This window comes from Gaiella sp. (genome assembly GCF_057140465.1).
Map to the genome: position 1 here is coordinate 1 of NZ_DBNHWK010000032.1, position 55,093 is coordinate 55,093.

At 72.3% G+C, this 55,093-nt stretch carries 59 protein-coding genes and 1 pseudogene (1 of these 60 cut by a window edge); 20 read left to right on the forward strand and 40 right to left on the reverse strand.

Annotation, left to right across the window (positions count from 1 at the left end; genetic code table 11):
• The 12 genes from AC162C_RS04830 to AC162C_RS04885 form a co-directional block, all read right to left on the reverse strand.
• On the reverse strand, positions 1-512 hold a 512-nt coding region (locus AC162C_RS04830; RefSeq protein WP_484096564.1), incomplete at its 3' end, for a polyprenyl synthetase family protein.
• Positions 509-1,168, reverse strand: a complete 660-nt coding sequence (locus tag AC162C_RS04835; protein ID WP_484096565.1) for a class I SAM-dependent methyltransferase — start codon at positions 1,166-1,168, stop codon at positions 509-511. The genes AC162C_RS04830 and AC162C_RS04835, both read right to left, overlap by 4 nt.
• Before the next feature lie 34 nt (positions 1,169-1,202).
• Entirely contained in the window at positions 1,203-1,796 is a 594-nt protein-coding gene (locus tag AC162C_RS04840) for a UbiX family flavin prenyltransferase (RefSeq protein ID WP_462972699.1), read from the reverse strand.
• Positions 1,797-1,901: 105 nt separating this feature from the next.
• Positions 1,902-2,759 carry a cytochrome c family protein gene (locus AC162C_RS04845; protein ID WP_462972700.1) on the reverse strand — a complete coding sequence of 286 codons (858 nt, stop codon included), beginning with the start codon at positions 2,757-2,759 and terminating at the stop codon, positions 1,902-1,904.
• Positions 2,760-3,569 carry a cytochrome b gene (locus tag AC162C_RS04850; protein WP_484096566.1) on the reverse strand — a complete coding sequence of 270 codons (810 nt, stop codon included), beginning with the start codon at positions 3,567-3,569 and terminating at the stop codon, positions 2,760-2,762.
• Complete coding sequence (locus tag AC162C_RS04855) at positions 3,569-4,507, reverse strand: QcrA and Rieske domain-containing protein (RefSeq protein ID WP_484096567.1); 939 nt, start codon at positions 4,505-4,507, stop codon at positions 3,569-3,571. The genes AC162C_RS04850 and AC162C_RS04855 overlap by 1 nt, the downstream gene beginning before the upstream one ends.
• 186 nt (positions 4,508-4,693) lie before the next feature.
• Positions 4,694-6,136 (reverse strand): menaquinone biosynthesis decarboxylase, encoded by a 1,443-nt coding sequence (locus AC162C_RS04860; RefSeq protein ID WP_484096568.1) that lies wholly within the window; start codon positions 6,134-6,136, stop codon positions 4,694-4,696.
• 29 nt (positions 6,137-6,165) lie between these two features.
• A complete protein-coding gene (locus tag AC162C_RS04865) occupies positions 6,166-6,336 on the reverse strand; it encodes a hypothetical protein (protein WP_462972704.1) in 171 nt (56 codons plus the stop codon).
• 49 nt (positions 6,337-6,385) lie between these two features.
• Positions 6,386-6,928: a hypothetical protein gene (locus AC162C_RS04870; RefSeq protein WP_484096569.1), complete on the reverse strand. Its 543-nt coding sequence runs from the start codon at positions 6,926-6,928 to the stop codon at positions 6,386-6,388.
• Positions 6,925-8,223: a glutamate-1-semialdehyde 2,1-aminomutase gene (hemL, locus tag AC162C_RS04875; protein ID WP_484096619.1), complete on the reverse strand. Its 1,299-nt coding sequence runs from the start codon at positions 8,221-8,223 to the stop codon at positions 6,925-6,927. The genes AC162C_RS04870 and hemL overlap by 4 nt, the downstream gene beginning before the upstream one ends.
• Positions 8,220-9,173: a porphobilinogen synthase gene (gene hemB, locus AC162C_RS04880; protein ID WP_484096570.1), complete on the reverse strand. Its 954-nt coding sequence runs from the start codon at positions 9,171-9,173 to the stop codon at positions 8,220-8,222. The genes hemL and hemB overlap by 4 nt, the downstream gene beginning before the upstream one ends.
• 59 nt (positions 9,174-9,232) lie before the next feature.
• A complete protein-coding gene (locus AC162C_RS04885; RefSeq protein WP_484096571.1) occupies positions 9,233-10,453 on the reverse strand; it encodes an AI-2E family transporter in 1,221 nt (406 codons plus the stop codon).
• A gap of 84 nt (positions 10,454-10,537) precedes the next feature.
• Here AC162C_RS04885 and AC162C_RS04890 point away from each other — a divergent pair, with 84 nt between their 5' ends.
• Both AC162C_RS04890 and AC162C_RS04895 read left to right on the forward strand, forming a co-directional pair.
• Positions 10,538-11,311 (forward strand): hypothetical protein, encoded by a 774-nt coding sequence (locus AC162C_RS04890; RefSeq protein ID WP_484096572.1) that lies wholly within the window; start codon positions 10,538-10,540, stop codon positions 11,309-11,311.
• A gap of 10 nt (positions 11,312-11,321) precedes the next feature.
• Positions 11,322-12,104 carry a TIGR00282 family metallophosphoesterase gene (locus tag AC162C_RS04895; RefSeq protein WP_484096573.1) on the forward strand — a complete coding sequence of 261 codons (783 nt, stop codon included), beginning with the start codon at positions 11,322-11,324 and terminating at the stop codon, positions 12,102-12,104.
• 12 nt (positions 12,105-12,116) lie between these two features.
• Here AC162C_RS04895 and AC162C_RS04900 read toward each other — a convergent pair whose 3' ends face one another.
• The 6 genes from AC162C_RS04900 to AC162C_RS04925 all read right to left on the reverse strand — a co-directional run bounded on the left by AC162C_RS04900 (position 12,117) and on the right by AC162C_RS04925 (position 17,940).
• Complete coding sequence (locus AC162C_RS04900; protein WP_484096574.1) at positions 12,117-13,796, reverse strand: hypothetical protein; 1,680 nt, start codon at positions 13,794-13,796, stop codon at positions 12,117-12,119.
• A 95-nt stretch (positions 13,797-13,891) separates the two neighbouring features.
• A complete protein-coding gene (locus AC162C_RS04905; protein ID WP_484096575.1) occupies positions 13,892-14,332 on the reverse strand; it encodes a GtrA family protein in 441 nt (146 codons plus the stop codon).
• Positions 14,333-14,359: 27 nt separating this feature from the next.
• Positions 14,360-15,025 carry a protein-L-isoaspartate(D-aspartate) O-methyltransferase gene (locus AC162C_RS04910; RefSeq protein ID WP_462972712.1) on the reverse strand — a complete coding sequence of 222 codons (666 nt, stop codon included), beginning with the start codon at positions 15,023-15,025 and terminating at the stop codon, positions 14,360-14,362.
• Positions 15,015-16,361 (reverse strand): alkaline phosphatase family protein, encoded by a 1,347-nt coding sequence (locus AC162C_RS04915; RefSeq protein WP_462972713.1) that lies wholly within the window; start codon positions 16,359-16,361, stop codon positions 15,015-15,017. Before AC162C_RS04915 ends, AC162C_RS04910 begins: the two co-directional genes overlap by 11 nt.
• Positions 16,358-16,774, reverse strand: coding sequence for a hypothetical protein (locus AC162C_RS04920; protein ID WP_462972714.1), 417 nt, complete (start codon positions 16,772-16,774; stop codon positions 16,358-16,360). Before AC162C_RS04920 ends, AC162C_RS04915 begins: the two co-directional genes overlap by 4 nt.
• Before the next feature lie 74 nt (positions 16,775-16,848).
• Positions 16,849-17,940 carry a dihydrolipoamide acetyltransferase family protein gene (locus tag AC162C_RS04925; protein WP_484096576.1) on the reverse strand — a complete coding sequence of 364 codons (1,092 nt, stop codon included), beginning with the start codon at positions 17,938-17,940 and terminating at the stop codon, positions 16,849-16,851.
• 80 nt (positions 17,941-18,020) lie between these two features.
• Between AC162C_RS04925 and AC162C_RS04930 the strand changes: the two genes are divergently transcribed.
• Positions 18,021-18,287 carry a hypothetical protein gene (locus AC162C_RS04930; RefSeq protein WP_462972716.1) on the forward strand — a complete coding sequence of 89 codons (267 nt, stop codon included), beginning with the start codon at positions 18,021-18,023 and terminating at the stop codon, positions 18,285-18,287.
• A gap of 14 nt (positions 18,288-18,301) precedes the next feature.
• Here AC162C_RS04930 and AC162C_RS04935 read toward each other — a convergent pair whose 3' ends face one another.
• Positions 18,302-19,618, reverse strand: coding sequence for an NAD(P)/FAD-dependent oxidoreductase (locus AC162C_RS04935; protein WP_484096577.1), 1,317 nt, complete (start codon positions 19,616-19,618; stop codon positions 18,302-18,304).
• Positions 19,619-19,659: 41 nt separating this feature from the next.
• Here AC162C_RS04935 and AC162C_RS04940 point away from each other — a divergent pair, with 41 nt between their 5' ends.
• Entirely contained in the window at positions 19,660-20,436 is a 777-nt protein-coding gene (locus tag AC162C_RS04940) for an IclR family transcriptional regulator (RefSeq protein ID WP_484096578.1), read from the forward strand.
• Here AC162C_RS04940 and AC162C_RS04945 read toward each other — a convergent pair.
• Positions 20,423-20,545: a hypothetical protein gene (locus AC162C_RS04945; RefSeq protein ID WP_484096579.1), complete on the reverse strand. Its 123-nt coding sequence runs from the start codon at positions 20,543-20,545 to the stop codon at positions 20,423-20,425. The two genes, AC162C_RS04940 and AC162C_RS04945, sit on opposite strands and share 14 nt — an antisense overlap.
• A gap of 116 nt (positions 20,546-20,661) precedes the next feature.
• On the opposite strand from AC162C_RS04945, the gene AC162C_RS04950 reads away from it, so the two are divergent.
• The gene (locus AC162C_RS04950) at positions 20,662-21,627 is read left to right on the forward strand and encodes a flavin reductase (RefSeq protein WP_484096580.1); all 966 of its coding nucleotides are present in this window, start codon (positions 20,662-20,664) and stop codon (positions 21,625-21,627) included.
• A gap of 15 nt (positions 21,628-21,642) precedes the next feature.
• Here the strand turns inward: AC162C_RS04950 and AC162C_RS04955 are convergent, their stop codons facing one another.
• The 10 genes from AC162C_RS04955 to AC162C_RS05000 form a co-directional block, all read right to left on the reverse strand.
• Positions 21,643-23,988: a trimethylamine N-oxide demethylase gene (locus tag AC162C_RS04955; RefSeq protein ID WP_484096581.1), complete on the reverse strand. Its 2,346-nt coding sequence runs from the start codon at positions 23,986-23,988 to the stop codon at positions 21,643-21,645.
• Between the two features lies 1 nt (position 23,989).
• The gene (locus AC162C_RS04960) at positions 23,990-25,393 is read right to left on the reverse strand and encodes an acyl-CoA dehydrogenase family protein (RefSeq protein WP_484096582.1); all 1,404 of its coding nucleotides are present in this window, start codon (positions 25,391-25,393) and stop codon (positions 23,990-23,992) included.
• A gap of 132 nt (positions 25,394-25,525) precedes the next feature.
• Positions 25,526-26,974 carry an ammonium transporter gene (locus AC162C_RS04965; protein WP_484096583.1) on the reverse strand — a complete coding sequence of 483 codons (1,449 nt, stop codon included), beginning with the start codon at positions 26,972-26,974 and terminating at the stop codon, positions 25,526-25,528.
• 855 nt (positions 26,975-27,829) lie between these two features.
• On the reverse strand, positions 27,830-28,291 hold the full coding sequence (locus AC162C_RS04970) for a hypothetical protein (protein ID WP_462972724.1): 462 nt from the start codon (positions 28,289-28,291) through the stop codon (positions 27,830-27,832).
• 13 nt (positions 28,292-28,304) lie between these two features.
• A complete protein-coding gene (locus AC162C_RS04975; RefSeq protein WP_484096584.1) occupies positions 28,305-29,750 on the reverse strand; it encodes an FMN-binding glutamate synthase family protein in 1,446 nt (481 codons plus the stop codon).
• Positions 29,750-30,538 carry a GltB/FmdC/FwdC-like GXGXG domain-containing protein gene (locus AC162C_RS04980; protein WP_462972726.1) on the reverse strand — a complete coding sequence of 263 codons (789 nt, stop codon included), beginning with the start codon at positions 30,536-30,538 and terminating at the stop codon, positions 29,750-29,752. The genes AC162C_RS04975 and AC162C_RS04980 overlap by 1 nt, the downstream gene beginning before the upstream one ends.
• Positions 30,526-31,461: a class II glutamine amidotransferase domain-containing protein gene (locus AC162C_RS04985; RefSeq protein ID WP_484096585.1), complete on the reverse strand. Its 936-nt coding sequence runs from the start codon at positions 31,459-31,461 to the stop codon at positions 30,526-30,528. The genes AC162C_RS04980 and AC162C_RS04985 overlap by 13 nt, the downstream gene beginning before the upstream one ends.
• A gap of 155 nt (positions 31,462-31,616) precedes the next feature.
• On the reverse strand, positions 31,617-33,014 hold the full coding sequence (locus tag AC162C_RS04990; protein WP_484096586.1) for a glutamine synthetase family protein: 1,398 nt from the start codon (positions 33,012-33,014) through the stop codon (positions 31,617-31,619).
• A 145-nt stretch (positions 33,015-33,159) separates the two neighbouring features.
• Entirely contained in the window at positions 33,160-34,152 is a 993-nt protein-coding gene (locus AC162C_RS04995; protein ID WP_484096587.1) for an alpha-ketoacid dehydrogenase subunit beta, read from the reverse strand.
• Positions 34,149-35,219 carry a thiamine pyrophosphate-dependent enzyme gene (locus AC162C_RS05000; RefSeq protein WP_484096588.1) on the reverse strand — a complete coding sequence of 357 codons (1,071 nt, stop codon included), beginning with the start codon at positions 35,217-35,219 and terminating at the stop codon, positions 34,149-34,151. The genes AC162C_RS04995 and AC162C_RS05000 overlap by 4 nt, the downstream gene beginning before the upstream one ends.
• 64 nt (positions 35,220-35,283) lie before the next feature.
• Between AC162C_RS05000 and AC162C_RS05005 the strand changes: the two genes are divergently transcribed.
• Positions 35,284-36,033 (forward strand): FadR/GntR family transcriptional regulator, encoded by a 750-nt coding sequence (locus tag AC162C_RS05005; RefSeq protein ID WP_462972731.1) that lies wholly within the window; start codon positions 35,284-35,286, stop codon positions 36,031-36,033.
• Here the strand turns inward: AC162C_RS05005 and AC162C_RS05010 are convergent.
• Entirely contained in the window at positions 36,017-36,883 is an 867-nt protein-coding gene (locus AC162C_RS05010) for a diacylglycerol/lipid kinase family protein (RefSeq protein WP_484096589.1), read from the reverse strand. The genes AC162C_RS05005 and AC162C_RS05010 overlap by 17 nt on opposite strands.
• A 75-nt stretch (positions 36,884-36,958) precedes the next feature.
• On the opposite strand from AC162C_RS05010, the gene AC162C_RS05015 reads away from it, so the two are divergent.
• Positions 36,959-37,174: a hypothetical protein gene (locus AC162C_RS05015; protein WP_484096590.1), complete on the forward strand. Its 216-nt coding sequence runs from the start codon at positions 36,959-36,961 to the stop codon at positions 37,172-37,174.
• Between the two features lie 43 nt (positions 37,175-37,217).
• On the opposite strand, the gene AC162C_RS05020 is transcribed toward AC162C_RS05015, so the two are convergent.
• The gene (locus AC162C_RS05020) at positions 37,218-37,793 is read right to left on the reverse strand and encodes a TetR/AcrR family transcriptional regulator (protein ID WP_484096591.1); all 576 of its coding nucleotides are present in this window, start codon (positions 37,791-37,793) and stop codon (positions 37,218-37,220) included.
• A 37-nt stretch (positions 37,794-37,830) separates the two neighbouring features.
• Here AC162C_RS05020 and paaA point away from each other — a divergent pair, with 37 nt between their 5' ends.
• From paaA to AC162C_RS05045, 5 genes and pseudogenes are all read left to right on the forward strand, one after another.
• A complete protein-coding gene (gene paaA / locus AC162C_RS05025) occupies positions 37,831-38,733 on the forward strand; it encodes a 1,2-phenylacetyl-CoA epoxidase subunit PaaA (RefSeq protein WP_484096592.1) in 903 nt (300 codons plus the stop codon).
• The gene (locus AC162C_RS05030; RefSeq protein ID WP_484096593.1) at positions 38,730-39,062 is read left to right on the forward strand and encodes a phenylacetic acid degradation protein PaaB; all 333 of its coding nucleotides are present in this window, start codon (positions 38,730-38,732) and stop codon (positions 39,060-39,062) included. The genes paaA and AC162C_RS05030 overlap by 4 nt, the downstream gene beginning before the upstream one ends.
• Positions 39,059-39,727, forward strand: coding sequence for a 1,2-phenylacetyl-CoA epoxidase subunit PaaC (gene paaC, locus AC162C_RS05035; RefSeq protein ID WP_484096594.1), 669 nt, complete (start codon positions 39,059-39,061; stop codon positions 39,725-39,727). Before AC162C_RS05030 ends, paaC begins: the two co-directional genes overlap by 4 nt.
• Positions 39,728-39,800: 73 nt before the next feature.
• Positions 39,801-40,292, forward strand: a complete 492-nt coding sequence (gene paaD / locus AC162C_RS05040) for a 1,2-phenylacetyl-CoA epoxidase subunit PaaD (RefSeq protein WP_484096595.1) — start codon at positions 39,801-39,803, stop codon at positions 40,290-40,292.
• A 178-nt stretch (positions 40,293-40,470) separates the two neighbouring features.
• Positions 40,471-40,659 (forward strand): annotated as a pseudogene (locus tag AC162C_RS05045) (Rdx family protein); the annotation flags it as partial.
• Positions 40,660-40,699: 40 nt separating this feature from the next.
• Here the strand turns inward: AC162C_RS05045 and AC162C_RS05050 are convergent.
• The 3 genes from AC162C_RS05050 to AC162C_RS05060 are packed head-to-tail and all read right to left on the reverse strand — an operon-like array spanning position 40,700 to position 43,278.
• A complete protein-coding gene (locus tag AC162C_RS05050) occupies positions 40,700-41,677 on the reverse strand; it encodes a proline racemase family protein (RefSeq protein WP_484096596.1) in 978 nt (325 codons plus the stop codon).
• A gap of 6 nt (positions 41,678-41,683) precedes the next feature.
• Positions 41,684-42,457: an enoyl-CoA hydratase-related protein gene (locus AC162C_RS05055; RefSeq protein ID WP_484096597.1), complete on the reverse strand. Its 774-nt coding sequence runs from the start codon at positions 42,455-42,457 to the stop codon at positions 41,684-41,686.
• Between the two features lie 5 nt (positions 42,458-42,462).
• The gene (locus AC162C_RS05060) at positions 42,463-43,278 is read right to left on the reverse strand and encodes an enoyl-CoA hydratase/isomerase family protein (protein WP_484096598.1); all 816 of its coding nucleotides are present in this window, start codon (positions 43,276-43,278) and stop codon (positions 42,463-42,465) included.
• A 25-nt stretch (positions 43,279-43,303) separates the two neighbouring features.
• Between AC162C_RS05060 and AC162C_RS05065 the strand changes: the two genes are divergently transcribed.
• The gene (locus AC162C_RS05065; protein WP_484096599.1) at positions 43,304-43,750 is read left to right on the forward strand and encodes a DMT family transporter; all 447 of its coding nucleotides are present in this window, start codon (positions 43,304-43,306) and stop codon (positions 43,748-43,750) included.
• Here the strand turns inward: AC162C_RS05065 and AC162C_RS05070 are convergent.
• From AC162C_RS05070 to AC162C_RS05080, 3 genes are all read right to left on the reverse strand, one after another.
• A complete protein-coding gene (locus AC162C_RS05070) occupies positions 43,747-45,969 on the reverse strand; it encodes a molybdopterin cofactor-binding domain-containing protein (protein WP_484096600.1) in 2,223 nt (740 codons plus the stop codon). The two genes, AC162C_RS05065 and AC162C_RS05070, sit on opposite strands and share 4 nt — an antisense overlap.
• A 118-nt stretch (positions 45,970-46,087) precedes the next feature.
• Positions 46,088-46,543 carry a (2Fe-2S)-binding protein gene (locus tag AC162C_RS05075; RefSeq protein WP_462972744.1) on the reverse strand — a complete coding sequence of 152 codons (456 nt, stop codon included), beginning with the start codon at positions 46,541-46,543 and terminating at the stop codon, positions 46,088-46,090.
• Complete coding sequence (locus tag AC162C_RS05080) at positions 46,540-47,331, reverse strand: FAD binding domain-containing protein (protein WP_484096601.1); 792 nt, start codon at positions 47,329-47,331, stop codon at positions 46,540-46,542. The genes AC162C_RS05075 and AC162C_RS05080 overlap by 4 nt, the downstream gene beginning before the upstream one ends.
• Before the next feature lie 58 nt (positions 47,332-47,389).
• Between AC162C_RS05080 and ade the strand changes: the two genes are divergently transcribed.
• The 6 genes from ade to AC162C_RS05110 are packed head-to-tail and all read left to right on the forward strand — an operon-like array spanning position 47,390 to position 52,722.
• Positions 47,390-49,081, forward strand: a complete 1,692-nt coding sequence (gene ade / locus AC162C_RS05085; RefSeq protein ID WP_484096602.1) for an adenine deaminase — start codon at positions 47,390-47,392, stop codon at positions 49,079-49,081.
• Positions 49,078-50,412, forward strand: coding sequence for an 8-oxoguanine deaminase (locus tag AC162C_RS05090; RefSeq protein WP_484096603.1), 1,335 nt, complete (start codon positions 49,078-49,080; stop codon positions 50,410-50,412). Before ade ends, AC162C_RS05090 begins: the two co-directional genes overlap by 4 nt.
• Positions 50,409-50,699, forward strand: a complete 291-nt coding sequence (locus AC162C_RS05095; RefSeq protein WP_484096604.1) for a hydroxyisourate hydrolase — start codon at positions 50,409-50,411, stop codon at positions 50,697-50,699. Before AC162C_RS05090 ends, AC162C_RS05095 begins: the two co-directional genes overlap by 4 nt.
• Positions 50,675-51,115 carry a 2-oxo-4-hydroxy-4-carboxy-5-ureidoimidazoline decarboxylase gene (locus AC162C_RS05100; protein ID WP_484096605.1) on the forward strand — a complete coding sequence of 147 codons (441 nt, stop codon included), beginning with the start codon at positions 50,675-50,677 and terminating at the stop codon, positions 51,113-51,115. The genes AC162C_RS05095 and AC162C_RS05100 overlap by 25 nt, the downstream gene beginning before the upstream one ends.
• Positions 51,112-52,305 carry a urate hydroxylase PuuD gene (locus AC162C_RS05105; RefSeq protein ID WP_484096606.1) on the forward strand — a complete coding sequence of 398 codons (1,194 nt, stop codon included), beginning with the start codon at positions 51,112-51,114 and terminating at the stop codon, positions 52,303-52,305. Before AC162C_RS05100 ends, AC162C_RS05105 begins: the two co-directional genes overlap by 4 nt.
• Before the next feature lie 9 nt (positions 52,306-52,314).
• A complete protein-coding gene (locus AC162C_RS05110) occupies positions 52,315-52,722 on the forward strand; it encodes a DUF3830 family protein (RefSeq protein ID WP_462972751.1) in 408 nt (135 codons plus the stop codon).
• Here the strand turns inward: AC162C_RS05110 and AC162C_RS05115 are convergent.
• Together AC162C_RS05115 and AC162C_RS05120 are read right to left on the reverse strand one after the other, a co-directional pair.
• Positions 52,709-53,767 (reverse strand): M20/M25/M40 family metallo-hydrolase, encoded by a 1,059-nt coding sequence (locus tag AC162C_RS05115; protein ID WP_484096607.1) that lies wholly within the window; start codon positions 53,765-53,767, stop codon positions 52,709-52,711. The two genes, AC162C_RS05110 and AC162C_RS05115, sit on opposite strands and share 14 nt — an antisense overlap.
• Positions 53,768-53,878: 111 nt before the next feature.
• The gene (locus AC162C_RS05120; protein ID WP_484096608.1) at positions 53,879-54,700 is read right to left on the reverse strand and encodes a menaquinone biosynthesis family protein; all 822 of its coding nucleotides are present in this window, start codon (positions 54,698-54,700) and stop codon (positions 53,879-53,881) included.
• Between the two features lie 69 nt (positions 54,701-54,769).
• Here AC162C_RS05120 and AC162C_RS05125 point away from each other — a divergent pair, with 69 nt between their 5' ends.
• Positions 54,770-55,093, forward strand: partial view of a metal-dependent transcriptional regulator gene (locus AC162C_RS05125; RefSeq protein ID WP_484096609.1) — the 5' portion only. It continues 114 nt past the right edge of the window; 324 of the gene's 438 nt are visible here — the first part of the coding sequence; it begins with the start codon at positions 54,770-54,772; its stop codon lies beyond the right edge, outside the window.

The following is a 55,093-nucleotide window of genomic DNA, read 5'->3' on the forward strand; positions in this document are numbered from 1 at the left end:
GTCTTCAGGGAGCAGCGCTCGAGGTACGCGTCGATCGTCGTCTCGGGGTCGTGCCGCTGTCGCCGCTGCAGCGCCTCGCCCCGGGCCAGGCAGAGCGACGCGTCCGCGAGCACGCGGACGGCATCGACGTCGCCGGTCTCGGCGAGCCCGGCGAACGCCCGCGCGAACAGGTAGTCGCCGCCGGCGCGCGCGGCGTCCTCGCCGTGCTCGGTCCACGCGGAGGCGCGGCCGCGCCGCACCCGGGCGCCGTCGACGAGATCGTCGTGCACGAGCGACGCCATGTGGACGAGCTCCACCGCCACGCCCTCGACGACCGGGGCGGCCGCGCCCGGCGGCGCGGAGAGGAAGGTGAGCACGGGTCGGAGGCGCTTCCCCCCGGCGGCGAGCGCGTGTGCGCCGACCGCCGCGACGCGGCCGGGGTGGCTGGCGACCTCGGCGTGGAGCCGGCTCTCGACCTCTGCGAGGTAGTCGTCGAGGCCGGGCGTCGCGCGGATGGCGTCGAGCGGTGTCACGCGTCGGCGCTCCGGACCGCGGTCGCGGTTGCCGTGTGCAGGGCGACGATCGTCCCACCGTACAGGCGGACGTCGACGTCGGAGAAGCCCGCCTGCTCGAGCAGGTGCGCGAGCGCCGGAGCGTCCGGGAAGCGACGAACGCTCGCCGGCAGGTACGTGTACGCGTCGCCGCCGGGGAGCAGCCGCCCGAGGAGCGGCACGACGCGGTCGAACCAGAGCGAGAAGAACGGCCGCAGCGCGCCGGTCGGCCGGGTGATCTCGAGGATCCCGAGGCGGCCGCCCGGTCGCAGGACTCGTCGGAGCTCGGCCAGCGCGGCGGGGAGCTCGGGGACGTTCCGGACGCCGAAGCCGACGGTGGCGGCGTCGAACCGCCCGTCGGGGAACGGGAGCGCGAGCAGGTCGCCCTCGACCCACTCGACGGTGCTCGACTTCCGGCGCGCGCGCTCGAGCATGCGCGGCGAGAAGTCGAGCCCGACGACGTCGCCGCCCTCGCGCTCGGCGGCGAGCGCCAGGTCACCGGTGCCGCAGCACGCGTCGAGGACCCGGTCGCCCGGCACGACGACGGCGGCGACGGTGTCGCGCCGCCACCGCTGGTCGAGCCCCGCGGTCATCAGGCGGTTCATCGCGTCGTAGACGGGCGCGATGCGGTCGAACATCCGCCTGACGCCGTCGGGCGTCAGCAGGCCCGTCTCAACGCTCAGCGCCCCACCTCTCCACGAGGCTGTTGTCGATCCCGAGCTGGTCGAGGCAGCGCGCGACGACGAAGTCCACGAGGTCGTCGATCGTCTTCGGGGCGTGGTAGAAGCCGGGCGCCCCGAAGAGGATCACGGCCCCCGCCTCGTGGAGCGTCGCCAGCCCGCGCAGGTGGATCGACGAGAGCGGCGTCTCGCGCGGGACGAGGACGAGCTTGCGGCGCTCCTTGAGGGCGACCGAGGCGGCGCGATGGATGAGGTTCGCCATCGCGCCGGCCGCGAGCGTCCCCACCGTCGACATCGAGCACGGGCAGATCACGTATGCGTCGACCTTCGCCGAGCCGCTGGCGTAAGGGCTCGACCACTCGCTCGTCCCGTACACCTGCACGCCGTCGCCGGCGCCTGCGACGAAGCGACCGAGCACCTCGTCCCGCGGCAGCGTCGCATCGCCGTAGAGCTCCGTCGCGAGCACCTCGACGCCCGCGGCCGATGCGCACAGCCCGACCTCGGCGCCGGCGTCGACGAGGGCCCGCAGGATGCCCTGCGCGTAGGGTGCGCCGGAGGCGCCGGTGACTCCGAGGAAGACACGCATCGTGGGCAGAGGGTACCCGGGGAGGGACGCGGGGACGAGGACGAGGCGGCCCGCCACCGCGTGGACACTGCGCGGCGAGCCGTCCGCCGCCGCGCCCGATCGCCGCTACCCGCCGTCCTCGGACTGCTGCCCGCCGCGGGAGGCGTCGAGGAAGGTGGCGAGCCTGGTGAGGTTCTCGTCGCCCAGGTAGGAGTACGAGATCATCACGTTGTTGCCGAACTGCGCGGGGTTCGACACGTAGTCCTTGAAGTAGTCGACGCCGCGGCCGGTCGCACCCACCTCGGACAGGTCGGGCGCGCCGAGGTTGGCGTTGCCGACGCCGAGGTAGACGTGACAGTTGAGGCAGCCGGACTCGGCGAAGAGCTCCGCGCCCTCGACGGCGACCGGGTTGTCGGCGAACCCCTGCTCCTCTGCCCACGCGTCGACCTCCCCCGAGGCGATGATCTCGGTGCCGAGGGCCTCCTGCGCGGTCGCGCCCTTCCACGTGAGCACCGCCATCGAGATGATCGTCAACACGGCGGCGACCATCGCGACGGGGCGCCGGAGGGGGCGGCGCTCCGGGCTGCGGTCGTAGAACGGGAGCGCGATCAGCAGGATCAGGCAGATCGTGGGGATGCCGACGGTCCCGAGCACGACCGTCTCCGGCCACTTGAAGATCCGCAGCAGGTAGAAGAGGAAGTAGAAGAACCAGTCGGGGCGCGGGACGAACGAGATCGTGCCGGGGTCGGCCTTCTCCGCGTACCAGGGCCCGAGGACGCCGGCTTCGAGGCCCTCGCCCTCGGGCGTGTCGTCGGCGGTGAAGTACCACACGAAGGAGAGGCCGATGATCACGGCGACCGTGACGAGCGACATCACGGTGTCGTGGTAGATGGCGTACGGGAAGAAGCTCTTCCCCTCCCGCTTGACGTCGTCCTTGTAGCGCTGGTGCTCCTCGCGCCTGCGCGTCTGCAGCTTGGAGGCCATCTACGACGCCTCCTCCGGGCCGGTCTCCGTGCCGGCGGCCTCGATCTCGGCCGGGTCGCGGATCAGGCCCGGGCGACCCCGGCCGTCCTCGTCGGGGCGCGGGCGGCCGGCGGCGATGCTCGACCACGGGGGCGACGTGACACCGATGCGCGTGACGAGGTAGATGTGCAGGCCGATCAGGCCCATGATCGCCCCCGGCAGGACGAGCATGTGCAGCGAGTAGAACTTCGAGAGGGTGTCCGGGCCGATCGCGAGCCCACCCTGGAGGAACTGCGCGAGGAACGGCCCGACGAACGGGCCCGTGGCGTTGATGTTGATGCCGACGACGGTCGCCCAGTACGCCGTCTGGTCCCACGGCAGCAGGTAGCCGGTGAAGCCTTCGGCCATCCCGGTGACGAGCAGGAGCACGCCGAGGATCCAGTTCAGCTCGCGCGGGTACTTGTAGGCGCCGAAGAGGAAGACGCGCCCCATGTGCAGGAACATGAGGATGATGAAGACGCTCGCGCCCCACTTGTGCATGCCGCGCACGAGCCAGCCGAGCGTGATCTCCTCGGTGATGTGCCGCACCGACTCGTACGCGTGGTCGGGATCCGGCTTGTAGTACATCGCCAGGATCACGCCCGTCACCGCCTGCACGATGAAGGCCGTCATCGTCGCCGACCCGAGCGTCTGCATCCAGTTGATGTCGCGCGGGACCTTCCGGAACAGGAACCACTTCGTGTAGCCGACGAGCCCCGAGCGCTCCTCGATCCAGTCGAGCGGGTAGAGGGCGACCGCCTCGACCTGCTTCCTGCGCGCGGACTTCGGCATCAGCTCTTCGACCCCGGCGTCGGAATCGGGTAGAGGAACCGCTCGATGCCGTCGACGTGGACGCCCGGGTACGCGCGGTAGTACTTCGAGATCACGGCGTTGGCGCCGTTGCCCTGCACCTCGCCGACGCTGAAGAGCCGGCCGAGGACGAGGTTGCCGTCGACGATCGAGAACTCGTACCGGTCGAGCGCGCGCACGGGCGGCCCGGCGGTGCGGTTGCCCTCACCGTCGTAGAGGCCGCCGTGGCACGGGCAGCCGAAGCTCGCGGCGAGCACCGGTTGGAGCGTCACCGGCGGCTTCCCGTCGGCGACGTACTCGATCGGATCGCCGTCGAGCGGCCCGTTGGGCTGCACCGGGCACCCGAGGTGCACGCAGCGGCTGAAGACGATCGAGAAGCTCGGCACGCCGTCCGCCGTGAGGCCGTTGTTGCGGACGAAGGCGGTGCGGCGCGACACCTCTCCGATGTCGGCGCTCTCGGTGTAGGTGGCGACGACGTACTCGCCCTCGGGGAAGTTCGAGATCGGCCCGAGGTCGACGTCGTACGTCTCCACGCCCTCGCCGACGAAGGAGGGGAGCACCATGAAGCCGAGCGACGGGATCGTCACGGCGGCACCGATCAGCCCTCCGACCCCGATCGTGGAGGCGGTGAGGAAGGTCGAGCGATCGAAGGTGTCGTGGGCGGCCTCGGCGACGGCTCCGTAGCGCTCCTCCTCGATGGGCGCCTCGGCGCCGACCGTCGCCTCGCTCGGCGGCCCGTGCCGGTGCGTGAGCTCGCGCACCCAGAGCCATCCGAAGACGACGGTGATGACCGCCCCGACGATCAGCGCCGGGACGCTGATCACGAGTCCGACGAGGAGGCAGGCCACGCCGACGGCGAACCCGATCGGCCAGAGGCTCGGGCCGGGGGTGTGTGGCTTGTCGTCGTGGCTCTCGTTCACGTGCTCGGCTCCCGCGCGAGATTCAATCGGTCGCCCGTCCCCGGTGTCAACGGCGTAAGGGTTGCGGCTTGCGTCGCCTGGACGGTGATTCTGCACACCCGCATCGGATCGCGCACGAGGAACCGCCCGTCACCGCACGGCGCAGGCCGCCCCCGCGGCCTCGTGCACACCGGCCGGGGGACGCCTCTAGATGCCGTACTCGGCCCAGCGCCTGTCGACGAGCGCCTTCACCTCGGCGCTCATCTCGATCTCGTCCGGCCACGCGCGCGTTCCCTCGGCGGGGCCCTTCGCGGTCGCGTCGATCCCGACCTTGCCGCCGTACGAGGGGAGGAGGCTGGCGTGGTCGAGCTGGTCGATCGGCCCCTCGGCGAGCTCGAGGTCGCGCTTCGGGTCGACGTTCGCGCAGACGTGGAAGAAGACCTGCTCGTAGTCGTGGACGTCGACGTGCTCGTCGACGACGACGACCGCCTTCGACAGCGAGAGCAGCCCGAGCCCCCACACCGCGTGCATCACCTTCCGGGCGTGCCCCGGGAAGCGCTTGCGGATCGACACGATCACGCAGTTGTGGAAGGTCCCCGCGGTGGGCAGGTCGTAGTCGACGATCTCGGGGACGCTCATCCGGATCGCGGGCAGGAAGATCCGCTCCGTGGCCTTGGCGAGCCATTCGTCCTCGGCGGGGGGCTTGCCGACGACGATCGACGGGTAGATCGCATCCCGGCGCATGGTGATCGCGGTGAGGCGGAAGATCGGGAACTCCTCGGGCGGCGTGTAGAAGCCCGTGTGGTCGCCGAACGGCCCCTCGATGCCCTGGTCGGCGACGTCCACCCATCCCTCGAGGACGATCTCGGCGTTCGCCGGCACCTGGAGGTCGACCGTCCTGCACTGCACCAGCTGCACCGGTGACCCCTTGAGGAAGCCCGCGAGCATGAGCTCGCCGACGTGCTTCGGCAGCGGCGCGCTCGCCGAGTAGGCCGTCACCGGGTCGAGCCCGATCGCGACGGCGACGGGGATGCGGCCGTCCGGGGCGGCGAGCAGGTCGGCCCGTCCGTCCTTGTGAACCTGCCAGTGCATGAACGTCGAGCGCCGGTCGATCACCTGCATCCGGTACATGCCGACGTTCCGCACGCCGGTCTCCCGGTCCCGGGTGATCACCGCGGGCAGCGTGATGAACGGTGCGGGGTCGAGCGGCCAGCAGCGCTGCACGGGGAGCACCCCGAGGTCGACGTCGTCGCCGGTGAGGACGACCTCCTGGCAGGGCGCCTTCGACACGGTCTTCGGCATCGAGTCGGCGATCGACTTCAGCTGCCCGAGCTTGCGGACCTTGTCGACGAGCCCCTGCGGCGGCTGGAGCTCGAGCACGCTCTCGAGCTTCGACGCCACGTCGTCGAGCGTGTCGACACCGAAGGCGAGGCACATCCGGCGCTCCGTCCCGAACTGGTTGATGAGCAGCGGCAGACGCGACCCCTTCACGTTCTCGAACAGCAGCGCCGGGCCCTTCGCCTTCACGGTTCGATCGACGATCTCCGTGATCTCGAGGTCCGGGTCGACCTCGGCCGTGACGCGTCGAAGCTCGCCCTCCCGCTCGAGGAGCGCGATCCATGCGCGGAGGTCGGCCGCCGGCGACGCCATGCGCGCGTCAGTCTAGGCGCCGGGCGGCCCTAGAGCGGTCGCTTCGACCGTTGCGCCTTGCGCCGGGCGGCGCTCAGGTGCGCGAGATCGCCGATCGCGATCACGGCGAGGAAGATCAGGCCGACGACGAGCATCGAGAGGATGACGTTCCGCCCCTCCTCCGCGGCGTTCGCGAGCACCCAGCCGAGCGACCCGATCACGCACGCGACTCTAGCGCACCGTGCGGCGGCACGTCATCCCTGCGTGCCGTCAGCCCGTGAGCCGCGCGTGGAAGGCGAGGGCCCGTCCCACGGCGTCGGCCCCGCTCGTCGCCCGGGCGATCCCGAGCAAGGGCCCGGGATCGCGGTCGTCGCGGAGCGCGGCCCGTGCCTCGTCGAGCCCTCCCGCGCCGAGCCGTGCGGCCGTCGCCGCCCACGCGGCGCCGTCCCCGTCGACGCCCTCCGCCCGGCACTGGGCGCAGAGCGAGAGGAGCTCGGCGAGGTCGACGACGGCCTCGACGAGCCCGGTCGCGCCGACGTGCACGAGCCCGTGCGCGTAGAGGTAGTCCCCGAGCAGGAGCGACGTGTCCTGATCCGACAGGGAGAACAGCCTCGGTCGACCGTAGTGCACGAGGTAGCCCTCGTAGATCGTCTCCACGCCGAGCGCGAGCACGTGATCCGGGACGAGGGTCGAGAACACGGGCTCGACCGCGCGACGCTCGACGGGCAGCAGCGCGTCGCCCCACACCGGGCTCTCGGCCGTCGCCGCGCCGGCGATCGTGTCGAACAGGGAGTCGCGCGCGAGGCTCGTCATGCGGCCTCGAAGAAGTCGCGCACGGCGTCGACGGTCGCGTCGACCTCGTCGTCGCCGTGCGCGGTGGACACGAACAGGCACTCGAACTGCGAGGGCGCGACGTACACGCCGTTCGCGAGGAGATGCCGGAAGAGGGCTCCGTACAGCTCCGTGTCGGACGCCGCTGCGTCCTCGAAGCACGTGACCGCACCCTCGCGCGCGAAGAGGGTGGCCATCGCGCCGACGCGCTGGACACGTCCGAACTCCGCGAGACCGGCCTCGAGCCGCGCCCCGGAGCGCTCGAGGCGCTCGTACACCCGCGGGTCGCGGAGGCGCCGCAGCACGGAGAGCCCGGCGGCCGTCGCGAGGGGGTTCCCCGAGAGCGTGCCCGCCTGGTAGACGTCCCCGACGGGCGCGAGCCGCTCCATCAGCTCGGCGCTGCCGCCGAAGGCTGCGAGGGGGAGCCCGCCGCCCACGATCTTGCCCAGGATCGTCAGGTCGGGCAGCACGCCGTATCGACCCTGGGCACCGCCGCGACCGACGCGGAAGCCGGTGATCACCTCGTCGAACACGAGCAGCGCGCCGGTCGCATCGCACAGCTCGCGCAAGGCCTCGAGGAAGCCGGGAGCGGGAGGCACGACGCCCATGTTCCCGGCGACCGGCTCGACGACGATGGCGGCGAGGCTCTCGGCGTGGTCGGCGACCGCGAGGGCGGTGCCGTCGACGTCGTTGAACGCGCACACGACGGTGCCGGCCGCGACCGCGGTCGGCACGCCCGGGCTCGACGGGATCCCGAGCGTCGCCAGCCCGGAGCCCGCGCTCACGAGCATCGAGTCGACGTGCCCGTGGTAGCAGCCGGCGAACTTGATCACGCGGTCGCGACGCGTCGCCGCGCGCGCGAGCCGCAGCGCGCTCATCGCCGCCTCGGTGCCCGAGGAGACGAGACGCACCATCTCGACGGACGGGACGGCGTCGACGATCTCCGCCGCCAACTCGACCTCGGCCTCGGTCGGCGCACCGAACGTCGTCCCGTGTCGCAGCGCCCGCTCGATCGCGCCGAGCGTCTCGGCGTCCGCGTGCCCGAAGACGAGCGGCCCCCACGACTGCACCCAGTCGATGTAGCGGGTGCCGTCGACGTCCTCGACGAACGCCCCATCGCCGCGGCGGACGAAGAGCGGCTCGTCCAGCCCGACGGCGCGCATCGCCCGCACCGGCGAGTTGACGCCTCCCGGGACGAGCGAGGTCGCCCGACGCCACCGCTCGGACGGCGGCGTGCCCGAGGCGGTGGACGACCGTGCCGGTTCGCCCCGCTTCACAGCCACGCCGCGAGCTCCTTCGCCCAGTACGTGACGATCGTCCCGGCGCCCGCCCGCTTGACGGCGGTGAGCGCCTCGAGCGCGGCCCGACGCTCGTCGAGGTGGCCCGCCGCGGCCGCGGCCTTCACCATCGCGTACTCGCCCGACACGCTGTACGCCCACACCGGGCAGTCGAAGCGCTCGCGCACGGCCCGGAGGACGTCGAGGTACGGCAGCGCGGGCTTGACCATGAGCACGTCGGCGCCCTCCTCGAGATCGAGTGCGCACTCCCGCAGCGCCTCGCGGACGTTCGCGGGGTCCATCTGGTAGCCGCGTCGGTCGCCGAACGCCGGGGTCGACTCCGCCACCTCGCGGAAGGGCCCGTAGAACGCCGACGCGTACTTGGCCGCGTAGGAGACGATCGGGGTGTCGGGGAGGACCTCGCGGATCCCGCTCACACGCCCGTCCATCATGTCGCTCGGCGCGACGGCATCGGCGCCCGCGTCGACATGGGAGAGAGCGGTGCGGGCCAGCAGCTCGACCGTCTCGTCGTTCGCGACCTCGCCGTCCCGTAGCACGCCGCAGTGGCCGTGCGAGGTGTACTCGCACAGGCACACGTCGGTGAGGAGCGTCAGGCCGGGGGCCTCGGCGCGGAGCGCGCGCAGGGCGCGCTGCACGATCCCGTCGGCGTCCCACGCGCCCGATCCCTGCTCGTCCTTCTCCTCGGGGATCCCGAACAGCAGCACCGCCCGCACGCCGAGCCGCTGCAGCTCGGCCCCTTCGCGGGCGACCTCGTCGATCGACCGCTGCGCGATCCCCGGGAGCCCGGCGACCGGTCGCACGACCCCCTCGCCGGGGCAGGCGAACAGGGGCATCACGACGTCGTCGGGCGACAACGAGGTCTCGCGCACGAGCGCGCGCAGCGCATCGGTGCGCCGCAGCCGGCGCAGCCGCGTGGCCGGGAAGCTCATGCCGGAAGCATATGGGCGCCTCGCACCACGCGGCGGTCGACGGGCGGCGGCGGACGGACTCAGCCGGAGCCGCTGATCACGCGGGGAGGCTCCTGCTGCTCCTCCGGCCCTTCGGGAGGCGGCGTCTCGATGTCGACGCCGACCGGGATCGGGCCGCCGCCCTCGCCCCACGGCTCGAGCTCGACGCGCTCGGAGAAGAACTCCCAGATCGCCCGCAGCCCGGCCATCGTCGGCAGCGACACGAGCACCCCTGCGATCCCGTACAGCTGTCCTCCGGCGAGAAGGCCGAAGATGACGAGCAGCGGGTGCAGCCGCAGCGCGCTCGCCATCACGTTCGGGACGACGACGTGCCCCTCGACCTGGTAGATGAACAGGAACAGCAGGACGACCCAGATCACGCTGATCGGGTCGACGACGAGGGCGTACACCACGGGCGGCACGGCCGACAGCCACGGGCCGATGTAGGGGATCACCTCGATGAACGCCGTCCAGAGACCGAAGAGCAGCGCGTAGCGGTCGGCGCCGTCGACGAGGCCCGTCTTGCCGAGGATCCACATCCCGACGCCGGCACTCGTGCCGATCACCGTCGAGAGGATCGCCTGCCCCTTGACGTACCCCCACATCGCCCGCTCGATCCGCTGGGTCAGCGAGACACCGCCGTGGGGCGGGAAGCGGTGGTCGATCGTCCCCTCGAGCCGCCGCATGTCGAGCAGCATGTAGATCGAGATCACGACGATCAGGATCAGGGCGAAGAGGAACAGGATCACGGAGAGCGCGGCCGACTGGGCGAACGAGATCGCGTCCTGGACGTATCCGGAGATGTCGCCAGTGCCGAGCGAGGCGACCCACTCGTCGACCTGGTCCTGGATGCGGACGTCCTGCAGCCCGTGGTCGTCGAGCCAGCCCTGGAGCCGATCGACGTCCACCTCGAGGCCCGTCTTCCCGCCGACCGTCCCCTCCTCGGTCACGTACGCGTCGATCCGCTCCCCCGCCGTCCTCGCCTGATCGACCGCGACCGTGCCCAGCCCGACGAGCACCGCCGCGATCGCGATCACGAAGAGCGTGTAGACGATCCCGACCGCGAGGCCGCGCGGGATCCGCAGCCGGCTGACGTCCCTCACGAGCGGGTTCAGGGTGAAGGCGATCACCGCGGCCGTGAGGAAGAGGAAGATCACGTGCCCGAGAGGCCGCACGAGCATGAACACGACGACCGCGACCACCGGCAGGCCCACCAGCTGGATCCACCGCGGGATCTGGATCGTCGGGCCCGAGCTGCCCATGCGCCCGATGGTAGCTCCGGCGGTCGCCGTCTCCCGGTGCGTTCCCTGTTGAGGGAGGGTGGGCGCTCAGCTACCGTCCAGTCGATGCCGACGTCGCGCTCCCGGCAAGCGGCACGGTACCGTGCGCGACGACGGCGTGCCCAGCAGCGGGCGCGTGCCGTTGCGGTGCTCGCCGTCGTCGGCGTGCTCGCCGCCGTCGTGCTCGCCCTCACCGCGTTCGACTCGGGGTCGCCGTCGCGCTCCGCCGTCCCCGCGATCGCGCCGACGACCCCGATCGGGACCGAGCGCCCCACGCCGGAGGTGCTCGCGACGGTCGGCAACCTCCGGCTCCAGCTGCCGGTGGCCGAGAGCGCCGTGACGGCGATCGGGTACCACGGCGGCGGCGACGGCGCGCTCGAGCTCGATCCCGTCGGCCGTCAGGGGAACGAAGGGCTCCTCCTCCGCCTCTGGCACCTGATCGCCGGCGAGCCTGCCGCCGACCCCGTCTGGTACCAGCTGAGCGGCGCCACCGGCCCTGGGAACACGGTGCTCGACGTCGGCGCCGCGACCGGAACCGACGTCTTCGCCCCGGTCGACGGCACCGTCGTCGACGTCGCCGACGACGTGCTGAACGGCGCCGTCGTCGGCGCACGGATCGACATCCGCCCCACACAGGCCCCCGCCGTCGTCGTGTCGCTCAGGAACCTCCGTCCCGATCCGGCGCTGTCGGTCGGCTCCCCCGTCGTCGCAGCGCGCTCGAAGATCGGGTCCGTGGCCGACGTCGCAGCCGTCGAGCGCCAAGCACTCGCAGCGTACGCACGGGACGACGGCAACAACGTCTCCCTCTCCGTCTTCCCCGCAGCAGGGTCGCTCCCGTAGGCGTGAAGCGATGAAGATCCTCTTCGTCGGCGACATCGTCGGCCGGCCCGGGCGAGACGCGCTCGAAGGCCTGCTCCCCGGCCTCCGAGCCGAGCTCGGGATCGACGTCTGCATCGCCAACGGCGAGAACGTGGCCGACGGCATCGGCATCACCCCGCGACTCGCCGATCACCTCCTCCGGAGCGGCGTCGACGCGATCACGCTCGGCAACCACACGTGGCGTCGCGACGGGATCGCCGACTACCTGGCGTCGTCGACGCAGGTCGTGCGCCCCGCCAACCTCTCCGCCACCACCCCCGGCCGCGGCCTCGCGATCGTCGAGTCGGCCGACGGCACGCCCGTGGCGGTGGTCAACGTGCTCGGCTCGCTGTGGCTGGAGCCCGCGGGCAGCATGTGGGAAGTGATCGACGGCCTCGTCGAGGAGGCTCGCCGCTCGACCCCGGTGGTCGTCGTCGACGTCCATGCCGAGGCGACGAGCGAGAAGATCGCCCTCTCCACCTGGCTCGACGGTCGCGTCACCGCCGTCGTGGGCACGCACACCCACGTCCAGACCTCCGACGGGCGCGTGCTCGCCGGCGGGACGGCGGCGATCACGGACGTCGGGATGACCGGGCCGCACGACTCGGTGCTCGGGGTCGTGTCGGACCTCGCGATCCGCCGGATGCGAACCGGCATGCCGGTGCGATTCGAAACCGCGTCGGGTGGGGTGCGCCTCGAGGGCGCCGTGATCACCTGCGACCCGGAGACGGGTCGGGCGACGGCGATCGAGGCCGTTCGCCTTCCGTGGCCGTAGGGCGACGGACGGTCAGGCCCTGAGGCTCCGGTCCCGTCCGAGGAAGAGGGCGAGGAGGACGAACGGGAGCACCCACGGCAGGTAGAGATAGAACCAGTGGGTGAGCGCGAGCTGGAGCGCGACGAGCACGCCGGCGGTGAGGGCCGCGAGCTCGAGCGGGCCCTTGCGTCGCGGGACGAACGCGACGACCGCCGCGAGCGCGAGCACGAGGCCCTGCACGACGCGCTGCAGGATCCGCAGGTCCGGGATGCCGGCGGCGTGGTACTGGCCCCAGTCCCAGATCGAGAACGGCGAGTGCCGCCCGAGCTGGAAGCCGACCGTGCGGTCGACGAACGTGCGGACGGCCTCGACGAGCGACGGCTCGAGGAGGAGGACGGCGAGGCTCGCGAGGGCGGCGACGGCGAAGGCGACAGCGAAGCGCCAGACATCCCGAAGGCGCCGAGCGGGGTACGTCATCCACAGCGGCGCGACGAGGAGCGGTGCGAACTTCGCCGCTCCGGCGAGCGCGGCGAGCGTCCCCCGCCCCCACGGCGACGACGCTGCGGCGAACCCCCAGACGAGGAGCGCGGGGACGAGGGCGTCGTTCGCGGCGGAGAGCAGGACGTACGCGGTGAACGGGAACGCGATCCAGCCGAAGGCCAGGGTGACGGCGAGCCGGCGCCCACCGTGGAGGAGGCCGACGACGACGAGGCCGACGATCGTGAGCAGGTCGAGCGCGGCCGCCGTCCAGCGCGCCGCCGGGAGCCGGTCCCAGCGGCCCGACCAGCCGAACGCGGCGACCGCCGGGACGTACGCGAGGTACGTCGACGGGCCGTACGTGTCGCCGTGCTCGATCGCCGACTCGCACCGCCCGTTCGTCTGGATGCGCTCGCGGGCATCTGCCGGTGCGTCCTCGTCGCAGCGGGGCCTGCCGATGCGCACGGGCATGTTCCCGTACGGAGCCTCGCCGTGGAGGATGCGGTGGGCGCCCACGACACCGGCGTAGCCGACGTCGATCACCGGGGGCGGGTCGGCGAGATCGAGGCCGAGACGGAACCCGCACAGGAAGACGGCGGTCGCCGCGAGGAGCCACGAGGGGACGACCGGGCGCGCGGGCGCGAGAGCCCGGCCGCGGAGCCCGATCCAGAGCATGCGGGCGAGCAGGTAGGCGAGCGACGCCGTCGCCAGCGGGGCGCTGCGAAAGACCTCGCCGCGCTCGAAGAACCACCACGACCCGGTGAACGACACGAGCGCGAGCAGGTCGAGGTTCCGGAGCGAGAGCGGCCTCCGGAGGTCCGCGAGCCCGAGCAGGAAGACCGCACAGAGCGCAAGCCACACGGGCATCGACGTGAGCACCCGGCCGCCGAACGCGCCCTCGCCACCGCGGGCCATCTTCCAGGCGACCTGCGGTCCCGTCCACGCCTCGAGGACGTCGCCCGTCTCGTCCTCGACCACCCCCGTGGCGATCTCGCCTGCGCGTCCCGAGGTGACGTGGACGGTCCAGCGCTGCGTCGTGTCGTCGAGCTCCGCGCTCGTCGACGGGTCGGGCGGGTATCGCTCGAGCCAGTCACGGACACGGCCGTTCTCGAGGAGGGCCGAGACCGCCTCCTGCTCGGTCAGGCGCGCCGGTGCCGCGGCGTGCGCGGCGGGCAGCACGCCCGACAACGCGACCACGAGGGCGACGGCCGCGGCGAGGCGTGTGACGCTCAGCACCCTGGGCATCACGTCGGCGACCGGTCAGGGCCGTCGACGGCGGTGGATCGGCGCGCGACCGCCCATGCGTGCGCCCGACGCACCGTGCCGTGCCGCTAGCGGCGCCCGACGCGGAACGACCACAGCTTGTTGCCGATGAAGTTGACGGGGGTGACGAGGACGATCGCCGTCGCCTGGGCGAGGATCTCGTCGAGCCCGAGGGTGACGAGGATCGTCAGCACCAGGAGATTCGCGAGCAGGGCGAAGACGGAGACGACGAGGAACCGAAGGCCCTGGAACACGACGTGGCCGCGGGTCGCCCGGAACGTCCACAGCCTGTTCCATGCGTAGTTGTTCGTGACCGCGACGAGGAACGACCCGACGGCGGCAGGGGCGTAGTGGACGTCGAACCCGCGGAGCAGGAGCGTGTACACGGCGAGGTTGACGACGTAGCCGGATGCCCCGACGACGCAGAACTTCGCGAGCTGCTCCCAGTTCCCGCGTCTCCGCAGGGCACCGCTGACGCGCGTTCGTGCCACTTCGACCTGGGTGCTCATCGTCCGTTCATCGGCTGCCGGGCGAGGTTAGCTGAGCGGTTCGCCGTCGTCCTCGAACCCTCCTGCCCCGACCAGCGGCACGAACCGGCACGCGACGGTGCCCCGCTCCACGAGCCCGGTGCGCGACGCCGTGAGGAGGACGAGCTGCTGCGACCAGCGGGTGCCGCGCGGGACGACGATCCGCCCTCCAGGCCCGAGCTGCGCCGGGAGCGCGGGTGGCACGTCGGGCGCCGCGGCGGCGACGGCGATCGCGTCGAACGGCGCGCGATCGGCGACACCGAGCGACCCGTCCCCGACGCGGACGTCGACGCGGGCGTACCCCGCGGCGGCGAGTGTGGCCCGCGCGCGCTCGGCCAGCACGGGGATCCGCTCGATCGACACCACGTCCGCGGCGAGCTCCGCGAGCACCGCCGCCGCGTATCCGGAGCCGGTGCCGACGTCCAGCACCCGCTCGCCTCCCTGCAAGGCGAGGAGCTCGCACATCGCCGCGACCATGTACGGCTGCGAGATCGTCTGCCCGGCGCCGATCGGGAGCGCTCCGTCGTCGTACGCGTCGCGGGCGAGCACCGCCGGCACGAAGCGCTCGCGTGGCACCCGCTCCATCGCGGCGAGGACACGCTCGTCCCGGATGCCGCGACGGCGGAGCTGGCCCTCGACCATCGCGACGCGGGCCCGGGCGGCGTCACGCGACACGATCGAGTGCGAGCGCCGGAGAGGCGACGTGGAAGTGGCGCAGCACGGCGGGTGCGACGTCGACGATGCGTCGCGGCGGGTCGCCCGCGCCGACACTGATCACGGGCACCACCGAGTCCCCGGCGAGGAGCGACCCGTGCGAGCCGCCGCCTGCGTGGTGACCACCGCCGAGGTCGGCGAACTCCCATCCGGCACCGGCGGAGACGAGGACGTCACCCGCGTTCGGGTTGGCGAGCGCGCCCCAGGAGCGCGCGAGGGCGTCGGGGTGGTCGAGGAGGGTGAGGTCGCCGGAGGTCACGAAGCCGCCGTCGCTCCCGGGCGCGAACCGCGCCTCGGCGCCGTCCCTGCGGGCGATCGCCTCCACGCCCTCCCGGAAGAGGACGACGTCGACCGCGGGGTCCCCGTCGAGCCGGGCGGCGATCGCGCGGGCGTCGAGCCGGCACCCGTCGTGCCGGTAGAGCATCGCCGCGCGGTTCGAGGCGGTCACGAGCACGCCGTCGAGGGCCGCCAGCGAGCGCCGCAGGTCACGGACATGACGCACGGCCGTCTGTCCGTGGTCGGCGAGCACGAGGACCGCGTAGCGGTCGAGGAGCGCGTCGATGCCGCCGGCGGCGGCGGCCAGTCCCTCCACCGCGACGTCGCACCGGGCGAGCACGTCGTCCGCGCCGTCGGGCCCGCGGAGGTGGGAGGCGTAGTCGTAGTCGGACAGGTAGAAGACGAGGAAGTCGAAGGCGTCCCGGGTGACGAGCCAGCGCCCGACGGCGGCCGCGTACCCGTCGATCGTGCCGGCCGCGCGACTCCGCCACGAGAGCGGAGCGCCGGTCCGCTCGGACGCGAACAGGTTGTAGAAGAAGAAGCGCTCGGGCCCGAGCACGTCGCCGAGGAACGGGAGCGTCGACCGGTGCCGCGTGCGCCCCCGGTAGGCCGTGAAGTTGACGGCCGCCGTGACGAGGCCGGCGTCGGCGAGCGTCTCGAACACGGTCGATGACCGCGCGCCGAGGTGCCGGGCGTTCATCCCCACGAGCGTGTCGCGCAGGGATCGGGCGACACCCGCTCTGCGCACGGCCCCGAAGGACGACCCGTACTCGACGAGTCGGCGCTCGGCCCGATGCCACCAGACGAGATGGGGGATCTCGTGCGTGGCGGGGTAGGCGCCGGTCGCGATCGAGGAGAGGCAGACCGGTGTCAGCGAGGGGAACACGGTCACGGCGTGGTCGTAGCGGCCCACGTCGGCGAGCCTCGCGAGCATCGGCAGCCTGCCTCGGTCGATGCCCGCCTCGAGCACCGACGGCGAGAGCCCGTCGATGACGACGAGGATCAGTCCCTTGCGGCTCACTTGGCGAGGGTGCGCAGCCCTGCGTACCGCTCCGGCTCGCTCCGCGCCCGCCGCACGGCGAGGACGGGCAGGACGACGGCCAGCACGTAGCCGGCGGCCGGGATGAGCGCGATCAGGGCGACGGCGACCGCAGCGCCGATCAGGATCACGGCGGTGCCGCCGATCGTGGCGCCGCTGCGGAGCGCACCACGGACGACGACGGCCGTCGAGAACGTGCCGATCAGCGCACCCACGACACCGCCGCCCGCTCCGGTCCAGTCGTGGACGAGCAGGCCCGCGACGACGCCCACGGCGAGTGCGCCGAGCGTCGACGTGATCCAGCCAAAGCTGAGCCCGGCCAGGATCCCCGCGAAGAGCACGCCGGCTGCGATGCCGAGCCCGAGCGTGACCCCGATCAGGTACCAGTCGTCCACACCGGGAAGTGTAGAAGCGGACGCTCGACCCGTGTCAGGCGCCGTGCGCGGGGCGGCCCGGCGGGCGGCCGACGCTAGTCCTGCAGGCGGGCGATCACGTCGAGGCAGAACTGTGCCGCGCGAAGGCCGTCGACGACGCGGTGGTCGAAGGTCACCGAGACGTTGCCGATCTCACGGACGACGATCTCGCCGTCCCGGACGACGGGCCGCGGGGCCACCCGATGGACGCCGAGGATCGCGACCTCCGGGTAGTTGACGAGAGGCGTCACGACGAGCCCGCCGAAGCGCCCGGCGCTCGTCACGGTGAACGTGGAGCCACGCAGCTCCTCGGGCCCGAGGGTGCCGGCACGCGCCCCGTCGGCGAGCCGCTGCACCTCGGCGTGGAGCTCGTCGACCGTGCGTGCGTCGCAGCCTCGCACGACCGGCACGACGAGGCCCTCGTCCGTCTGCACGGCGATCCCGAGGTCGTATCGATCGAGCAGCACGATGTCGTCGCCGTCGATGCGCGCGTTGAGCTCGGGGAACTCCCGCAGCGAGTGCGCGCACGCGTGCAACGTGCGTGCGACGAGCGTGGCGAGGTCGACGCCCGTGAAGTCGCACTCCTCCACGAACGTCACCGCCGGAACCTCGCGTTGCGTGAGCGCGGTGTGCTCGGCGATCAGCCGTCGCACGCCGCGCAGCGGAACGCGCCGCCCCTCGGCCGGCGCCTGAGCACCTCGGACGTCGTCCTCGGTGATCCTCCCGCTCGGCCCGGATCCCGTCACGTGGAGGAGGTCGACGCCGAGCTCGGCCGCGAGCTTCCGCACCGCCGGGGTGGCGCGCACGGCGGCCGCGGGCTCGCTCGGGACGACGGTGACGACCGGCCGCTCCTCGGGCTCGACCGTTGCTCGGCCGGTGCTCGGCTCGACGGACCGGAGGAGCTGCTCCCCGACCTCTCCGATGACGACAAGCACCGTCCCGACGGGGACGACCGCGCCCTCGGGGACGAGCAGCTTGAGGACGGTGCCCGCGTACGGGGACGGGATCTCGACGGTCGTCTTGTCGGTCTGGATCTCGACGAGCGGCTGGTCCTCCTCGACCCGATCGCCCTCGGCGACGAGCCAGCGGGCGACTTCCCCCTCGGTGAGGCCCTCGCCCAGGTCGGGGAGCCGAAACTCGTGCGCCATCCCCGGTGTCATACACGATCGTCCGCGGCAGCCGCCGCCGCGCCTAGGCTCCGCGCAATGCCGACGGCGAAGGGGGACACGTGAGCGCGTTCATCATCACCCGCATCCAGACCGGGGATTACGAGCGGTGGCGTCCACTCTTCGACCAGGACGTCCCGCGGGCGCGAGAGCATGCGGTGAGCGTCCGCGTCCTCCGCGGCGTAGACGACCCGAACGAGGTGTTCATCCACCTCGAGTTCGCGACGATCGAGGACGCGGAGGAGTCACGTTCGCGCCTCGTGGCGTCCGGTGTGCTCGACCGCTTTCCCGACCGTCACGGCCCGAACGTGCTCGTCGACGCCAGCTGACCGACCAGAATCGCTCAGGACCAGGGATAGGGCGAACTCGAGACCGGGTGCAGGTCGCCGGTCGCGAAGCGCTCGAAACGGAACGGGCGGAGCAGGCTCGAGTGGTCGCCGAGGAGCACCCGGGCGACCTCCCGTCCGACGCCGATCATCTTGTAGCCGTGGTTCGAGTCGAGGACGCAGTAGACGTTCGGCCGCAGGTAGTCGAACACGGGGAAGTTGTCCGCCGTGAACGCGCCGACGCCGCCGGAGCGGGCGTCCTTGTACGCCACCCGGCATCCCTCGAACCGCGCCATCGCGTGGGAGAGCGCGGCACACCACATGTCCGGGAAGCCCGGGTCGACGTTCGTCGTCTGCGGGTACGGATCGAGCTCGACGTCGCCGTCGACCGTCAGCGGCGAGGCACCTCCCTGGACACCGTGGCGGTCGCGCTTGAAGTAGACCCCCCACAGCTCGTCGGTGACGAGCACGCCGTCGTCCGTGACGAGCGGCGCGTCGGAGTCGAGGTGGATCACCGGCGGCGCACCGCCGTCCGCCGTGGCGAACTCGAGCGGGTCGACGGTGATCTCCCCCTCCTGCAGGTTCCAGTACGTCCACATCGGCTGGTCGCGCGCGACGTCCCCCGACGGGAGGTGCACGTCGATCGTCGGCGGCAGGCCGAGCATCGCCCAGAAGCGCTTCGCCCAGGGCCCGGGGGCGATCACGAGCTGCTCCCCGACCGCGATCCTGCCCCTCGAGGTCTCGACCGCACGGGCGGCGTCGTCCGCCCCCAGCTCGATGTCGGTGACCTCGACGCCGGAGACGATCGTCACGCCCTCGCTCTCGCACTTCCCGACGAGGCCCATGACCGACGCCATGTTGAACGCGAACCCCCCCTGGTGCTCGTGGAGGCACGCCGTGACGCCCTGCGCCCGCCAGTCGGGGAACAGGCGCTTCATGTGGGCGTCGACGTCCGCTGCGCCGAGGATCAGCTCCGAGCGGTAGCCGATCCGCTCCTGCCGCTCGTACGTCGCGACGAGGTCGGCCTCCTGGACGGCCGCGCCGAGGGCGATGTAGCCGACGGCGTTGTAGTGGTACGCCTCGGGATCCGACTCCCAGACCTCGACGCAGGCCTGCATCAGCTCGCTCATCGCAGGCTGGAAGTAGTTGTTGCGCACCACGCCGCAGGCGATCCCGGACGCGCCGGAGCCCGGCGAGGACTTGTCGAGCACGAGCACGTCGGCGCCCGAGCCGATGCCGCGCGACCGGAGCTCGACGGCCAGGTGGTACGCGGTGGAGAGCCCGTGGATGCCGGCACCGACGACGACATAGGGGGACGAGGAAGGAATCGTCATGGTCATTGCCTCCTGGGCAACGGTGTGTCAAAATTGGTCGAATGGACGGTAGCACGGTCCTCCGCGGAAGGGAATCGGGGCGGCGGATCGCGGCGGTCGAGCGCGCGATCGCGGTCCTCGACGGGCTCTCCGCCGCGGGCACCGACCTCGGGACGAACGAGCTGGCCCGTCGCATCGGCGTCAACCCGAGCACGGCCTCCCGACTGCTCGCGACCCTCGCCGACGCCGACCTCGTGGAGCAGGACGCGGCCACCGGCCGCTACCGGCTCGGGGTCGGGCTCGTCCAGCTCGGCAACGCGGTCGTCGCCCGCCTCGACCTGCGTGACCTGGGACGGCCGCACCTCCAGGAGCTCGTGGCGGCGACGGGCGAGACCGCCACGCTCTCGCTCCCGGCCGGATCCGAGGCGGTGACGGTCGACTACGCGCAGAGCCCGGCGTCGGTGCAGAGCGTCGCCCGGCTGGGTCGCCCGAGCGTGGGCCACGCGACCGCGACGGGCAAGGTGATGCTCGCCTTCACGCGGGTCGAGCCGACTGCGGGCAGGCTCGCGCGCTACACGGCCCGGACGATCGTCGACCGAACGCGGCTGGCGGAGGAGCTCGACGCCGTCCGCCGCGACGGCTGGGCGTCGGCCGAGGGGGAGCGGGAGCCCGACCTGAACGCCGTTGCCGCCCCGGTGGCCGGTGCGCGCGACGAGCTCGCGGCGATCGTCGGCGTGCAGGGACCGGCGTCCCGCTTCACGGCCGAGCGCATGGCGGAGACGGCGCCCGTGCTGCTGCGCCACGCCCGCGCGCTCTCCACCGCGCTCAGTGGACGATGAGCACGTCGCGGTGCGCCTGCCGCTGAACGGACTCGCTCACGCTGTGTCCGGGCAGCCGCTCCAGCAGGCTCGGCTCGCGCGTGCCGACGAGGACGAGGAGAGGCCGCACGGGCGAGAGGAGACGCCGACGATGCCGGATCGGGCGACCGCCTAGGTTCGACCGGCCGGCACCGAGGCTCCGGGGTGCCGGCCCGCTCGTCTTCCCGCGGGCGTCAGAATGACGGCATGGCCGACGCGGAGGATCGGGTGGTGCTCGAGTTCGACCTCCCGATCACCGGTGCACCCGACGCCTTCGGGGAGTCGTTTGCCGCGGCCCCGGTCAGCGAGGGGCTGGAGCTCGGCGAGGGCCTCGAGGGCGACCCGGCGCTCGCGTTCCGGCGGACGCTCGGGATGTTCGCCACCGGCGTGACGATCATCACCACACGCTCCGCCGACGACCAGGCGCACGGCATGACCGCGAACGCGTTCATGTCCGTCTCGCTCGACCCGCCGCTCGTCCTGATCTCGATCGACCGCCGCGCGAAGATGCTGGCGCTCCTGCACGAGGGGTCGAGCTTCGGGGTCAACGTGCTCGAGGCGGGACAGGCCGGGCTCTCCGACCGCTTCGCCGGGCGGGCGGGGGACGACCTCCCCGAGCCGTCGTTCACGATCGTCCACGGCACACCGCTCGTGGACGGTGCGCTCGCCCACCTCGTCGCGCGCGTCGTCCGCTCGTACTGGGGCGGCGACCACTCCCTGTTCCTCGGCCGGGTGGAGTACGCGCACTACGGCGAGGGCACGCCGCTGCTCTTCCACGGCGGCCGCTACGAGCGCCTCGAGGCGAGCGCCGAGCTCTTCTCCTCGCTCCCCCCGGAGCTCCTCGAGCCGCTGCTCGCCAACGGCGTCGAGCGCACGTACGCGGCGGGCGAGACGCTGATGGAGCGAGGCACCTCGGACGACGAGCTCATGCTCGTCTCGTCGGGCGAGGTCCGCGTGGAGCGCCCCGGCCGCACCATCACGCTGGGGGCCGGAGCGATCGTCGGCGAGATCGAGGTGCTCGACCCCGGCCACGGCCGCACCGCGAGCGTGACGGCGGTCACCGACACGACCTGCATCGTGGTGTCGGGGCAGGCGCTCCGGTCCTCGCTCGGGAGGGATCCGCAGGCCGCCCTCGCGCTGCTTCGCATCCTCGCGGCGCGTCTCCGCCACTGAGGCCGACGGCGCGCCTCAGCTCCGCGGCCGGGTCTTGTCCGGGTCGTAGAAGGGGAAGCGGACGACGGTCGCGGGAATCCGCTTCTGGTGGCCGTCGAGCTTGCCGACCTCGACCTCGGTGCCGAGCTCCGCGTAGCGGACGTCCATCCGGCAGAGCGCGACGTTCGTGCGCAGCACCGGCGAGCGCACACCGCTCGTGATCACCCCGACCTGCGGGCGCCCGACGTGGACGCAGTCGCCGTGAGCCGCGGGCTCGTTCCCCTCGAGCTCGAGGCCGACGAGCACACGCTGCGGGTGCGCGCGGCGCTCGACCAGCGCCTCCTTGCCGACGAAGTCGTCCTCCTTGTCCGCGGTGACCGTGAAGCCGATGCCGGCCTCGAACGGGTCGACCTGGTCGTCGAACTCGTACCCCGCGAAGATCAGGCCCGCCTCGATGCGGAGCACGTCGAGGGCGTCGAGGCCGAGCGGGAGCAGCCCGTGGGGCTCGCCCGCCGCGACGATCGCGTCCCAGACGGCGGGCGCGTCCTGCGGGTGACAGAAGACCTCGTAGCCGAGCTCGCCCGAGTAGCCCGTGCGGGAGGCGACGATCGGGATCCCCTGCGGGCCGCCGATGCGCCCGATCGAGAACCGGAACCAGCGCAGCTCCGCGAACGGCGTCTGCGTCGGCGGCGCCCAGACGACCTGCGCGAGGATGTCCCGGCTCGCCGGCCCCTGCACGGAGACGTTGTGGAGGTCGTCGGTCGAGTCCTTGACCCAGACGCGCTCGAGGCCGAGCCGCTCCGCCTGCTCGCGCAGCCAGACGCCGTCGTGCTCGGCGCCCCCGACGAAGCGGAAGTTGTTCTGCGTGATGCGGAAGACGGTGCCGTCGTCCATCATCCCGCCCGTCTCGTTGCACATCGCCGTGTACACGACCTGACCGTCGGCGAGCCGGCGGATGTCGCGTGTCATCGTCGCCTGCACGAGCGCCTCCGCATCCGGCCCGAGCACCTCGAACTTCCTCAGCGGCGAGAGGTCCATGATCGCGGCATGCTCGCGGCACGCCCAGTACTCGGCGGTGGCGCCGTGGTTGTCGTACGCGGTCGGCAGCCAGTAGCCGTTGTACTCGGTGAAGCGGCTCGTGAGCGCGGAGGTGCGCTCGTGGAACCCGGTCTCCTTCGTCAGCTTCGGCTCCGCGTCGGGCGTCACACGATGGGCGATCGCCGCCGAGAACCGCTGCGTGGCCGGGTAGACGCGCACGTGCACCTCCGTCGGGTTCCAGGCGTTCGCGGGGTCGATGTCGTCCGGGCACGCGCTCGAGAGGCAGACGAGGTCGGTCATCGCCCGCAGCAGTACGTAGTCGCCCGGGCGCGACCACGGCTCGTCGACGACGTACAGGTTGTGGGCGTCGAACGCCGTGTTGAAGAAGAAGTTGATCGCGGGCCAGCCCCGCCGGGGCTGGATCGTGTACGGATCGAGCTCGACGTTGAAGTTGTCCGAGCAGTTGACGTGCCCGAAGTACCCCATGTCCTCGTAGTACTTCGAGGTGCAGGCGAGCCCGAAGGTGTCGTGCCGGCCGACGGTGTCGCGGACGACCTCCACGAGCGGCTCGAGGTCGGTGTCGTAGAACTTCGCGAAGAGGCCGGGCTGCGGCCAGGCGCTCCCCATCAGCGACCGGGTCGCGGTCGAGTCGAGCCCGCGCTCGACGCCGTCCTGGAGGCGGCCGGCGTTGAAGGCGAGGAAGTCGGTGCACTGGCGGCCCTGCACGTCGATGAGCTGGATGAACTCGCCCGCCTTGACCTCGTAGGCGAGCGCCGAGGCCCGGTCGACCTGGAAGTCGAGGCGGGGGTCGGCGAGCGGCTCCGGGAGCGACGGCTCGAGGTCGCGCCGTACGTCGGCGCGGCGGATCTCGAGCTGGAGGTCGGAGGCAGGGACGCCGCCCTCGAGCAGCGACGGCCCCTCCGGGGCGCCGACGACGACGATCGCCTCCCGCTCGGCGCGGAAGGTCTGCTCGGCGCCGGGCCGTGAGGTGGGGCCGAAGAGCCCGAGCGCGGTCGCCGCGGACGGGTCGTGGCCGCGACGGGCGAGGCCGGACACGATCTCCGCACCGCCCGCCGACGGTGCGTGCGCGAGTCGGCGCAGCACCGACGCCTCGACGAGGCCGCCCGCGGCGGCGCCGAGCGCCCGGTAGTCCTCGCCGCCGTCGGCCGTGACGACGGTCAGCTCGGCGGGCTGGCCGCCGTCGAGGTCACGGACCGTGAGCCGGTCGTCCGGCCGCAGCTCGACGGCCGTCGCAGCGCCCCGCCGCACGCGGTACGTCTCCCGCGTCGGATCGGCGGGGAGCAGCCCGGGGACGAGCAGCCTCGGTCGCTCCTGCGTCGCCACGCTACGCCTTCGCCGCGGGCTCCTTCGCCTCGTCCTCCGAGGCCTGGGCGAGCAGCTGCTCCGCGAGCTCGCGCTTGCCTGCAGCGTCGAGCTTCTTCACCTCGTTCTCGACGGCGCGCCGGTTGTACGACTGGTTCCAGTAGTCGAGCGCGTCGAAGCCGAGCAGGACGGCCTTGCCGACGAACTGGCGCAGCACCTCGTTCGTGGGGCCCATCACCCAGCCGGCCTTGGCGTCGCGGAGGTACCGCTCGAGCTCCATGTCGCGCTTGTAGCCGGAGCCGCCGCACGCATGGAGCATCTTGTCGACGACGCTCGCGACGTTCTGGGCGGCGACGAACTTGATCTGCCAGGCCCAGTGGAGGAAGTTGCCGCGGGCGAGCTCCCCCGGCGACAGCAGCTTCGTGTTGTCGTCCGTGGCGCCGTCGAAGGCCTGCGCCACCGAGAGGACGAACAGCCGCGACGCGTTCGTCTCCATCACCGCCTGGCCGACGTAGTCCTGGATCGTCGGGTAGTCGGCGACGCGCAGGCCGACGTCGACGTGGCGCTTGCGCGTCGTGTGCCGCTTCGCGATGTCGATCGCCCCGAGCGCGAGGCCGTTCCACACCGACGAGGAGCCGACGAGGAACCACGGGTCGACCGCCTCGTCGTTCGAGGTGGCGCCGTCGCCCTCGGGGCCGACGATCTGCGTGCCGGGGATCTCGACGTCCGTGAACGAGATCGCGCCCGACTGGTTGCCGCGCAGCCCGAGCGCGTCCCAGAGCGACGGCTGCGCCTCGCAGTGCTGGGCGTCGACGACGAACACGGAGAGGTCGTCGTAGCCGGAGAAGTCGGGGCTCGTCGTCTGCAGGACGTAGAAGTCGGCGAACCCGCCGGACGTCGTCCAGGACGCCTTCTTGTTGATCCTGTAGCCGCCGTTGACGCGCTCGGCCTTGGAGGAGATCGGGTACCAGAAGTGCGAGCCGGTCTCGGGGTCCGAGTAGCTGAGCGTGCCGATCTTGCCGCTGTTCAGCGGGCGGATGTACTTGTCGACGATCTCGGGCGTCGGTCGCAGCATCAGCGCCGCGACGGCCCCGATGTGCATCACGTAGCACATCGCCGTCGACGCGCACCCGTAGCGCGCGATCGTCTCGCAGGTCATCGCGAACGCGACGTGGTTCTCGCCCAGCCCGCCGTACTCCTCGGGCACGATCAGCCCGAGGAACCCGTGCTCGCCGAGCAGCTCGAGGTTGCGGCGCGGGAAGAGCAGCTCGTCGTCCGACCGCTTCGCGTTCGCGCGCAGCTCCCTCTCGCAGAGCTCGATCAGCGTCGCCCGGAGCTCCTGCTGCCGGTCGGTGAGCACCCAGTCGGGGTCCCAGTCGTAGCCGAGTCCCCAGAACGGCTCGCCTCCCCACATCTTCTCGGACATCGCTTCCTCCGTTGTTCGCAGCGTGTCCGGCAATCCTACGCCACTGAAGGCGTGGCCTCACCACCCCACGAGACGCCGAAGAGCCACGGCCGAGGCGGTTTCCCCGGCCGTGGCTCTTCGGCAAGCTGCGGCTTAGGTGCTCCCCGCCGGCGTCGAGCCCGGTGCGGGCTCCCCGCCCGAGGCGGGCGTCGCGACGTCCCAGTCGGGCTCGATGTCGTGCCGGATCTCCCACTCCCCGAAGTCGAGGCCGGTGACCTGCTCTTCATCGTCGAGCTTGAGCCCGGTCGTGCGCTCGAGAATCGGTGCCAGCACGAGTGCCGTCACCACGCCGAAGCCGATGGAGACCGCGGCTCCGATCGCCTGCCAGAGGACGTTGATCTCCGCGTTCTGATACGCGTAGTCGCCCTCCTCGAGCCCGAAGAAGCCGCCCTGCGCGGTTCCCCAGTCGATCAGGCCGACCATCAGCAGGCCGTACACGCCGGCTCCGATGAAGAGTGGCGTCAGCTTGTGCTCGTCCCAGTGTCGCTTCTGGCTCGCCTCGTACAAGACGTACGCGACGACCGGCGCGAAGAACGCGACGAGGAACATCTGCCACGGCGTGTAGACGTCGAATGCCGGGGCTCCCGAGACGTACCCCGCGAACGGGCCGAGCAAGAGGTAGATGTACTTCCTCGTCCGGTAGGCGATGAGCGCGCCCATGAGCGCCCCCGCCGCCCACGCAAGGCCGAGGTTGTTGAACGCGATGCCGACGCTGGTGTCGGCCATCGTCACGCTCACCCCCTGCGCCAGGTCAGGAGCACCGAAGAAGAAGAGGCAGGAGAGGATCACCATCGGCAGGCCGCTGACGATGAAGACGACTCCCAGCGTCGTCAGGCCGAGGTTGTACGAGCGGAACTGCGGGACCTTCGGATGCTGGTGGTACATGCCTGGCCGCGACCCGATCTTGCGCACGAAGATCAGCGCCATCCCGGCCGGGAACAAGTACACGAAGCCGGCACCGAAGAAGTCGTGGTAGCCGGCGTTCGTCAGCGGGCCCGTCGATCCCCACGTCAACCAACTGAGCACCGACGAGACGACGGCAGCGACAGCGCAGACGACGAAGTAGGCCATCGCCCGCATCCGCTCGGTGACGGCGAGATGGAAGAGGACGTTGACGATTCCCGCGAAGCACGCGAGGAAGAAGATGAAGATCTGCTGGTTGTTCAGGTTCGCGCCCATGCTGTTCGGGTCGACGTCCTGAGCAAGGCTGTTCGCGAAGGTGCCTCCGAGCCACCAGTCCTTGACCGCTTGCCAGTACGGGCTGTCGACCTCGAACGCGACGTAGTACTGCCAGTTCCAGATCGCGAACCCGATGAGGAAGTAGACGGCGAAGCCGATGAAGAAGCCGACCATCTTCTCGGCGGCCGACGCGAAGACGTTCACACGGCGTACGCCTCCGAGATCCACCAGGATCACCCCGGCGAGGATCAAGATCGCGCCCACGGCTCCCGACGCGTAGATGACGTTCTGGAGCAGGGAGTTCGTCGTCACCTGGTCGGGGAACGCCGGAGGCGCCTGCGCGAGCAGGCTCGTGAGGCTCATGCGCGACTCCTTTCAGTCGATGACCTGGCGAGTCCCTGCCGGGCGGCGACCCGGCGGGCCGGCGCGAGCGAAGCGCTCATATGAGCCGGTACACGCTGTCGATGCACGGGGACCCGCGACACGTGAAGTGAGTATCTGACGTGCGTCGGACTGTTTTCAACCATCTCGCGCCCTGGACCGTGACCGACGCGAGGCGTCCTGCGTCGCGTCACGTCCAGGGACAGGGGCTCGCGGAGGCACGGTGGAGCTCGGAGGCGGCGGCGAAACGGCTCGAGCACCGGCTGGCGCTCGCCGGCGGTCTCGGCCGCCGCGAGCTGGCCGAGCGCTCCATCCCGGCGAGCGCGGCGCCGGTCGTCGTCGCGTCGGCCGGGCCGCTCCGCTGCTCGTGCAGCAGCGCAGTGCACCCCCGCCGCGCTCCGATCGGGGTAGTGATGTCGCATGTGGGCGGCGACTGCGTCCTGGCCCCGGACGAGCGTCGAGGCGGAGCCGACCTCCACATGCCCTCCGGCGATCAGCTCGAGCTCGTCCGTCTGCTTCGGGCACGACCGCGATGTCGCCGACCTGGCGGAGAGCCGAACACCGCGGGCTCGAGCTCGAACAGCTCGACGGAGCGGCGAACGACGGCGTTGGTCGCCGCGGAGCGGTAGAAGTTGCGGTCGATCCCGCCAGATGCCGCTCGCGCCGGCACGGACGCGCTGCGCGTCGAGGACGAGGGCCGCGGACGGGCCCTCGCCTCCCTCCGGGAGCCGCTCGGCGAGGGACATCGCGGCCGAGAGGCCGTGCTCACCGGCGCCGACGACGACGCCGCGCGCGCGGAGCGCGGCCCGCCGTCGGGTCAGCCGGCCCGCCTCGACGTCAGTGGCCGAACGGCTTCTCCCAGCCCTCGAGGACGGGCGGCGCCCAGTCGGTGCCGACCGTCTGCGACCCCTCGACCCAGGGGCCGAGCTCCGGCTGCGGGAACTTGCAGTGGATCTCCTTGAGCTCGATCCCGTAGGAGTTGCCGGACTGCAGGTGCGCGATCAGCACCTTGCGCGCCATCTCGTCCTCTCGGCCGGCCGGGATCGGGAAGTGGATCTTCACGAAGCAGTTCGAGTACCGGTCGAACACGGCGGGGACGCCGTCCTCCTCGAGGAGGTGGATGTCCTCGAGCCAGTTCAGGTCCTCCCCGGGGGTCGCGGCGAGGAGGTCGATGTCCTCGACGAGCGACATGTCCTCCTGGTAGGGGTAGCGCTTCCCCGAGAGGAACTCCGAGTCGATCGACTGGATCTTCTCGGGCTCGGTGTAGGCGAGCGCGTGGCTGTGCGGTTGCTCGGTCATCGTCCCCTCCCCCTCACCGCTCGACGGTCCGCAGGTGCTCGACGTTCTCGTGGTGGTGGGCCTGGAGCTCGTCCTCCTCCTTCTTGGCGAGCAGCCGCTTCACCTCGGCGAGGATCTCGTTCTCGGTCACCCCGACCGTGTAGTTCGTGCCGGCGAGCGGCACTCGGGCCATCGCCGACGCGGCGGGCGTCAGCGCCGCGAGGTCCTCGGGCTCGAGCGAGTGGACGTTCGTCTTCCCGCACGCGCGCGCGAGCATCTGGAGCTCCATGGTCATCGCGGTGAGGAAGTTGTAGACCCGCTCCGAGGCCTCCTCGACGACGAGCCGCTTGCGCAGCTCCGGGTCCTGGGTGGCGACGCCGACGGGGCAGCGGCCCGTGTGGCAGTGGTAGCACTGCCCGGCCGGGACGCCCACGGTGCCCTCGTAGTCGGTGACGCCGGGGATCTCCTTGTTGCAGTTCAGCGCCATCATCGCCGAGTGCCCGATCGCCACCGCCTTCGCGCCGAGCGCGAGCGCCTTCGCGACGTCGGCCCCGTTGCGGATGCCGCCGGCGACGACGAGGTCGATCTCGTCTGCGAGGCCGACGTCCTCGAGCGCCCGCCGCGCCTCGGGGATCGCCGCCATCAGCGGGATCCCGGTCTCCTCCGTGGCGATGTGCGGGCCTGCGCCGGTGCCGCCCTCGGCGCCGTCGAGGTAGATGATGTCCGGCCCGCACTTCGCGGCCATGCGCACGTCGTCGTAGACGCGCGAGGCCCCGAGCTTGAGCTGGATCGGGATGCGGTAGTCGGTCGCCTCCCGGATCTCCTGGATCTTCAGCGACAGGTCGTCCGGCCCGAGCCAGTCGGGATGGCGCGCCGGCGACCGCTGGTCGATCCCCGCCGGGAGGGAGCGCATCTCCGCGACCTGCTCCGTCACCTTCTGCCCCATCAGGTGACCGCCGAGCCCGACCTTGCACCCCTGCCCGATGAAGAACTCACAGGCGTCGGCGAGCATCAGGTGGTGCGGGTTGAACCCGTACCGGCTCTGGATGCACTGGTAGTACCACTTCGTCGAGTGGTCGCGCTCCGGCGGGATCATCCCGCCCTCGCCCGAGCACGTCGCGGTGCCGGCCATGGAGGCGCCCTTCGCGAGCGCCATCTTCGCCTCGAGCGACAGCGCGCCGAAGCTCATCCCGGTGATGTAGATCGGGATGTCGAGCTCGATCGGGTTCTTCGCGAAGCGCGCGCCCAGCACCGTCTTCGTCACGCACTTCTCGCGGTAGCCCTCGATCACGAAGCGGGTCAGCGTGCCGGGGAGGAACACGAGCTCGTCCCAGTGCGGCATCGGCTTGAAGATCGAGAAGCCCCGCATCCGGTAGCGGCCCAGGTCGGCCTTGATGTGGATGTCGTTGATGACCTCCGGCGTGAAGATCCGACTGCGACCGAGGACGTCCTTGTTGCCGGGTGCGCCGTTGTCGGCCATCAGATCACCAGCTTCCTCTCCGCGGGCTCGAGCGAGTCGTAGTTGTACAGCTGCTTGCCGCAGACGAACTTCTGGAACTCCGGGGGGTCACCGAGCCCGTAGATCCGGAACTTCCGGTCGATCAGCTCGGTGTCCGCATCCGTCCACTCACCGGGGACGCAGTCGATGCCGAGCGACTTCACGCTGCCGGCGACGTAGATGTCGCCGTCGTACATGGAGTCGCCGAGGCCGGGTCCGACGTCACCGCAGATGATCATCCGTCCGCGCTGCATCATGAAGCCGGTCATCGACCCCGCCGAGCCGAGCACGATGATCGTGCCGCCCTTCTGGTCGATCCCGGTGCGCGCGCCGACCCGCCCCTTGACGACGAGGTCGCCGCCGCGCATCGCCGCCCCGGTGAGCGAGCCGGCGTTCCCGTCGACGACGACGACGCCGCTCATCATGTTCTCGCAGGCAGACCAGCCGACGCGCCCGGTGACGTGCACCTCGGGCCCGTCGATCAGGCCGCATGCGAAGTAGCCGAGGCTGCCGTTGAACGTGATCCGGCAGCGCGTGAGGATCCCCACCCCGAGCGAGTGGCGCGACGCGGGGTTGTCGATCACGACCTCCTTCACGCCCTCCTCGTAGACGAGGCGTCGGAGCTCGAGGTTGATCGTGCGAATCGTCAGGTCCTGCGCGTCGAAGCGCGCCGTGTCGCCGTCGATCTCGGCGATCCGGGGTGCCTCCGCCACGGGCTCGGCGAGCCCGCGTGCGTCGTACGAGATCCGCCTCTCTCCTACCGCTGCCATACCAGCACCTCCCGCTCGTACGGGTCGTACGTCTCGATCTCGTGGCCGACGAGCTGGCGGATCGCGATCTCCTCGGAGGCGAGCGCCACGAGGTCGTCGGACTCGTAGAGCACGAGCGGCTTCGCCGCGAGCTCGTCCTTCGCGACGCCGAGCTCGTCCTTCGTGACGGCGATGTACGTGAACACGCCGTCCAGCTCGTCGAGCGACTTGTGCATCGCCTCCTCGAGCGAGAGGCCGCCCGACATCTCCTGCGCGAGGTACACGGCGATGATCTCGGAGTCGCACTCCGACATGAAGCGGCGGCCGGCCCGCTCGAGGCGCCGCCGCCAGTAGAAGTAGTTCGTGAGCTGCCCGTTGTGCACGACCGCGACGTCGGAGTAGGGGTACGCCCAGTACGGATGCGCGCCCGCGATGTCGACCTCGGACTCGGTGGCCATCCGCACGTGGCCGATCGCGTGCGTGCCCTGGAACTCGTCGAGCCCGTAGGTCTCGTAGACGGACTCGGCGTCACCGAGGTCCTTGACGATCTCGAGCGAGTTCCCGAGCGAGAGCACCTCTGCCTCGGGGATGTCCTCGACGAGATCGGCGAGGAGCTTCAGGTCGCCGTCGTACTGGAAGGAGACGCGGAACGCGTACGGCGTCTCCTCCTCGACCTCGCGGAGGCGTGCGCCGAGCGTCGCGAGGCGCGACTCGACCTCGAAGCGGTGCCTGCGCAGCCGATCCTCGAACTCGAAGTCGCGCGGGGTGTTGGCGTCGGCGAGCTTGTAGCGCATCACGAGGTTCCCGTTCTCGGGTGTCGCGTACAGCGCATAGCCGGTCGAGTCCGGCCCCCGGTGCTTCATCGACTGCAGCATCCGCGTCATCTCGTCGCCGATCGGATGCGTCGAGCCGTCCCGGTAGATGATCCCTGCGATCCCGCACATGTCAGTCCTTTCTCCGCAGGGCCCGCATCCGCAGGAGCGGATGCAGCCCGCGGCGCCTGCCTTCGGCGGGCACACCCCTGGAGCGGCCGCTCACGCGGCCGGTCGTGGCATGGACACAGCCGCGAGCCCCGCTGCCTCCGGGGCACGGAGAGGTGTTAGGGAAGGACATCCAGATACTCCTCGACGTCCCAGTTGGTCACGGTCGCACAGTACCGCTCCCACTCGTCCCGCTTGTAGTGCATGAACACCGTGTACATCTCGTCGGGGAGCGCGGAGCGCACGACCTCGTCGGCCTCGAGCGCGTCGAGTGCGTCTCCGAAGGTCATCGGGATCCGGTTGACCTCCTTGCCCGCCTCCATCGCCTCGTAGATGTTGCGCTCCTCGGGCTCGCCCGGGTCGAGCTGCCGCTCGATCCCGTCCTCCATCGCCTTGATCAGGGCCGCCATCGAGAGGTACGGGTTCACGGCGGAGTCGACGGAGCGGTACTCGAAGCGGCCGGGCGCCGACACGCGCAGCGCGGTCGTCCGGTTCTGGTAGCCCCAGTCCGCGAACACGGGGGCCCAGAAGCCGGTGTCCCACAGGCGCCGGTACGAGTTCACGGTCGATGCGGTGACCGCGGTCAGCGCCCCGAGGTGCTCCATGATCCCGCCGATCGCCCACAGGCCGATCTTGCTCGGCCGCTGCGGGTCGTCCGTGTCGGGCAGGAACGCGTTCTCGTCGCCGCGCCACAGCGAGATGTTGTGATGGCAGCCGTTCGCCGAGACGCCCATGAACGGCTTCGGCATGAAGCACGGGAAGACACCGAGCTCGCGGCCGACCTGCCGGCAGACCTGGCGGAACGTGGAGAGGTTGTCGGCGGTCTGCTCGGCGCGGTCGAAGTTGAAGTTGAGCTCGATCTGCCCCGGGGCGTCCTCGTGGTCGCCCTGGATCATGTCGAGCCCGAGCGACTGCCCGTACTCGATCACCTTGTGGATGATCGGCTGGAGCTCCGAGAACTGGTCGATGTGGTAGCAGTAGGGCTTCGTCACGCCCTCGACGTCGGGCGTGCCGTCGTCCTTCAGCTTCAACCACATCATCTCCGGCTCGGTGCCGGCGCGGAGGTGGAGGCCGTGCTTCTTCTCGAACGCCTGCTGCATCCGCTTGAGGTTGCCCCTGCAGTCCGAGCTGAGGAAGGCGCCGGCCTTCGTGCGCTCCTCCCGGTTGCGGAAGAGCGTGCACCAGACGCGGGCGACCTTCGTGTCCCAGGGCAGCACCTCGAACGTCTCGGGCTCCGGGATGCCGACGAGCTCGGCGGCCTCCGGCCCGTAGCCGATGTAGTCGCCGTGCCGGTCCGTGAACAGGTTCGCCGTCGCCCCGTACACGAGCTGGAAGCCCTTCTCGGCCATCGACTCCCAGTGCGGGGCCGGGACGCCCTTCCCCATGATCCTGCCCGTGACCGACGCGAACTGGTAGTAGACGTAGGTCACGCCCTCGTGGTCGATGCGGCGTCGTACGTCCTTGACGAGCTCGTCGCGGCCGGGTGCGGAGACGAACTTCTCGAGGTCGGTCGGCACGGGCCCTCCTTGTTCCGTCGGCCGCGGGGCCGGCGGCGGTCGCTTCCATCTCGCCGTTGCCGGTTCGGCAACGACGTCCTTCGGTCCGCGGCAGCCTACCGCGCGATCGGGTGCGACGCATCACTGCCGAGCGGGTGCGCTCGGGTCAGAAGGCGAGCAGCCGGCGCACGGCCCCGACGACCCGCTCCACCGAAGGCATGTACGCGTCCTCGAGCTGCCAGTACGGGTACGGGACGTCGTAGCCGGTGACCCGGAGCACCGGCGCCTGGAGGTCGAGGATCGCGCGCTCGGCGAGGAGCGCGGCCACCTCGCTCGCGAAGCCGCACGTCCGCGGCGCCTCCTGCACGACGACGATGCGACCGGTCGCGGCCGCGACGTGAAGGAGCGCGTCCTCGTCGAGCGGCTTCAGCGTGCGCAGGTCGAGCACCCCGACCGAGGCCTCGTCGGCGAGCGCGTCCGCCGCCCGCTCGCAGAGCGGGACCATCGCGCCCCACGCGACGAGCGTCGCGTCCGTGCCGTCGCGGGCCGTGCGGGCGCGGCCGAGCGGCACGACGTGCTCGCCCTCGGGGACGGGCCCGCGGGCGGTGCGGTACACGAGCTTCGGCTCGAGCACGACGACCGGGTCGGGATCCCGGATCGCTGCCGCGAGCAGGCCCTTGGCGTCGGCGGGCGTCGACGGCACCGCGACCTTCACGCCGGGCGTGTGCACGTAGTACGTCTCCGGGGAGTCGTCGTGGAGCTCCGGCGCCCGGACGCCTCCGCCGTAGGGCATGCGGATCGTGATCGGGAACTCCATCGCCCCCCGCGTCCGCCAGTGGTAGCGGCCGACGTGGGTGATCAGCTGGTCGAGCGAGGGGTACGAGAACGCGTCGTACTGCATCTCGCACACCGGGCGCCATCCCGTCATGCAGAGCCCTACCGCGGTGCCGAGGATGCCGGCCTCGGAGAGCGGCGTGTCGACGCACCGGCTCGGCCCGAACCGGTCGAGGAGGCCGGCCGTCGCCCGGAAGACACCGCCCGCACGTCCGACGTCCTCGCCCATCACGAGCACGGTCGGGTCGCGCTCGAGCTCGACGTGGAGCGCCTCGTTCACCGCCTCGACGAGCAGGAGGTCACGGGTGGCGACAGCGGTGCTCATGCGCCTCCCCGGACACGGCGCAGCTCGTCGAGGTCGCGCGCGAGGGCCGGCGGGGGCTCCGCGTAGGCGGTGTCGAAGACGAGCGACACGTCGCCCGGCTCCTCGGCCTCGGCCGCCCCGATGCCCTCGCGCAGCAGCCCGAGGGCCTCGGCGCGCGTGGACTCGGCGCGCTCGTCGGTGAGCAGCCCGGCGCGCCGCAGGTACCGCTCGAAACGCCCCAGGCACTCGTCCCGACGTGCTTCCTCGACGCGCGCCGGGTCGATGTAGGCCTCTGGGTGGTCGGCCGTCCCGTGCGGTGCGGCGCGGTAGCTCACCGCCTCGACGAAGGTCGGCCCCTCGCCCCGACGCGCCCGTGCGACCGCGTCGCCGACCGCCTCGCGCACTGCGAGCACGTCGGTGCCGTCGACGCGGACGCCCGGCATCCCGTAGCCGACGGCCTTGTCGACCAGCGCGGTGGCGGCCGTCTGGGCGGAGAGGGGCGTCGAGAGCGCCCACTGGTTGTTGTTGCAGAGCAGGACGAGCGGGGCCTGCATCACGGCGGCGAAGTTCGCGCCCTCGTGGAACGCCCCTTCGGAGGTCGCGCCGTCCCCGAAGACCGCGAGGGCGACGGTGTCCTCGCCGCGGAGCGCCGCGCCCCACGCAGCGCCCGCGGCATGCGGGACGTGCGTGGCGATCGGGACGCAGATCGACGCGACCCGCCACCGCTGCGGGTCCCACCACCCGGACGGATGGCCACGCCACCACTGGAGCACCGTGGCGGCCGGCATCCCGCGCAGCAGGCCGATCGCCGACTCGCGATAGCTCGGGAAGATCCAGTCACGCTCGCGGAGCGCATGCACGGCGCCCGCCTGGAGCGCCTCGTGGCCCCAGAACATCGCGTAGGTCCCGATGCGGCCCTGCCGGTGGTAGACGACGGAGCGCTCGTCGTACGTGCGCAGGAGCACGAGCGAGCGGTGGATCGCGAGCAGGTCGTCGCCCGTGAGCCCGTCGACCGTCCGGTCACCGGCGCCGTCCGCGTCGCCGATCACGCGGAGCAGCGAGTGGTCGGAGGACGGCAAGACAGGCACGGACCTTTAGTGAAACAGCGTTTCTCTTTTGCTGTCAAGCCGGAACGGTGCCAGACTTGGGTCGATGGAGACGACACAGCGCGAGTTCGCGGTCGAGCCGATCAGGGCGACGCGGACGTTCGAGGCGGCGACGGAGCACCTGACGGAGGCGATCGAGCGCGCGGGCCTCAGGCGCGGCGACCGCCTCCCGAGCGAGGGCGACCTCGCCGTCGCCCTCGGCATCTCCAAGCCGACGCTCCGGCAGGCGCTCCGCGTCCTCGAGATGTCCGGCCTCCTCGTGGTGCGCCGTGGGAAGGGCGGCGGGATCGTGGTCACGAGCGACCTCGTCCCGGCGGTGGCGATCTCGAGCCGCGTCGCGCTCGAGGAGAGCGCGGCGATCGACACGCTCCGGGCCAGGCGCATCCTTGAGCGCGCGGTCGTGCTGGAGGCGGTCGAGACGGCGAGCGCGGCCGACTACGGGGAGCTCGAGCACACGGTGGAGCTGCTCGAGGGGCACCTCGGCGACCGTGGGAGCGTGATGCGCGCGGATGCGATGTTCCACCGCGCGCTCGTGCGCGCCTGCCACAACGCCACGGTCCAGGCTGCGATGCGCGGGGTCGCCCGCGGCCTCGCCCCGCTCCGTGACGCGTACACGGGCGGCCTCTCGTCGGACGAGGCGACGCTCGACGTCCACCGCCGGCAGCTCGAGGCGATGCGGCGCCGCGACCTCGCCGAGCTCGATCGTGTGCTCGACGAGCACTTCCGCATGCTCGAGGACGCCTTCGCCGCAGCGATCGGGCGCGACGCCGAGGAGCTCGTCAGACGAGGACGCTGAGCGCGTCGCGCTCCGCCTCGAGCACCACGCCGTCGACGTCGCCCAGGTCCTCGCCGTCGACCTGGAGGGGCATCGACGCGTCGCACCGGACGACCAGCCGGTCGACGTCGTGGGCGACAACGATCCCGGGCCCCGCTGTGCCACGGAGCGCACGGGCAGCGATCCGCGGCAGCGTCCACGGCGTCACACGCTCCGGCGCGAACAGGTCGAGCCCGCCCTCGAACGATGCGCGGCCGGCGACACGAAGCCCGAGCGGGCCGACGTACGTGTACGGGGAGCAGTTCGCGACGAACGCGAACGCGGCGCGCCCGTGGCCCTCGATCGTCAACACCGGCTCGAACCGGCCGCCACGACCGAGGAGGATCGCGGCCGCCGCCCGCACGAACGCGCGGTCGCCGGGCCGCCGCCCCTCTGGAGAGCGCCCCATCCTGTCGACGGCGCGAACGAGCTCCGCGTCGAGCCCGATGCCGGCGCTGAAGCCGAAGCGGCGGCCGTTCACCCGGCCGAGCCCGATCCGACGGGTGCGGCCGACGGCGAGCCGGCCGGCGGCGGCCACCGGGTCGCGCGGGAGGCCGAGCGCACGCGGGAGCACGCTCGTGCCGCCTCCGGGGAGGAAGCCGACGACCGACGCGCCGCGCACGCCGTTCAGCACCTCGTTGAAGGTGCCGTCGCCCCCGAGGGCGACGATCGCCTCGACCGTCCCGTCGAGGCGTCCCGCCAGCTCGGTCGCCTCGCCCGGTGTCGTCGTGCGGAGCGTCTCGAGCGGCGTCGGCAGCCGCTCCTCCACGCGCGCGATCGTCTCCTCGGAGACCCTCGAGGCCATCGGGTTGACGACGAGCGCCCAGGTCACGTCGGCACGGTGTCGGAGTCGGCGTCGGCTCTCACGACGGCTACCGTAGCCGCGCCGCCCGCGTACGATCGCGGGATGGACGACAGGGTGCCCGCACACGACCCCGAGCGCGTCGTCGCGCTGCGGCGGACCGCCCTGCTCCGGGCGGGGTACACCGAGGAGCAGGCGGACACGCTCGCGCGGAGGACCGAGGTCGACCTCCACGCCGCGCTCGCCCCGCGGCGGCAAGGGCTCCCGCCCGACGTCGCGTTCGAGCTCGTGCTCGGGGGTGGAGGGCGCACCGTCTTCTGACACGGCAGGACGATGCCCGCCGGGTGCACCCTCACCGGCGGGGCTACCCCGGAGTGGCGAAGCCGCGCACGCCGTCGACGAGGATCGAGAGGAAGCGGTCGGCGAGCGCCGCCGTGTCCGTCTCCGGCCGCAGCCAGGTGTACGCCCAGTTGGCCGACGAGAGCACGAGCAGCGCCGCCGCGTCTGCGTCGAGGTCCTGGCGCAGCTCGCCGCGCTCGACGCCCTCCCGGAACATCGTCCGCCACCGCTCCTCGTAGCGTCGCCGCTGCTCGCGGACCTCGGCGAGGGCGTCGCCCTCGAGGAAGCGCCACTCGCGCGTGAACACGGTGGCGACGTCGAGCTGGCCGGCGACGACGCGGAGGTGCGCCCGGAGCGCGGCGCCGATGCGCTCGAGGGCCGGGGCGTCCTCGGGCACGCCGTCGAGCGCGGCGTGGAACGCGCTCGCCCCCTCGCGCATCGCCTCGACGAGCAGGGCCTGCTTCGAGGAGGTCAGCGAGTACAGCGACCCCTTCTGCACGCCCATCGCCGCCGCGATGTCGCCCATCGAGGTGCCGTGGTACCCGCGCTCCGCGAACAGGCGCGCCGCCGTGCGAACGAGCTCCTCGCGTCTCGCGCTCACGGGTACGATGCTACCGACCGTTCGGAAGGGAGACGTGGTGACGGGCACGCGCGAGCAGGAGTTCCTCGAGTACGTGCAGACGGGAGGCCAGGTCGAGGCGCACGACTGGATGCCCGACGAGTACCGGCGGCGGCTGATCAAGTTCGTGGAGATGCACGCCAACTCCGAACTGATGGGCGTCCTGCCGGAGCGCGACTGGATCCTGCGCGCCCCCACGCTGCAGCGGAAGCTCGCCCTGACGGCGAAGATCCAGGACGAGGTCGGCCACGCGCAACTGCTCTACCGCGTCGTCGAGGACCTCGGCAAGCCGCGCGACGCCTGCCTCGACGACCTCCTCGCCGGGCGGGCGAAGTTCCACAACGTCTTCCACTACCCGACGCGGACGTGGGGCGACGTCGGCGTGATCGCCTGGCTCGTCGACGCGGCGGCGATCATCTCGCAGAAGGCGCTCCTCAAGTGCTCGTACGGGCCGTACGCGCGGATCATGAAGCGGATCTGCTGGGAGGAGTCCTTCCACGTCCTCCACGGCCGCGACGTCGTGCTCGCGATGGTGAACGGCACCGAGGCGCAGCGCGCGCTCGTCCAGGAGGCCCTCGACCGCTGGTGGGAGCCGCTGATGATGTTCCACGGCACGCCGATCCCCGCCGACGAGGACCCGATGGTGCGGTTCCGGATCAAGAGCCAGGCGAACGAGGACGCCCGCCAGCAGTTCCTCGAGGGCTACGTCCCCCAGGTGTGGGAGCTCGGCCTGACCCTGCCCGACCCGATGCTGCGACGCGGCGGCGACGGCGTCTGGGAGTACACGGAGCCGGACTGGGAGACGCTGATCGCGGTCGTCTCCGGGCACGGCCCCGCCTCCGAGGAGCGGCTCGCGTTCCGCCGCCTCTCGCGCGCCGAGGTCGACTGGGTCTCCCGCGTCGTGCTCGCGGAGGCCGCGTGAGCGGCGACGGCCTCGCCGCCGACGACCCGCTCGCCGCGGGGTCGGGTGGGGACACGATCTACGAGGTCTTCCGCCAGGAGCGGAAGGGCCAGCCGTTCCAGCACGCCGGGTCGTTCCATGCGCCCGACGCGCGCTTCGCCGACACGTACGCACGACAGTTCTACGCACGCCGCCACGAGTCGACGGCGCTCTGGGTGGTGCCGCGCAGTGCGATCGTCGAGATCGAGGACTTCGTCGACGAGTTCGACTCCAGCTACCGCCGGGTCGACGGGTACTCGCTGCGGGCCCGCCTCCGGGAGGCGCGGGAACGGGCGGCGGGGTCGGCGTGAGTCGACGGAGCGACCTGCTGCTGGAGCTGGCCGACGACGAGCTGATCCTCGGCTGGCGCGACTCGGAGTGGACGGGGATCGCACCGTTCCTCGAGGAGGACGTCGCGTTCTCGTCGATCGCGCAGAACGAGATCGGCCACGCGCGGGCGCTGTACGAGCTCGCCGCCGTCGAGCTCGGCACGACGGCCGACGAGCTCGCCTTCGACCGCGCACCGGCGGACTACCGCTGTGCGCCGCTCGTCGAGCTGCGCCGGCTCGAGTGGGCGCGCACGATCGCCCGGCACTGGCTGTACGAGACGGCGGACGCGATCCGCCTCGAGTCCCTCAGGGCGTCCGGCGACCGCGAGCTCGCGGGACTGGCGGCGAAGCTCGACCGCGAGGAGCTCTACCACCGCATGCACGCGGAGATGTGGATCGACCGGCTGCTCGCGGTCGAGGAGGGACGGCAGAAGCTCGACGACGCGCTCGAGGAGCTCTGGCCCTACGCGCTCGGGGTGCTCGACGACGAGCTGCGCCCGGAGCTCGTGCACCGCGTGGAGGAGCGTCTCGGCCGTCCGATGCCGGCGGTGGAGCCGGTGCGCCGCGGCGACCACGTGGCCGAGCTCGGCGAGCTGCTCGACGAGATGACGAGCGTGCGCCGCTCCGCACCGGGTGCGCAGTGGTGAGCGCCGGCGTCGACGACCGCGCACGCGACGATCGACGTTTCGGGCGAGCCCGGCCGGGGCGAGCAGGGTGCCCGTGAGCGCACCGTCCGCCGACGACGTCTGGCGGGTGCTCGGGGAGATCCCCGACCCGGAGATCCCCGTGATCTCGCTCGTCGACCTCGGCGTCGTGAAGTCGGTCGAGATCGACGGCGGCGGCGTCCGCGTCGAGTTCACGCCCACGTTCATGGGCTGCCCGGCGCTCGACGCGATGACGCGTGCGATCCGCGAGGGCGTGGAGGCCCTCGGCGCCTCCTGCGAGGTGCGTGTCGTCAACGACGACTCGTGGTCGACGGACCTGATCAGCGCCGCCGGGCGCGAGAAGCTCCGGGCCGCCGGGTTCGCCCCTCCGCCGCTCCGCTCGGAGGGCACGCCGACCCTCCTGCAGCTGGAGCGGGGGCCCTTCCGCTGCCCGTGGTGCGGGTCGACGGACACGCGCCTCGAGAACATCTTCGGGCCGACGGCGTGCCGCTCGATCCGCTACTGCTCGGCCTGCAGCCAGCCCTTCGAGCAGTTCAAGACGATCTAGCGGCGCTCGGCAGCGGGAGACGGTCGCCCCGTCGCCGTCCACTCCCACGGCGGGGTCGCGCCCGCAGGCCAGGAGCTCGCGTTCCTTCGGCGCCGATCGTGCGACGCGGCGGCGTAGGCTTCGAGCGGTGACGATCGAGATCCTCTACTGCGGCGTCTGAACGGGCTACGACGGTGAGGCCGCGCGTGTCGCGGCCGAGTTGGCGGCGAGCGGGCACGAGACGGAGACGGTGGTCGGCGGCCACGGTCAGTTCGACGTCGTCGTCGACGGCGACGCGGTGTTCAGCAAGCAGCGGCTCGGCCGGTTCCCGGAGCCGGGCGAGATCGTGCGCCTCGTCGGCGACCAGGGCGCCGGCAGGCCCGACTGACGCGGCGTCCAGGCACACGTGCGGCGCCGGCGGCTGACGGTCAGCGGAGCAGGAAGCCGTCCGCCAGCGGATCGTCGGGGTCGACGGTGAACGCGGCGGTCCCGGTGCGGTAGGCGCTCCCCTCGACCTCGGTGACGACGGCGGGCGACCCGGCGACCGTCGTCCGCTCGACCACCCGGCCGCGGAACGCCGTGTCGACGACCGAGAGGTGGCGGAGCTCGTCGCCGAGCGGGAGGCGCCCCTCCGCGTCGAGCAGCGCGAGCCTCGCCGACGTGCCGCTCCCGCACGGAGAGCGGTCGACCTCGCCGTCGGCGAACACCGTGACGTTGCGCTGCGTCAGGGGCTCGCCCGGCTCTTCCTGCCAGAAGATCACGCCGTAGACGTCGCGGAGCTCCGGCTCGAGTGGGTGCGCGATCTCGTGGTGGGCCTCCAGGTCGCGCTTGACCTGCCGCCCGAGGGCGATCAGGCGCGGCAGCTCTCCCGCGTCGACCCGCTCCGGCAGCGACGCGTAGAACGCGCCGCCGAAGGCGACGTCGACCTCCCGGCCCGCCGCCGCGAGCCGCCGCCCCCAGACGAATGCCGGCACGTTGCGGAACCGGACACGGAGGACGCGTCCCCGCTCGACCGACGCGACCGCCTCCAGCCGCCCGGAGGGCACGTCGACGACGACCCGGTTCTCGCCCTCCCGGCGCTCGACGATCCCCTCGTCGAGCGCCCAGGTGACAAGGGCGATCGTGCCGTGGCCGCAGGCCGTCGAGTAGCCGGCGTTGTGGAAGAAGACGACGCCCAGGTCGGCGCCCTCGTCGTCCGCCTCGACGACGTGGCACCCGTACATGTCGGCGTGGCCGCGCGGCTCGTGGACGAGCAGGCGGCGGACGTGGTCGAGCCGCGCGAGCGCGTCCCGCCGCTTGTCGAGGACCGTCTCGCCGCGCAGCGGCTCGACGCCGCCCGTCACGATCCGGAACGGCTCGCCCGCCGTGTGGTAGTCGACGACGGTGATCGGGTCGGCCGCGGTCACCGACGCTCAGGAGCCGGTGAAGTTCGCCGGGCGCTTCTCGAGGAAGGCCGCCACTCCCTCGTGGAAGTCGGCGGTCTCGGTCGCGGCCTGCTGGAGCTCCGCCTCGAGCGCGAGCTGCGACTCGAGCAGCGCGTGCTCCGCGTGGTCGAAGAGCCGCTTCGTGAGGCCGACCGCCCGCGTCGGGAGCTCGGCCCACCGGGTCGCCCGCTCGGCGACGGCGTCGGCGAAGCCGTCGGACGGCAGCAGCTCCGAGACGAGCCCCCAGGCGAGGGCCTCGTCGGCCGAGAGGCGGCGGTTCGACGACATCCACTCGAAGGCGCGCGCGAACCCGAGCAGGCGGTGGAGGAACCACGTGCCACCGGAGTCGGGCACGAGGCCGATGCCGACGAAGCCCGGGACGAACGCGGCGTTCTCGGCCGCGACGCGCACGTCGCAGGCGACGGCGAGCGAGAGCCCGGCGCCGGCGCAGGCGCCGTTGACGGCGGCGAGCACCGGCTTCTCGAGCGCCCGGATCCGTCGGACGTTCGGGTGGTACGTCTCCTCGAGCTCGTCCTGGATCGAGCCGGGCATCCCGGAGAACTCCCGGAGATCCTGACCGGCGCAGAACCCCTTGCCGGCGCCCGTGATCACGACGCAGCGTACGGCCGGATCCGCCGCCTCGTCGAGCGCGGCGCCGAGCTCGGCGTGCAGCGCCCGGTTGAACGCGTTGTAGACGTCCGGACGGTTGAGCGTGATCGTGAGCACGCCCCCGTCACGGGTCGTCAGGACCTCGTCGGCCATCTCCACTACCCCTTCCGTCTCTCCAGGAAGCCGCGCACCGCGGACTGGGTCTCGTCGGACAGCATCGAGAGCGCGAGCCAGTCGCGGGCGTGCCCGATCGTCTGGTGCCAGGCGAGATCGCGCCAGACGTTGAGCTGCACCTTCGCGTACCGCGTCGCGCCCGGGAGCTTCCGCGCGAGGCTCTCGACCCACTCGTCGACGACGACGTCGAGCTCGGCGGCGGGGACGGCCCGGTTGACGAGCCCCCACTCCGCGGCGCGGCGGGCCGGGATCTCCTCGCAGAGGAGGACGATCTCGCGCGCGCGACGATCGCCCACCATCAGCTGCAGCCACTGGGTCGCGCCGCCCGCCGGCACCGACCCGTGCTCGAGCCCGACGTGCCGGATGTACGCGTCGTCGACGATCACGGCGAGGTCGCAGGCCATCTGCAGCTCGTTGCCGCCGCCGACGGCGATGCCGTTGACCCGGGCGATCGTGGGCTTGCCGAGCTCCCGCAGCCGATCGTGCATGTCCTTGAACGCGCCGAACCACTTCCAGTACTCGTCGGGGCGCTCCAGCAGCTCGTCGCCCCAGGACGCGAGGTCGGCGCCGACGCAGAACGCGCGGCCGGTGCCGGTGACGACGACGACGCGGACGTCGTCGTCCCACGAGGCGTCCTCGCACGCACGCGCGATCTCCCGCAGCATCCGGAAGTCGAACGCGTTGAGCACCTCCGGCCGGTCGAGCCGGACCGTCGCGCGCGGCGGCGTCTTCTCGTAGACGATCGTCTCGAAGCCCAGCTCGGACGGGTCGCGCGGGGTCGCATGCGTCGGTTCGGCCATCAGCCGGAGCGTATAGCGTCGCGGTGTGGGATCGACGGGAGCCGCCACGACGGTCGCGCTCGCTGCGGGCATCGCGGGCTCGGTGCAGATCGCGCTGCTCGGGCTGCTGGGGCAACGGGTCGGCGAGCTCGAGACGGCGGCCTTCGCCTTCGTGCTCACCGCCGTCGCCGGCATCGTGATCCTGCTCGTGACGCGGCAGAGCGTCGCCGGCCTCGGGAGCGCACTCCGGGAGCCGGCCTGGTTGTGGCTCGGCGGCCTCGCGGGAGTCTTCGTCGTGACGGCGATCATCGTCACGGGCCCGCGGATCGGGATCGTCGCGACGTCGGCGCTGCTGATCGCAGGACAGCTCGTGGCCGCCACGGTGATCGACCGCTTCGGCTGGTTCGGCGTCGAGCGCGTGCCGATCGGGTGGGAGCGCGTCGTCGGCCTCGGCCTGCTCGTGGCCGGCGCGCTGCTGACGCTGCGCCGCTAGCGGGATCCGAGCGCGACGTCCTCCGGCCGGACGGGCACGCGGGCGAGCGGGAGCCCGGTCGCGTCGCGGAGGGCCGAGGTGACGGCGGCGGTGGAGACGACCGTCGGCGGCTCGCCGACCCCCTTCACGCCGTACGGGGCGTCGGGCTCGGGCTCCTCGACGAGGTCGATCGTGACCGGGGGCATGTCGAGGGCGGTGGGGATGAGGTAGTCGGTGAAGCTCGCGTTGAGGATCCGGCCGTCGCGGACGACGAGCTCCTCCATCAACGCATGGCCGAGCCCCTGCGCGATCCCGCCCTCGATCTGCCCTTCGACCGACCGCGGGTTGATCGCCTTGCCGACGTCCTGGGCGGCCCCGACCCAGACCACGCGGGCGAGCCCGAGGTCGACGTCGACCTCCACGACGACCCGCATCGCGGCCACCGCGAGCGCGACGTGCGCCCGGGCTCCGGTGACCTGGCCCGTCTCCGGGTCGAGCGGGAGCGTCTGCGGATGACGGAAGACGTGTTCGACGTCGACGTCGGCGCCCCCGGTGCGCTCGCGCTCGGCGAGCGCCTCCCGGCACGCGTCGCGCACGGCGCCGGCAGCCATCCAGGTCATGCGCGACGCCGACGTCGAGCCGGCCGAGCCGACCGAAGCGGTCGTCGCAGGAGCGAGCACGACGTCGTCGATCCCGAGCTCGGTCCGCGCGACCTGGAGGATCACGCTCGCGGAGCCCTGCCCGACGTCCGCGGCTGCACAGTGGACCTCCGCGCCTCCGTCGGCGCGGAGGACGACGCGCGCCGCGCAGGAGTCGTCGAACCCCTCCGAGAAGCAGATGTTCTTGAAGCCGACGGCGAAGCCGACACCGCGGCGGATGCCGTCGCCGTGCGTCGTGTTCCCGGCGCCTCCGGGCAGCCGCAGCGGATCGCGGGGCAGCGGCTCGGGTGCAGGCACCGGGAGTGCGGCGGCACGGCGGATCACCTCGGCGGTCGGGAGCGAGCCGGTGAGGAGCTGGCCGGTCGGCAGCCGATCTCCGGGCGCGAGGGCGTTGAGCAGCCGGAGCTCGACCGGGTCGATCCCGAGCGCTGCGGCGAGCCGGTCCATCTGCGCCTCCGCCGCGAAGCAGACCTGCGGGGCGCCGAAGCCGCGCATCGCGCCGGAGGGTGGGTTGTTCGTGTAGACGACGGTCCCGTCGAGGAGCGCGTTGTCGACCCGGTACGGGCCGACGGCGAACGCGGTCGAGTTCGCGATCACGGCTGTCGAGCTGGACGCGTAGGCACCGCCGTCGAGCACGATCCGTGCGCGGACGCACACGAGCTTCCCCTCGCGGGTCGCCCGGTGCTCGTACTCGAGCCGTGCCGGATGCCGGTGGACGTGCCCGACGAACGACTCCTCCCGGTCGTAGACCATCCTCACGGGACGACCCGTGTGCAGGGCGAGCATCGCGGCGTGGATCTGCATGGACAGGTCCTCGCGACCGCCGAACGCGCCGCCGACGCCCGCCAGGTGGATCCGCACCTGCTCCGGCTCGAGGCCGAGGCACGGCGCCACCTGCGCGCGATCGACGTGGAGCCACTGGGTCGCGACGTACACGTCGACGCCCCCCTCGCCGTCCGGCACCGCCAGCCCCGACTCGGGCCCGAGGAACGCCTGGTCCTGGCCCGCGAGCTCGTAGACGCCGGTGACCGAGACGTCGCCCACGACATCGGGGTCGCCGTGCCTGATCACCAGGTGCCTGATCACGTTCGGCCGTGGGTCCTCCCGGTAGCCGTGGCGCATCGTCGGGCGATCCGGATGCAACGGCGGCTGCTCGGTCGCCCGGGCGGGATCGACGACCGGCTCGAGCAGCTCGTACTCGACGCGGATCGCGGCAACGGCACGGCGGGCCCGCTCGGGCCCGTCCGCGGCGACGATCGCCACCGGCTCGCCGTAGTAGCGGACGCGATCCCCCGCCAGCACCGGCTGGTCCGGGAACTCGAGGCCGTAGGCCTTCGCGCCCGGCACGTCGCCGTGGAGGAGCACGGCGTGCACGCCGGGCAGGGCCACCGCCGCCGCGACGTCCACGGCGACGATTCGCGCGTGCGCGTGAGGGCTGCGGAGCGTCCGGCCCCAGAGCATCCCCGGCGCGGAGAGGTCGCTCCCGTACGCGAACTCCCCCGTCACCTTCGGCGTCGCGTCCTCTCGACGCACGCTCTCGCCGATCCGTCCCGACGCGAGCCTGTCGGCCGCCTGACTCACAGCCGGCACCCTCCTGACACAGCGATGTTTCTCATACAGGCAACGACCCGCGATATGATCGCAGCGGGTGGTGGGCTGGGGTGCCCCGGGTGCATGGCGACGGACACGTCCCGCACGATCACGCCTCGGCAGCCCGTCGCACGGCGTCGAAGACCTTCGCGTACCCCGTGCACCGGCAGAGGTTCCCGGAGAGCGCCTCGCGGATCTCGTCGTCGGTCGGTGACGGGGAACGCTCGAGCAGCGCGACCGTGGCGACGACCAGCCCGGGCGTGCAGAACCCGCATTGCACCGCTCCGGCGGCGACGAATGCCTCCTGCACGGCGTGCAGGCCGTCGTCACCGGCGAGCCCCTCGACCGTCACGACGTCGTGACCGTGGGCCTGGGCGGCGAGGACGAGACACGAGCAGACGAGCACGCCGTCGAGCAGCACCGAGCACGACCCGCATTCGCCCTGCTCGCACGCGTTCTTCGACCCCGGGAGCTCGAGGCGGTCGCGGAGGAACGAGAGCAGGCTCTGCCCACCCCAGGCGTCCCCCTGCCGCCGCTCGCCGTTCACGGTCAGCTCGACTCTCATGCCGCGCACCTCGCGAGGGCGCGCTGCGTGAGCACACGCAGCGCGTGCCGCCGGTAGTCCGCAGAGCCGCGCACGTCGTCGATCGGGCGCGCTGCGTCCGCCACCGCGTCCGGGAACGCGTCCGCATCGGCGAGGGGTGCGGTGACGAGGGTCGCCACGGGCGCCGCCGACCCGAACGCCGCGCGCACCTCTCCCCGCTCGCGGTCGACCGCGAGGGACAGCGAACAGACCGCGATCACCATCGCGTTCCGAGGCCCCACCTTCATGAAGGTCTGCGCGGCACCGCTCGGCTCGAGCCGCACCTCGGTGATCAGCTCGTCGGCGGCGAGCGCGGTCTCCTTGGGGCCGACGAGGAAGTCGGCGAGCGGGAGGGTGCGGGAACCACGAACGCTGGCCAGGGTGACGACCGCCCCTTCGACGAGGAGCGGCGGCAGCGCGTCACCGGCTGGCGAGCCGGTACCGAGGTTGCCGCCGATGGTCCCGCGATTGCGGATCTGCGGCGAGCCGACGGAGCGCGACGCCTCGACGAGCGCCGGCACCGCACGCGCGAGCGGAGTCACCATCACCTCCGTGTAGGTGAGGCCCGCACCGAGCACGAGCACGTCGCCCTCCATGCGCCAGCCGCGCAGCTCCTCCACCTCGTCGAGCACGATCAGCGCCGGCGGCCGCGAGCGATCGAAGTTGAGCTCGACGAGCACGTCCGTGCCGCCCTGGACGAAGCGGGCCTCCGCAAGCTCCTGCTTCAGCGCGAGGGCCTCGCCGATCGTGCGCGGCGCATGCACGTCCATGCGCAGGTTCTACCGTTCGCGACGGCCGTTCGCTCGACCATCGCGATATCGTCCGGCCGTGGAGCGGCTCGCCCGACGACTCGCGGTAGCCCGAGGAGACGAGGCCGCGGACGTCGTCGTTCGCAACGGCCGCGTCTTCTCCGCCTTCACACGCGAGTGGCTGGACGTGGACGTCGCGATCGTCGACGGCGCGATCGCGGGCCTCGGCGACTACACGGGGCGGGAGACGATCGACGCCGCGGGGCGCTTCGTCGTCCCGGGGTTCATCGACGCGCACATGCACCTGGAATCGGTGAAGCTGCTGGTCGAGGAGTTCGCTCGCCTCGTCCTCCCGCTCGGGACGACGGCCGTCGTCGCCGACCCCCACGAGATCGCGAACGTCCTCGGCGTCGAGGGCGTCCACTGGCTTCTCGACGCGTCCGCGGGGCTCCAGCTTGACGTCTTCTTCATGGCGCCGTCGTGCGTGCCCGCATCTCCGTTCGAGTCACCCCGGCGCCCATTGACGGACGGCGACCTCGAGGCACTGATGCGCCGCCGCCGCGTCCTCGGCCTCGCCGAGATGATGAACTTCCCCGGCGTCATCGGGGGGTCCCCGGCAGAGCTCGCGAAGCTCGCGCTCGACGGGGCCGCACACGTCGACGGGCACGCGCCGGGCGTCGTCGGCAAGGCGCTCCAGGCCTACGCGGCGACCGGGATCGGCTCCGACCACGAGGCCCTGACCGTCGAGGAGGGCCGGGAACGCCTGCGCGCCGGGATGTGGCTGCTGATCCGCGACGCGTCGATGGCCCGCAACCTCGACGACCTGCTGCCCCTCGTCCACGAGTTCGGGCCGGGCCGCATCGCGTTCTGCACCGACGACCGCGATCCGGAGGACATCGCCGACCGGGGGCACGTGAACGGGATCGTCCGCGACGCCGTCGCCGCCGGCATCTCCCCGGAGGATGCGCTCCTGATGGCGTCGCTCCACCCTGCGACGTGGCACGGCCTGCACCGCCACGGGGCGATCGCACCCGGGTACCAGGCCGACCTCGTGATCCTCCCTGACCTCGAGCGCTTCGTCCCCGACCTCGTGCTCAAGCGTGGCGCGCCGATCGCCGACACGCCGCGCCCACCGATCCCCGAGTGGATCCGGCAGACGGTGCGGGTCCGGCGCGTGACGGCCGACGACTTCCGGATCCCCTGGGCGGGCGGCGACGCCCGCGCGATCGGGCTGATCCCCGATCAGGTGGTGACGGAGTCGCTCGTGCGCACGCCGCGCGTGACGGACGGCGCCGCGTGCGCGGACGCCGGGCTCGACCTCGCCAAGGTCGCCGTCCTCGAGCGCCATCTCACGACCGGTCGGATCGGCCTCGGCTTCGTGAGCGGGTCCGGTCTCCGCCGTGGGGCGCTCGCCTCGACGGTCGCGCACGATGCCCACAACCTCGTGGTCGTCGGCATGACCGACCAGGAGATGGCGGTGGCCGTCGAGCGACTGTCGGAGCTGGGCGGCGGCATCGTCGCGGTCGCGGGCGACGACGTGCTGGCGGAGTGCCCGCTGCCCGTCGCCGGCCTCCTCTCGGACGCGCCGCTCGACGAGGTGATCGCCCGCAGCAGAGCGTGCAACGAGGCCGCGGCGAGCCTCGGCTGGTCGGGGACGACGCCGTTCCTCACGCTCGCCTTCCTCCCGCTGTCGGTGATCCCCCACCTGAAGATCACCGATCGCGGGCTCGTCGACGTCGACCGCTTCGAGCTCGTCCCGCTGGAGACGTGAGCATCGTCTTCACCGGCGGGTGGATCGTCACCTGTGACGACGCGGGCACCGAGCACCCGGACGGGTGGCTGCTCGTCGAAGGCGAGACGATCACGGGGGTCGGGGCGGGCCCCGCGCCGGAGGCGGGCGAGCGCGTCGACCTCGGCGGCGCCGTCGTCACGCCCGGCCTCGTCAACACGCACCACCACCTCTACCAGACGCTCACGCGGGCCCGCGCCCAGCAGGCGGACCTCTTCACCTGGCTCCGCGAGCTCTATCCCGCCTGGGCCGGGATCGACGCCGAGGCCGAGTACGCCGCGGCCCGCACCGGGCTCGCCGAGCTCGCGCTGTCGGGCTGCTCGACCGTCTTCGACCACCACTACGTCTTCCCCCGCGGGCGGACGGGCCTCGTCGAAGCGGAGGTGCAGGCCGCCCGGGAGCTCGGCGTCCGCATCGTCGCCTCGCGCGGGTCGATGGATCTCGGCGCCTCGCACGGAGGCCTCCCTCCGGACACCCTCGTGGAGGACGTCGACGCGGTGCTCGCGGACACCGAGCGGCTCGCCGACGCGCTGCACGAGCCCGGGCCGGGCGCACGCGTGCAGATCGTGGTCGCGCCGTGCTCGCCGTTCTCGGTCACCGGGCGCCTGATGGAGGAGTCGGCGGCGCTCGCCCGCCGGCTCGGCCTCCCCCTGCACACGCACCTGGCGGAGACCGTCGAGGAGGACGCCTACTGCCGCGAGCTCTACGGCTGCACGCCCGTCGAGTACCTCGACCGGCTGGGCTGGCTCGCAGGCGACGTGTGGTGCGCGCACTGCGTGCACCTGACGGCGACCGAGATCGCCCGCTTCGGCGAGACGGGGACGGGCGTCGCCCACTGCCCGACCTCGAACCTGCGCCTGGGCGCAGGCGTCGCCCCCGTCCGCGAGCTCCTCGATCACGGCGTCCGCGTCGGCCTCGGCGTGGACGGGTCGGCCTCGAACGAGCGCTCCGACCTCTTCGCCGAGGTGAAGCAGTCGCTCCTCGTCGCGCGGGGACGAGGCGGGCCGGGTGCACTCACCGCCCGCGAGGCGATCCGGCTCGCCACGCGTGGCGGCGCCGCCGTGCTCGGACGCGGCGACATCGGGTCGATCGAGGCGGGGCGGCAGGCCGACATCGCGATCTGGCGAACCGACGGGCTCGAGCTCGCCGGCGTCGCCGATCCCGTCGCCGGCCTCGTGCTCTCCGGCCCGCACCGGGTCGACCGCCTCCTCGTCGGAGGGGTCGACGTCGTTCGCGGCGGCGCCCTCGTCCGCGCCGACGAGACGGACATCGCCCGTGCCCATCGGGTGCAGGCGCGAAGATTCTCGACGTGAGCTGCTCACTCTCCACACACGTCCTCGACACGGGCGCGGGCTCCCCGGCCGCCGGCGTCCAGGTGCAGCTCCTCCGGGACGGCGCGGTCGTCGCGGAGGCGCTGACCGATGCCGACGGCCGCACGCGCCTCGCCGAGGGGCTCGACCCGGGTGTCTACACGCTCCGCTTCCATCCCCCGTCGGTCTTCTTCCGACGCGTCGACCTCGAGATCGAGCTGACCGACGGCCACGCGCACGTCCCGCTGCTCGTCTCGCCGTACGGATGCGCGAGCTACCGCGGCAGCTGACGGCCGACGAGCTCGCGGAGCTCTTCGAGGGCCGGACGCGATTCGTCGAGCGCCTGGCCGAGGAGCCCGACCCCCTCCGCCGGGCCGCTGCGCTCGTGCACGAGCTGCCGGCGGACGAGAAGCGCGAGATCCTCGACGCCCATCCGGCGATCGGCCAACGCTCCGGCCTGTCACGCCGGTCCGCTGCCGAGCAGGGCGGGGATGCCGACCCGGCGGTGCTCGAGGAGCTCGCGGCGCTGAACGCGGCGTACGAGGCTCGCCACGGCTTCCGGTTCGTCGTCTTCGTCGACCGCCGGCCGAAGAGCGAGATCCTCGACGTGCTGCGCGAGCGGATCGGCCGGCCGACCGCGGACGAGCTGGAGACCGCGCTCGACGAGCTCGTCGCGATCGCGGAGGACCGCTGGAGGCGCGGATGAGCGCGGCGCTGCCCCTCGCGCTCGACCCGTACCTCCGCGACTGGCTCGACCTCCTGCTCCGCCTCCTCCACGTGATCGCAGTGATGGCGTGGATCGGCACGTCGTTCTACTTCGTCCTGCTCGACCAGTCGCTGCGGCCACCCGCGCGGCGGGACGACGCCGCCGAGGGCGTCGGCGGCGAGCTGTGGGAGGTGCACGGCGGCGGCTTCTACCGGGTGCAGAAGTACCGCGTCGCCCCACCGCGGCTACCGGAGCACCTGGCGTGGTTCAAGTGGGAGGCCTACACGACGTGGCTCTCCGGGTTCGGGCTGCTGCTCGTCCTCTACTACCTCGAGTCGCGGGCGACGCTGATCGATCCCCGCGTCGCCGACCTCGAGCCCTGGCAGGCGGTCGCACTCAGCGTCGGGCTGCTGGCCGCGGCGTGGATCGTGTACGACGCGCTCTGCCGGCTGCTCGCGCGCCGGCCGTGGGCGCTCGCGGCCGCGATCGTCGCGCTGACCGCCCTCTCCGCGTGGGGGTCGAGCGAGCTCTTCGCGCCGCGCGCCGCGTGGCTCCAGGTAGGGGCGATGCTGGGCACGATCATGGCCGCGAACGTCTTCTTCGTGATCATCCCCGCGCACCGGGAGCTGATCCGCGCGAAGGAGGCCGGCCGCGAGCCGGACCCGGCGCCGGCCGTCCGGGGCAAGCAGCGATCGGTGCACAACAACTACCTCACGCTGCCGGTGCTGCTGACGATGCTCGCGGGGCACTTCACGTTCCTCGTCACGCGCGATCGGGCCTGGCTGATCCTCGTCGCGTTGATGATGCTCCTCGGCGCGGCCCGCGTGTTCTTCAACCTCCGCCACGGGGGCCGCACGATCTGGGCGATCCCCGTCGCCGCGGCCGCCGCGGTGGCGGCGCTCGCGATCGTGCTCGAGCCCGACGACCAGCCGTCCCGGCCCGGCGAGGAGCAGGCCGCGCGGGGGTCGGCGGTCTTCGCCACAGCCGGCTGCGCCGGCTGCCACACGCTCGCGGACGCCGGGGCGACGGGGGCTGTCGGGCCGAGCCTCGACGCGCTCCGCCCGTCGGCGGCGACGGTCGTCGCCGCCGTGACCGGTGGCAAGGGCGCGATGCCGGCGTTCGGAGGAGAGCTCTCGGACGACGACATCGCCGCGGTCGCGGCGTACGTCTCGACCGTCGCCGATGAGTAGGATCACGGCGTGCTGGAGATCGACGCCGGAGGGTTCCACTTCGTCGCCCGACTCGAGGAGGAGGCGGCCCCGCAGACCGTGGCCGCGTTCCGGCGGCTGCTCCCGCTCGAGTCGAAGATCATCCACGTCCGCTGGTCGGGCGAGGCCGGCTGGATCCCGTTCGGTGACCTCGACCTCGGGCTCGGCCCCGAGAACGCCACGAGCTACCCCCATCCCGGCGAGATCGTGCTGTACCCCGGGGGCGTGTCGGAGACCGAGATCCTGCTCGCGTACGGCTACGTCAACTTCGCCTCGAAGGCCGGCCAGCTCGCGGGGAACCACTTCGCGACGATCGTCGAGGGCGTCGAGAACCTGCGCCCGCTCGGCGTGAAGTTCCTCTGGGAGGGCGCGCAGGAGATCGCCTTCACCGAGGCGTAGCGCGCGGAGCCTCGGCGAGCGCCGCGAGCGCATCGGTGAGCACGTCCACGGCGAGTGCGACGTCGACGTCGCTGCAGGTCTCGTCGGGGGAGTGGCTGACGCCCTCGCCGCCCGCACGCACGAAGAGCATCGCCGCGTCGACGCCCGCGTGCGCGAGCACGCCGGCGTCGTGACCGGCACCCGAGTCGAGCTCGACGACGGGGAGCCCACGCGACGCGACAGCGTGGCGGAGCGCCTCGACCGACGCGCCGGCGAACGCGACCGGTGCCTGCACCTCGGAGGGATCGATGCCGAGCTCGCCGAGGAGCCGTGACAGCCTGTCGGCGTCGGGGGCGCGCGCGTCGATCGTGAAGCGCACGCTCCCGGGGATCACGTTCGCCGCACCCGGCTCGGCCTCGATCCGACCCACCGTCGCCACCGTGCCGGGAATCGAGAGTGCGACGTCGCGGACACGGAGGATCTCCTCGGCCGCCCGTACGAGGGCGTCCTCTCGGCCCTCCATCGGGGTCGTGCCGGCATGACCGGGCCGCCCCTCGATCACCCGCTCCACCCGCTTGTAGCCCGTGATGCCGGTGACGATCCCCAGCGGAGCGTCGCGCGTCGTGAGCCTCGTCCCCTGCTCGTGGTGCACCTCGACGAAGGCACCCGGGAGTCGTCCGCGCGCGACGAAGGCGCGCGACCCTCTGCATCCGCGCTCCTCGTCCCGGAACACGACCACACCGAGCGTCCGGCGGCACCGTCCGAGGCGCGACACTGCCTCGAGGGCGGCGAGCACGCCGAGCGGCCCGTCGAACCGGCCGCCTTCGGGCACGGAGTCGAGATGGGATCCCGCCCAGACCTCGGCGAGCCCCGGGTCCTCCCCGGCGCGCCGTCCCACGAGGTTCCCGTCCGTGTCGACGTCCACCTCGAGGCCGAGCTCCGCCATCCACCCCGCCACGAGCCGGTGCGCCTCGTCCTCCTCCGGGGAGTAGCCGATGCGGTTGGCGCCGGGGCCGCCGCCGATCGCGTACACGGCGTCGAGCTGCGCCTGCAGACGGTCGCTCATGCGCGTGGAGGGGACGCCGGCCGACCGCCCGCGCCGCGGACGCCGGCGCCACCGGTCGACGACGTGTCGAAGGCCATGTGGCGGACGGTACCGCGCGCGGACGAGCGACGGCTACGCGACGAAGTCGAGCTCGACCGCTCGTGGGAAGGCGCCGATCGCCTCGCCGCGTCGCAGCAGCTCGCAGACCGCCCTGCGCCCCTCCTCGCCGTAGTCCTGGGTGAGCTCGTTCACGTACATCGCGACGAAGCGGTCGGCGACGGCGGCATCGATGCCGCGCCCGAAGCGGAGCGCGTACTCGAGGGCCTCCTCGCGGTGCTCGAGCCCGCAGCGGATCGCCTCGCCCAGCACCTCGGAGAGGTCGTCGAGCCGCCCGACATCGCGCCGCGCGGCGTTCACGCCGAGCGGCAGCGGCAGCCCGGTCTCGAGCAGCCACCACTCGCCGAGGTCGAGGATCTTCTCGAGGCCCAGCGAGTCGAAGACGAGCTGCCCCTCGTGGATGAGGAGCCCGGCGTCGGCACGCCCGGAGGCGACCTCGTCGGGGATCCGATCGAACGGCAGCTCGCGGAAGCGGAACTCGCCGAGCACGAGCCGGAGGGCGAGGAACGCGGTCGTCAGCCGGCCGGGGACGACGATCTCGAGATCCGCGAGCGCCTCGGGCTCGACGCGCTCGCGCGTGACGACGATCGGCCCGTAGCCGACCCCGATGCTCGCGCCGTGGGGCAGCAGCACGTAGTCCTCCTGGACGTACGGGTAGGCGGCGAGGGAGAGCGCGGTCACCTCGAGTCGCGCCGCCCGTGCCCACTGGTTGAGCGTCGAGATGTCCGCGAGCACCTGCTCGAAGCGGAAGCCCCTCGGGTCGACGAGGTCGGTGGTCAGCGCCCAGTACATGAAGGCGTCGTCCGGGTCCGGGCTGTGTCCGACGCGGATCACCACGAGTCGGTGACCGTAGCACCGCCTGGGCGACGCGGGATGCACGAGCCCACCCCGCGCTACGCTCCGCGCGTGCCCCGGGTGCCGCTGAGCGACGCGATCCAGGACTACCTGCGCGAGATCTACCGCCTGTCGGACGGCGGCGCCAAGGTGAGCACGACGGCGCTCGCGCGGAGCATGGGCGTCTCGCCGGCCTCGGCGAGCGCGATGGTGAAGAAGCTCGCCGCCCTCGGGCTCGCCGTCCACGCGCCGTACCGCGGCGTCTCGGTGACGCGGGCCGGCGAGAAGGTGGCGATCGAGGTGATCAGGCACCACCGGTTGCTCGAGCTCTACCTCGCGAAGACGCTCGGGATCGCCGTCGCCGACGTCCACGACGAGGCCGACCGGCTGGAGCAC

What these genes read in the sequence shown, in the direction of transcription:
- AC162C_RS05015 (WP_484096590.1), top strand. Translation starts at nt 36,959, where the DNA reads ATGGACGACAGGGTGCCCGCACACGACCCCGAGCGCGTCGTCGCGCTG.
- AC162C_RS04940 (WP_484096578.1), top strand. Translation starts at nt 19,660, where the DNA reads ATGGACGGTAGCACGGTCCTCCGCGGAAGGGAATCGGGGCGGCGGATC.
- AC162C_RS04895 (WP_484096573.1), top strand. Translation starts at nt 11,322, where the DNA reads ATGAAGATCCTCTTCGTCGGCGACATCGTCGGCCGGCCCGGGCGAGAC.
- AC162C_RS04845 (WP_462972700.1), bottom strand. Translation starts at nt 2,759, where the DNA reads ATGGCCTCCAAGCTGCAGACGCGCAGGCGCGAGGAGCACCAGCGCTAC.
- AC162C_RS04995 (WP_484096587.1), bottom strand. Translation starts at nt 34,152, where the DNA reads ATGAGCACCGCTGTCGCCACCCGTGACCTCCTGCTCGTCGAGGCGGTG.
- AC162C_RS04905 (WP_484096575.1), bottom strand. Translation starts at nt 14,332, where the DNA reads ATGAGCACCCAGGTCGAAGTGGCACGAACGCGCGTCAGCGGTGCCCTG.
- AC162C_RS04975 (WP_484096584.1), bottom strand. Translation starts at nt 29,750, where the DNA reads ATGGCCGACAACGGCGCACCCGGCAACAAGGACGTCCTCGGTCGCAGT.
- AC162C_RS04835 (WP_484096565.1), bottom strand. Translation starts at nt 1,168, where the DNA reads ATGTTCGACCGCATCGCGCCCGTCTACGACGCGATGAACCGCCTGATG.
- AC162C_RS04980 (WP_462972726.1), bottom strand. Translation starts at nt 30,538, where the DNA reads ATGGCAGCGGTAGGAGAGAGGCGGATCTCGTACGACGCACGCGGGCTC.
- AC162C_RS04840 (WP_462972699.1), bottom strand. Translation starts at nt 1,796, where the DNA reads ATGCGTGTCTTCCTCGGAGTCACCGGCGCCTCCGGCGCACCCTACGCG.
- AC162C_RS04985 (WP_484096585.1), bottom strand. Translation starts at nt 31,461, where the DNA reads ATGTGCGGGATCGCAGGGATCATCTACCGGGACGGCTCGACGCATCCG.
- hemB (WP_484096570.1), bottom strand. Translation starts at nt 9,173, where the DNA reads ATGAGCTTCCCGGCCACGCGGCTGCGCCGGCTGCGGCGCACCGATGCG.
- AC162C_RS05105 (WP_484096606.1), top strand. Translation starts at nt 51,112, where the DNA reads ATGAGCGCGGCGCTGCCCCTCGCGCTCGACCCGTACCTCCGCGACTGG.
- AC162C_RS04885 (WP_484096571.1), bottom strand. Translation starts at nt 10,453, where the DNA reads ATGGGCAGCTCGGGCCCGACGATCCAGATCCCGCGGTGGATCCAGCTG.
- AC162C_RS04950 (WP_484096580.1), top strand. Translation starts at nt 20,662, where the DNA reads ATGGCCGACGCGGAGGATCGGGTGGTGCTCGAGTTCGACCTCCCGATC.
- AC162C_RS05055 (WP_484096597.1), bottom strand. Translation starts at nt 42,457, where the DNA reads ATGGCCGACGAGGTCCTGACGACCCGTGACGGGGGCGTGCTCACGATC.
- AC162C_RS04860 (WP_484096568.1), bottom strand. Translation starts at nt 6,136, where the DNA reads ATGGCGTCGCCGGCGGCCGACCTCCGCGCATGGATCGCGCTCCTCGAG.
- AC162C_RS05115 (WP_484096607.1), bottom strand. Translation starts at nt 53,767, where the DNA reads ATGAGCGACCGTCTGCAGGCGCAGCTCGACGCCGTGTACGCGATCGGC.
- AC162C_RS04960 (WP_484096582.1), bottom strand. Translation starts at nt 25,393, where the DNA reads ATGTCCGAGAAGATGTGGGGAGGCGAGCCGTTCTGGGGACTCGGCTAC.
- AC162C_RS04890 (WP_484096572.1), top strand. Translation starts at nt 10,538, where the DNA reads ATGCCGACGTCGCGCTCCCGGCAAGCGGCACGGTACCGTGCGCGACGA.
- AC162C_RS05080 (WP_484096601.1), bottom strand. Translation starts at nt 47,331, where the DNA reads ATGGACGTGCATGCGCCGCGCACGATCGGCGAGGCCCTCGCGCTGAAG.
- AC162C_RS04850 (WP_484096566.1), bottom strand. Translation starts at nt 3,569, where the DNA reads ATGCCGAAGTCCGCGCGCAGGAAGCAGGTCGAGGCGGTCGCCCTCTAC.
- AC162C_RS04925 (WP_484096576.1), bottom strand. Translation starts at nt 17,940, where the DNA reads ATGGCGCACGAGTTTCGGCTCCCCGACCTGGGCGAGGGCCTCACCGAG.
- AC162C_RS05100 (WP_484096605.1), top strand. Translation starts at nt 50,675, where the DNA reads ATGCGCGAGCTACCGCGGCAGCTGACGGCCGACGAGCTCGCGGAGCTC.
- AC162C_RS04970 (WP_462972724.1), bottom strand. Translation starts at nt 28,291, where the DNA reads ATGACCGAGCAACCGCACAGCCACGCGCTCGCCTACACCGAGCCCGAG.
- AC162C_RS04965 (WP_484096583.1), bottom strand. Translation starts at nt 26,974, where the DNA reads ATGAGCCTCACGAGCCTGCTCGCGCAGGCGCCTCCGGCGTTCCCCGAC.
- AC162C_RS05060 (WP_484096598.1), bottom strand. Translation starts at nt 43,278, where the DNA reads ATGGCCGAACCGACGCATGCGACCCCGCGCGACCCGTCCGAGCTGGGC.
- AC162C_RS04870 (WP_484096569.1), bottom strand. Translation starts at nt 6,928, where the DNA reads ATGACGAGCCTCGCGCGCGACTCCCTGTTCGACACGATCGCCGGCGCG.
- AC162C_RS05075 (WP_462972744.1), bottom strand. Translation starts at nt 46,543, where the DNA reads ATGAGAGTCGAGCTGACCGTGAACGGCGAGCGGCGGCAGGGGGACGCC.
- AC162C_RS05005 (WP_462972731.1), top strand. Translation starts at nt 35,284, where the DNA reads ATGGAGACGACACAGCGCGAGTTCGCGGTCGAGCCGATCAGGGCGACG.
- AC162C_RS04935 (WP_484096577.1), bottom strand. Translation starts at nt 19,618, where the DNA reads ATGACGATTCCTTCCTCGTCCCCCTATGTCGTCGTCGGTGCCGGCATC.